Source organism: Mesorhizobium sp. WSM4845 (genome assembly GCF_055811455.1).
The window spans coordinates 1-51,635 of sequence record NZ_JBVVQA010000035.1; the positions used below are offsets into that span (position 1 = coordinate 1).

At 61.2% G+C, this 51,635-nt stretch carries 35 protein-coding genes and 7 pseudogenes; 19 read left to right on the top strand and 23 right to left on the bottom strand.

Annotation, left to right across the window (positions count from 1 at the left end):
* Nucleotides 1-150: pseudogene (locus AC0L2C_RS28720) on the bottom strand (IS6 family transposase); the annotation flags it as partial.
* A gap of 715 nt (nt 151-865) precedes the next feature.
* On the opposite strand from AC0L2C_RS28720, the pseudogene AC0L2C_RS28725 reads away from it, so the two are divergent.
* Together AC0L2C_RS28725 and AC0L2C_RS28730 are read left to right on the top strand one after the other, a co-directional pair.
* A pseudogene (locus AC0L2C_RS28725) lies at nt 866-1,099 on the top strand (ATP dependent DNA ligase); the annotation flags it as partial.
* A 44-nt stretch (nt 1,100-1,143) separates the two neighbouring features.
* Nucleotides 1,144-1,281: an ATP dependent DNA ligase gene (locus AC0L2C_RS28730; RefSeq protein WP_473525009.1), complete on the top strand. Its 138-nt coding sequence runs from the start codon at nt 1,144-1,146 to the stop codon at nt 1,279-1,281.
* Between the two features lie 28 nt (nt 1,282-1,309).
* Here the strand turns inward: AC0L2C_RS28730 and AC0L2C_RS28735 are convergent.
* A pseudogene (locus tag AC0L2C_RS28735) lies at nt 1,310-1,399 on the bottom strand (SOS response-associated peptidase); the annotation flags it as partial.
* A gap of 248 nt (nt 1,400-1,647) precedes the next feature.
* Here AC0L2C_RS28735 and AC0L2C_RS28740 point away from each other — a divergent pair.
* A pseudogene (locus tag AC0L2C_RS28740) lies at nt 1,648-2,295 on the top strand (IS256 family transposase); the annotation flags it as partial.
* A 262-nt stretch (nt 2,296-2,557) separates the two neighbouring features.
* On the opposite strand, the gene AC0L2C_RS28745 reads toward AC0L2C_RS28740, so the two are convergent.
* From AC0L2C_RS28745 to AC0L2C_RS28760, 4 genes are all read right to left on the bottom strand, one after another.
* Nucleotides 2,558-2,764 (bottom strand): hypothetical protein, encoded by a 207-nt coding sequence (locus AC0L2C_RS28745; RefSeq protein ID WP_473525010.1) that lies wholly within the window; start codon nt 2,762-2,764, stop codon nt 2,558-2,560.
* A gap of 37 nt (nt 2,765-2,801) precedes the next feature.
* The gene (locus AC0L2C_RS28750; RefSeq protein ID WP_473525011.1) at nt 2,802-3,674 is read right to left on the bottom strand and encodes a phosphonopyruvate hydrolase; all 873 of its coding nucleotides are present in this window, start codon (nt 3,672-3,674) and stop codon (nt 2,802-2,804) included.
* Nucleotides 3,649-4,833 carry a pyridoxal phosphate-dependent aminotransferase gene (locus tag AC0L2C_RS28755; RefSeq protein WP_473525012.1) on the bottom strand — a complete coding sequence of 395 codons (1,185 nt, stop codon included), beginning with the start codon at nt 4,831-4,833 and terminating at the stop codon, nt 3,649-3,651. Before AC0L2C_RS28755 ends, AC0L2C_RS28750 begins: the two co-directional genes overlap by 26 nt.
* Nucleotides 4,834-5,012: 179 nt before the next feature.
* Nucleotides 5,013-5,924, bottom strand: a complete 912-nt coding sequence (locus tag AC0L2C_RS28760) for a LysR family transcriptional regulator (protein ID WP_473525013.1) — start codon at nt 5,922-5,924, stop codon at nt 5,013-5,015.
* 206 nt (nt 5,925-6,130) lie between these two features.
* Here AC0L2C_RS28760 and AC0L2C_RS28765 point away from each other — a divergent pair, with 206 nt between their 5' ends.
* The 8 genes and pseudogenes from AC0L2C_RS28765 (at nt 6,131) to AC0L2C_RS28800 (ending at nt 16,270) form a co-directional block, all read left to right on the top strand.
* Nucleotides 6,131-7,690 (top strand): ABC transporter substrate-binding protein, encoded by a 1,560-nt coding sequence (locus AC0L2C_RS28765; protein ID WP_473525014.1) that lies wholly within the window; start codon nt 6,131-6,133, stop codon nt 7,688-7,690.
* Nucleotides 7,691-7,710: 20 nt separating this feature from the next.
* On the top strand, nt 7,711-8,757 hold the full coding sequence (locus AC0L2C_RS28770) for an ABC transporter ATP-binding protein (protein WP_473525015.1): 1,047 nt from the start codon (nt 7,711-7,713) through the stop codon (nt 8,755-8,757).
* A complete protein-coding gene (locus AC0L2C_RS28775) occupies nt 8,754-9,746 on the top strand; it encodes an ABC transporter ATP-binding protein (protein WP_473525016.1) in 993 nt (330 codons plus the stop codon). The genes AC0L2C_RS28770 and AC0L2C_RS28775 overlap by 4 nt, the downstream gene beginning before the upstream one ends.
* Nucleotides 9,746-10,681 carry an ABC transporter permease gene (locus AC0L2C_RS28780; protein WP_473525017.1) on the top strand — a complete coding sequence of 312 codons (936 nt, stop codon included), beginning with the start codon at nt 9,746-9,748 and terminating at the stop codon, nt 10,679-10,681. Before AC0L2C_RS28775 ends, AC0L2C_RS28780 begins: the two co-directional genes overlap by 1 nt.
* A 9-nt stretch (nt 10,682-10,690) precedes the next feature.
* Nucleotides 10,691-11,554, top strand: coding sequence for an ABC transporter permease (locus AC0L2C_RS28785; protein WP_473525050.1), 864 nt, complete (start codon nt 10,691-10,693; stop codon nt 11,552-11,554).
* A 580-nt stretch (nt 11,555-12,134) separates the two neighbouring features.
* Nucleotides 12,135-13,607: an alkaline phosphatase family protein gene (locus AC0L2C_RS28790; RefSeq protein ID WP_473525018.1), complete on the top strand. Its 1,473-nt coding sequence runs from the start codon at nt 12,135-12,137 to the stop codon at nt 13,605-13,607.
* Nucleotides 13,608-13,897: 290 nt separating this feature from the next.
* Entirely contained in the window at nt 13,898-15,061 is a 1,164-nt protein-coding gene (locus tag AC0L2C_RS28795; protein ID WP_473525051.1) for an IS256 family transposase, read from the top strand.
* A gap of 178 nt (nt 15,062-15,239) precedes the next feature.
* Nucleotides 15,240-16,270: pseudogene (locus AC0L2C_RS28800) on the top strand (IS110 family RNA-guided transposase).
* Between the two features lie 715 nt (nt 16,271-16,985).
* Here the strand turns inward: AC0L2C_RS28800 and AC0L2C_RS28805 are convergent.
* The 3 genes and pseudogenes from AC0L2C_RS28805 to AC0L2C_RS28815 form a co-directional block, all read right to left on the bottom strand.
* Nucleotides 16,986-18,195: pseudogene (locus AC0L2C_RS28805) on the bottom strand (IS3 family transposase).
* A gap of 348 nt (nt 18,196-18,543) precedes the next feature.
* Nucleotides 18,544-19,713: an ATP-binding protein gene (locus AC0L2C_RS28810; protein ID WP_473525019.1), complete on the bottom strand. Its 1,170-nt coding sequence runs from the start codon at nt 19,711-19,713 to the stop codon at nt 18,544-18,546.
* A 432-nt stretch (nt 19,714-20,145) separates the two neighbouring features.
* A complete protein-coding gene (locus AC0L2C_RS28815; RefSeq protein WP_473525020.1) occupies nt 20,146-21,174 on the bottom strand; it encodes an IS110 family RNA-guided transposase in 1,029 nt (342 codons plus the stop codon).
* A gap of 545 nt (nt 21,175-21,719) precedes the next feature.
* Between AC0L2C_RS28815 and AC0L2C_RS28820 the strand changes: the two genes are divergently transcribed.
* The 3 genes and pseudogenes from AC0L2C_RS28820 to AC0L2C_RS28830 all read left to right on the top strand — a co-directional run.
* The gene (locus AC0L2C_RS28820; protein WP_473525021.1) at nt 21,720-24,914 is read left to right on the top strand and encodes a WD40/YVTN/BNR-like repeat-containing protein; all 3,195 of its coding nucleotides are present in this window, start codon (nt 21,720-21,722) and stop codon (nt 24,912-24,914) included.
* A gap of 341 nt (nt 24,915-25,255) precedes the next feature.
* On the top strand, nt 25,256-25,444 hold the full coding sequence (locus AC0L2C_RS28825; protein ID WP_473525022.1) for a hypothetical protein: 189 nt from the start codon (nt 25,256-25,258) through the stop codon (nt 25,442-25,444).
* Between the two features lie 400 nt (nt 25,445-25,844).
* Nucleotides 25,845-26,892: pseudogene (locus tag AC0L2C_RS28830) on the top strand (IS3 family transposase); the annotation flags it as partial.
* 23 nt (nt 26,893-26,915) lie between these two features.
* Here the strand turns inward: AC0L2C_RS28830 and AC0L2C_RS28835 are convergent.
* Nucleotides 26,916-28,988 (bottom strand): recombinase family protein, encoded by a 2,073-nt coding sequence (locus AC0L2C_RS28835; protein ID WP_473525023.1) that lies wholly within the window; start codon nt 28,986-28,988, stop codon nt 26,916-26,918.
* Entirely contained in the window at nt 28,978-29,175 is a 198-nt protein-coding gene (locus AC0L2C_RS28840; RefSeq protein ID WP_473525024.1) for a hypothetical protein, read from the bottom strand. Before AC0L2C_RS28840 ends, AC0L2C_RS28835 begins: the two co-directional genes overlap by 11 nt.
* 1,637 nt (nt 29,176-30,812) lie before the next feature.
* Here AC0L2C_RS28840 and AC0L2C_RS28845 point away from each other — a divergent pair.
* Nucleotides 30,813-32,036 carry an ATP-grasp domain-containing protein gene (locus AC0L2C_RS28845; protein WP_473525025.1) on the top strand — a complete coding sequence of 408 codons (1,224 nt, stop codon included), beginning with the start codon at nt 30,813-30,815 and terminating at the stop codon, nt 32,034-32,036.
* A gap of 223 nt (nt 32,037-32,259) precedes the next feature.
* Here the strand turns inward: AC0L2C_RS28845 and AC0L2C_RS28850 are convergent, their stop codons facing one another.
* The 6 genes from AC0L2C_RS28850 to aepX form a co-directional block, all read right to left on the bottom strand.
* Nucleotides 32,260-33,633 (bottom strand): hypothetical protein, encoded by a 1,374-nt coding sequence (locus AC0L2C_RS28850; RefSeq protein ID WP_473525026.1) that lies wholly within the window; start codon nt 33,631-33,633, stop codon nt 32,260-32,262.
* Nucleotides 33,634-33,875: 242 nt separating this feature from the next.
* Entirely contained in the window at nt 33,876-34,175 is a 300-nt protein-coding gene (locus AC0L2C_RS28855) for a hypothetical protein (RefSeq protein ID WP_473525027.1), read from the bottom strand.
* Entirely contained in the window at nt 34,175-34,783 is a 609-nt protein-coding gene (locus AC0L2C_RS28860; RefSeq protein WP_473525028.1) for a CDP-alcohol phosphatidyltransferase family protein, read from the bottom strand. Before AC0L2C_RS28860 ends, AC0L2C_RS28855 begins: the two co-directional genes overlap by 1 nt.
* 24 nt (nt 34,784-34,807) lie before the next feature.
* Nucleotides 34,808-35,587 carry a phosphocholine cytidylyltransferase family protein gene (locus AC0L2C_RS28865; protein ID WP_473525029.1) on the bottom strand — a complete coding sequence of 260 codons (780 nt, stop codon included), beginning with the start codon at nt 35,585-35,587 and terminating at the stop codon, nt 34,808-34,810.
* Nucleotides 35,584-36,819, bottom strand: coding sequence for an aminotransferase class I/II-fold pyridoxal phosphate-dependent enzyme (locus AC0L2C_RS28870; RefSeq protein WP_473525030.1), 1,236 nt, complete (start codon nt 36,817-36,819; stop codon nt 35,584-35,586). Before AC0L2C_RS28870 ends, AC0L2C_RS28865 begins: the two co-directional genes overlap by 4 nt.
* Nucleotides 36,791-37,690 carry a phosphoenolpyruvate mutase gene (gene aepX / locus AC0L2C_RS28875; RefSeq protein ID WP_473525031.1) on the bottom strand — a complete coding sequence of 300 codons (900 nt, stop codon included), beginning with the start codon at nt 37,688-37,690 and terminating at the stop codon, nt 36,791-36,793. Before aepX ends, AC0L2C_RS28870 begins: the two co-directional genes overlap by 29 nt.
* Before the next feature lie 907 nt (nt 37,691-38,597).
* On the opposite strand from aepX, the gene AC0L2C_RS28880 reads away from it, so the two are divergent.
* From AC0L2C_RS28880 to AC0L2C_RS28895, 4 genes are all read left to right on the top strand, one after another.
* Nucleotides 38,598-40,157 (top strand): Wadjet anti-phage system protein JetA family protein, encoded by a 1,560-nt coding sequence (locus AC0L2C_RS28880; RefSeq protein WP_473525032.1) that lies wholly within the window; start codon nt 38,598-38,600, stop codon nt 40,155-40,157.
* Nucleotides 40,147-40,794, top strand: a complete 648-nt coding sequence (locus AC0L2C_RS28885; protein ID WP_473525033.1) for a DUF4194 domain-containing protein — start codon at nt 40,147-40,149, stop codon at nt 40,792-40,794. The genes AC0L2C_RS28880 and AC0L2C_RS28885 overlap by 11 nt, the downstream gene beginning before the upstream one ends.
* Nucleotides 40,791-44,225 carry an SbcC/MukB-like Walker B domain-containing protein gene (locus AC0L2C_RS28890; protein ID WP_473525034.1) on the top strand — a complete coding sequence of 1,145 codons (3,435 nt, stop codon included), beginning with the start codon at nt 40,791-40,793 and terminating at the stop codon, nt 44,223-44,225. The genes AC0L2C_RS28885 and AC0L2C_RS28890 overlap by 4 nt, the downstream gene beginning before the upstream one ends.
* Before the next feature lie 116 nt (nt 44,226-44,341).
* Nucleotides 44,342-45,448 (top strand): Wadjet anti-phage system protein JetD domain-containing protein, encoded by a 1,107-nt coding sequence (locus AC0L2C_RS28895; RefSeq protein WP_473525035.1) that lies wholly within the window; start codon nt 44,342-44,344, stop codon nt 45,446-45,448.
* 303 nt (nt 45,449-45,751) lie between these two features.
* Here AC0L2C_RS28895 and AC0L2C_RS28900 read toward each other — a convergent pair whose 3' ends face one another.
* From AC0L2C_RS28900 to AC0L2C_RS28925, 6 genes are all read right to left on the bottom strand, one after another.
* Complete coding sequence (locus AC0L2C_RS28900; RefSeq protein WP_473525036.1) at nt 45,752-46,081, bottom strand: hypothetical protein; 330 nt, start codon at nt 46,079-46,081, stop codon at nt 45,752-45,754.
* 103 nt (nt 46,082-46,184) lie between these two features.
* The gene (locus tag AC0L2C_RS28905) at nt 46,185-46,505 is read right to left on the bottom strand and encodes a hypothetical protein (RefSeq protein ID WP_473525037.1); all 321 of its coding nucleotides are present in this window, start codon (nt 46,503-46,505) and stop codon (nt 46,185-46,187) included.
* Nucleotides 46,499-47,515 (bottom strand): hypothetical protein, encoded by a 1,017-nt coding sequence (locus AC0L2C_RS28910; protein ID WP_473525038.1) that lies wholly within the window; start codon nt 47,513-47,515, stop codon nt 46,499-46,501. The genes AC0L2C_RS28905 and AC0L2C_RS28910 overlap by 7 nt, the downstream gene beginning before the upstream one ends.
* A 291-nt stretch (nt 47,516-47,806) precedes the next feature.
* Nucleotides 47,807-48,853 (bottom strand): type 2 isopentenyl-diphosphate Delta-isomerase, encoded by a 1,047-nt coding sequence (gene fni / locus AC0L2C_RS28915; RefSeq protein WP_473525039.1) that lies wholly within the window; start codon nt 48,851-48,853, stop codon nt 47,807-47,809.
* Between the two features lie 84 nt (nt 48,854-48,937).
* Entirely contained in the window at nt 48,938-49,837 is a 900-nt protein-coding gene (locus AC0L2C_RS28920; protein WP_473525040.1) for a terpene synthase family protein, read from the bottom strand.
* Nucleotides 49,834-51,384 (bottom strand): hypothetical protein, encoded by a 1,551-nt coding sequence (locus AC0L2C_RS28925; protein ID WP_473525041.1) that lies wholly within the window; start codon nt 51,382-51,384, stop codon nt 49,834-49,836. Before AC0L2C_RS28925 ends, AC0L2C_RS28920 begins: the two co-directional genes overlap by 4 nt.
* Nucleotides 51,385-51,635 lie beyond the last annotated feature (251 nt).

Genomic DNA, 51,635 nt, shown 5'->3' on the forward strand with positions numbered 1-51,635 from the left:
GGACGACCCAGCGGTGCACAGTCGAATGGTCGACGTTCAGGCCGCGTTCGGCCATCATCTCCTCCGGACGCGCAGGCCGAGATTGTAGGCCAGATACCAGCGCAGGCACAGCAAGATCACTGATCGGTCGAAATGACAGCCTTTGAACATACAAGCGCGCTTCCCGAAAAAGAGAGGGCTTCGTGCCAGATATGGCTGCCATTCCGTTTGCGACAGAATCACCGAGCCTCCATCATTCAGTTCCGCCAGTTCAGCGGAAGGCCGACGCTTTCGCGCTCGCCGGAGCGCCTCGTTGAGAGCGATGCGGGTGAGCCAGGTAATTGAGCATGTTTTATCCTAGCGTTCAGAAACAAGCTAGTTCAGGCGCTATAGAGCCCAGTAGGTCAGCCAACTCAGGTTCGTCGACCAGGAGTGCTGCTTGATGGGGCTTAAGCCAGCCCCGTCTTCGATACTTCCACTCCTTCCATACATCCGGCTCTTGCTGGACATAAAGCGGGTATACTTCAACAGTTACCGGGACAAACGTGTCCTTCAATCGCTTCCAATAATGGAAGCTGCCAACGGATTGCTCATGCAAAGTACCCACTACGCCGGCTTCCTCACCCGCCTCTTGAGCTGCAGCCGCGCAGTCTTGTCGACCCTTCATCGGCCACCCCTTGGGCAAGATAAAGCGGCCTGTTTGCCGAGACGTTAGCAGCAAGGCGCGACTAGAAGGCCTGTTTTCGACCGACATGCCCGGCCTGCGCTTCAGCCATCACGTGATCGGCGACGGGCCTGTGTTCCGCAAGCACGCCTGCAGGCTTGCACTCGAGGGCGCTATCTCAAAGCGCATCGACAGCGCCTATGCATCCGGCAACGCGGCCTATTGGTCAAGTCAAAGTGTCTCAACAGAGAGAAATTCATCGTCGTCGGCTGGACCGATCCGACTGGAAGCCGGCCGCATATCGGCTCGCTGCTTCTCGGCTACTACACCGATGATGGTCGTCTGTTGTATGCGGGCCGCGCCGGCACGGGCATCACGGTTGCAGAGCTCAAGCGATTGGCTCGCCGGCTTGCGCCACTTCAGACAGCTCAAATGCCCCTCGACGTTCCGCCGCCGCGCGAGAGCCGGTTCGGCTCGCCGCTTGAGCTGTCGCGCGTGCATTGGTCAGGCCTGAAGTGGTGGTCGAGGTCGCCTATCTCACCTGGACGGAAGACAATCTCCTGCGCCAGGTCTCATATAAAGGCGAGCGTCAGGACAAGCCAGCCCGGCAGGTGGTGCGCTTCCTGACCCATCCCTGATCGACATCCAGCGCCGATTCGTTTCAAGTCACCCGACTTGCCCTACCTGCAGTGTGCCGGGGGGAAGGGCCTTGATCAGCGACTTCGCCGACACCGAATGGTCGAGCCAGTCCGCCCACGCGGATAGTGTCCTAAGGTTCTGCAAAAGCTTTGGAGAGAGAACAGCCCTTGCTCTGAGGCGAGGGGCGGCCATGGCACGCTGGTGACGTTCGATCACCGATTCCCGTAGTAGGGGAGTGCCATGACCAAGCGAGAAGTTAGACTGAGCAGAGGCGAGCTGAAAGCGTTGCTGTTGTCGGATGAGGACGGCTTCCGCAGCGTTTGCAGACTGTGGTGCAGGAGGCTTTGGAAGCCGAGATGACGGAGGCGATCGGCGTCGACTGGGAGGGCCGGCGCCAGGTGCTGGGCGTGGAGCTGGCCACCGTGAAAGCCATTCGAGCTGGCGCGCATTCGTGACAGGGCTCAAGCAGCGCGGGCTGGCCGGCGTCGAGTTCGTCATCTCCGACGACCATCCGGGGCTCAGGGCAGCGACCCGGGAAGTCCTACCTGAGGCAGTCTGGCAGCGCTGTTACGTGCACTTCCTCAGAAACGCGCTCGATTATGTGCCGCGCAAGGTCGATGACGACTGCCTGATGGAGCTCAGATGGTTCTATGACCGGCGCGACCTAGCCGAGGTCAAGCGCGACCTGGCGCAGTGGATCGCCAAATGGCAGGCCAAATACCCGAAGCTGGTGGATTGGGTGGAGAACAACATCGAGGAGACGCTGAGCTTCTTTCGGCTGCCGCTGCCGCATCACAAGCACATGAAGTCGACGAACATGCTGGAGCGGCTGAACCAGGAGATCAAGCGGCGTACCCTGGTCGTTCGCATCTTCTCCAACCCGCAGAGCTGTTTGCGGCTGGTTCGGGCATTGGCGGTGGAGATCCACGAGAACTGGCTCGAGGCCACCCGCTACCTCAACATGGATCATCTGCAAGCACAAGAAGGAGAACCTGAGGGCATTGGCCGCCTGAGACGCGGCCCGCCATGTCCGCCGCTCCGCTAAACACGGGGGCTGCGCGGCGGACACGCCAACGGCACCGCTGAATGCCACGCCATTTTTGCAGAACTTGACACACACAACTCGTTGAAACGGCATCCACCGACTAAGTGCAACGGGACATTCTAGAGCCAAGGCATTCCGCGCTTCCGGTCTCAAACCCGTCGTCAGCGCCATCGTTCATTGGAACACCGTCTATCTTGACCAAGCAGCGATGCGCCTGCGCACTGGTGTTCCTAAGGAAGCGACGAAACTGCCACAAGTACGTGGCCAGCCAGCCTTTCCGCCACATCCAATGTCTCTCGTGTCATCGGCACGTTCCCACCTCGCCGGATGCGTTCCACCTCGACAGCGATCAGCCGTGCGGCCTCGTCGCGCCAATGTCGGCTTGGACTACTTCCGGCAGCCGGCAAATTTCTCGCTTCGTCATCGCGATAGCTCATCCACTGGTCAGAGTCAGATACAATGTTCGGTCGGCCGTTACTCCAGAAAGCGTTCCTCGTCGACTTTGACCTGATCCATCCTTTGCAAACGGAACACCTCCTCGACGGAAACGATGTCTCGGTTGACGTTGTGGATGCCGCGATCCTTGAGGATGCGCGCGAAGACATCCTTCATCGCCGTGACCGAAGCGCGGATCGCGTGGTTGCCATAGATCACGATCGCGATCCTGCCGAGCGCGTTGATACGTTCCTCGTTCATCTCCGGATACGCCGTCGGCACGATCACGATTGGCGCCTTGCCGCACCAGGCACGCACGAAGCTTTCAACTTCGTCCGGCGCCTTCTGTTTCGAGTGGATGAGGATCATGTCGGCGCCGGCCGCTTCATAGGCTGCTGCGCGCTTCAGGGCCTCCTCTTGGCCGAGACCGGCGATCAGCGCTTCTGTCCGGGCGATGACGAGGAAGTTAGGGTCGGTGCGGGTGCTGATGGCCGCCTCGATCTTGCCCTGAAACTCCTCGACCCGAAGTAGTTGCTGGCGGCCGCCGGCAGCGAGGCTGGTGACCTTCGGGAAGGTCTTGTCCTCGATGACAACCGCCGAGGCGCCGGCGCGTTCATATTCGGAGATTGCATGGATGACATTGATCGCATTGCCGTAGCCGGTGTCAATATCGGCGACGATCGGCAGCGAGGACCGGCCAGCGATCGCCCGCAGCATGTCAAGGTGCTGCGTCATCGAGATGAGGCTCATGTCCGGCAGACCGTAAAGGGCGGAGAGCTCGAAGCCTGAGGCCCAGATCCCGTCGAAACCGGCTTCCTCGGCCAGGACGGCCGAAAGCGGGCTATGGGCGGCCATGATCCGGACGAGGCCGCGTTCGGCCATGCGGTCACGCAGTTGCTTCGCTTTGCTCATGCGTCTTCTCGCTTATGGACAGGGCGGTGCAGGCGGCGAGAATGCGGCCGCAGGCGCGCTTCAACTCGTCCTCTGATGCGGCATAGGAAATGCGAATATAGGGTGAGGCCATGAAGCCGCTGCCGGGCACCACGGCGACACCGAACTGCTCCAGCAGATACATGGCGAAGTCCATGTCGCTCTCGATCACCTTGCCCGTGGCGGTCACCTTGCCAATGACGCCGGCGCAGGAGACGAAAACATAGAAGGCGCCGTCGGGCACGCGGCAGCTCAGGCCCTCGGCCAGATTGATCTGCTCGACGACCAGATCGCGGCGCTTTCGGAAGGCGGACACGAACTCGGCGATGTGATCCTGGTTGCCGGCAATGGCCTCAATCGCGGCATATTGCGAGATGGAACTTGTATGCGACGATGTCTGGCCCTCGATCATGTTCATCGCCTTGATGAGGTCTTTCGGACCAGCCCCGTAGCCAAGGCGCCAGCCGGTCATGGCGCTGGACTTCGATACGCCGTTGACCGTCAGCACCCTTTCAATGAGGTCAGGCGCAGCCTCGGCCATCGTCACGAAGGGCACGTCATAGACTAGCTTTTCATAGATATCGTCTGAAAGGACGTGGACATGGCTGTGTCGGCGTAGGACCTCGGCCAGGGCGGCCAGATCGGCCCTGGAGTAGACCGCGCCGGTCGGATTGTTCGGCGAGTTCAGCATCAACCATTTGGTGCGCGGCGTGATCGTCGCCTCCAGATCCTCCGGCTTCAGCTTGAAACCCGACCCCTCAGGGCAGGGGACGAGCACCGGTTTGCCGCCGGCAAGCAGCACCATGTCCGGATAGGAGACCCAGCAGGGTGTGGGGACGACGACCTCATCCCCCGCGTCGAGGCTGGCGAAGAGACCGTTGAAAACGATCTGCTTGGCGCCACACCCGACCGTGATCTGATCGATCTCGTAATCGGCCCCGTTGTCGCGTAAGAGCTTCTCTCGGATCGCCTCGCGCAGAGGCTTGACGCCGGCAACCGGGGTATATCGAGTCTTGCCATTGCGAATGGCGGCAATGCCGGCTTGCTGAACGGCCTCTGGCGTGTCGAAGTCCGGTTCGCCCTGGCTCAGCGTGACGATATCGACACCTTGTTCGCGCAAGGCACTCGCCTTGGCAGTCATGGCCTTTGTCTGGGATGGGCGGACGGCCTGCAGTCTTTTGGCGAGTAAGGGCAATGGACTTTCCTCAAAGCAGGGAGTTATGCCCAGAGCTAGATGGGGCGCCCTTAGCTCGCTAGTTTTGGCATCGCGAAACGCGGCCAAAAGGATCGCGTTCTGCGATGCATCATCGCGGCCAGCATTTATTTCGCTGTGCTCTCCTCCTCGGTTTTTTTCCGACAGAGCCTTGTGAGCCAACGGCAGAAGGCGCGGGCGAGATCCGGATTGCCGCTGCGATCGACGGCATAGGCCTGATATTGCATGCCGCTCGGTGCGCGGGAGCCGGGAAGCACCTCCAAGAGGCCCCGACTGATCAGATCCGCGACGACGATATGCGGCGTCACCAGCAAAGTCTGACCAGTCGTTACCGCCGGCAGGGCCAGGTAGTGGTGGTCGTAGCGCGCCCCGGAGATGATGTCCGACGTCTTCATATCCATGCCGCGGAGCCAGGTCGGCAGGATGTCCGGCCGCGCAGTGACGGCAATCACCGGTGTGGTGCGCAGCGCTTCGAGGCCGCGGCCGGCGACACAGTTCGGCGACCCGACGCAGACGAGTTGTTCATCATAGAAATCCCAGCGATCTCCCGGTTCGGTCAGCGTCAGGTCCCGGGTCAGGAGGACATCGAAGCTGTCGGTTGAGGCGGGGGCCGAAAGGGTGCTGATGACGTCGACCGTGACGCCGCCCATTTCCTTCGAGAAGTCGTTCAAATTGGGAATCAGCAGCGTATAGGCGAACGTCGAGAGCGACGTCCTCACGACGAGCCGGTTGGCGTCTTTCCCGTCACCGCGGCGCATCCGCTTTGCAGTAAAGAAAATCGTGTCAAGCGGCTCGGCAACGGCGTCGGCAAATAGCCGCCCGAAATCCGTCACCTGACTCAGGCGTCCGTGCCGTTCGAGCAGCTTGGCGCCGAAATACTCTTCCAATACCGCGAGGTGGCGGCTCACCGAGCTCTGGGTGATGCCAAGGGTTTTCGAGGCCCGGGTGACGCTGTTGTCGCGTGCGACCTGCACGAAAGCCCGAACAGCGTTGAGCGAAAGATCTTTGCTATCTGCCATGGCCGCCCGCCTTCCTGGATGCATCCAAAAGAGCGCGTTTGTTATCGCATTATTCGATGATTGTCATGCTGTTGTAGCATATGAGGTGAGTAATCCGTCTCGTTCACGCCGGGTCACGAGAAGTGCCATGGCCGTAAAGAAAAAGATACCCAAAGCCCGAAGCGACATAGTTGCTTTGCGCAGCTACACAGGAGCCAGGTACGCACATGATTTCGATTACGCGACGGAATCTATTGGTAGCCGGGGCGGCAATCAGTCTTCTGCCAATGACTGGAGTATCTTCAGCGAAGGCCCAGGGCGCCGCTCGCCGCATCGTTAGAATCGGCATGTCCGGCTTCCCGCCAGCCGTCGAGCCTGTTCTATATGGTGCCACCGCGGGACGGCGCGTTGTAGCGCAGATGTTCGACACATTGATCGCTTTTGAGCAGGATACGGAGATGAAGCTGCGTCCGGCACTGGCTGAACGCTGGGAACGCGTGGATAGCAAAGCGCTTCGCCTATTCTTGCGTAAAGATGTCACTTTCCATGATGGCGGCACATTCACAGCGGAAGACGTGGCGTTCAGCCTCAGTCCACAACATCTCCTCGGCCCCGGTATGGCGGCGACCGCGATGGAGACACTGGACACGATCGAGGGAGTCACGATTATCGACAGCCACACTGTCGTCGTCCACACCAAAGTCGAAGATGCGCTGATCGAGAAACGGTTGGCGTCCTGGGGAGCAGAAATCGTCAGCAAGCGCGCGTTCGACGCTGCCGGCAACTGGGACGCTTGGACGGCGGCACCGGTTGGCACAGGCCCTTTCCGGATTGTTAGCCAAACGCTTGATGTCGAAGTCGTTCTGACCGCGCACGATGACTACTGGGGTGGGCTGCCGCCCTTCGAAGGGATTCATTTCAGGATCATCCCGGAGCTGGCTTCCCGGGTGAACGCGCTCATCGCCGGTGAAGTAGACTTTATCACAGATCTCTCTCCCGACATGTTCTCCGAAATCGAGAAGCATCCCGAACTCGAAGTCTCCGGCGGCCCCGTTCAGAATATCCGTTCACTGGATATCGATACGACCGGTCCGATCCTCCGCAAGGTAGGCGTCCGCCGCGCCCTCAGCCTCGCGATTGACCGAGAGGCTATCGTCAAGGCGCTCTGGCAGGACAGGCTGCTCATTCCCAACGGCTATCAACTCCCCAGCTTCGGCGAAGCCTATATCGAGGACTTCCCCAGTCTCGCATACGACCCCGAGCTGGCGCGGAAGCTCCTCGCCGAAAGCGGCTACAAGGGCGAGGCAATCACCTACCGGCTGCTCAACAACTATTATCCCAACCAAGTTGCCGGCGCGCAGATAATGATCGAAATGTGGCGAGCGGTCGGCATTAATGTCGAAATCCAGATGATGGAGAACCCCGCCCAGATCTGGAGCAAGCCGATCAACGCAATCCTCGACGGTTCGAATACCGCCACCCTCCCGGACCCGCTCGGCCACGCTTGGCGCCGCTTCGGCCCAATTGGGGGGAACGTCAAAGAGGGTATCTGGAGCAATGAAGAATATTTCGGCCTTGGCGAAAAGCTGAAGGAAACGGTCGATCCGCAAGCGCGCCGGCCGATCATGCAAAGGATGCTCGAGATCGTTGACCGGGAGGATCCTCCTTGCGTGATCCTCCACGGTTCAGGTCAGTTCTACGGCAAGCGCAAAGACATCGCCTGGGCCCCAGGTCAGACACTCGACCTGAACTTCGGTCCTTTCAACGCCGCCTATACGCAGAACTGATGACCACCCGAGGAGGAACGGTGCATCTCGTCGACTCCTCACCAGCATCCGCGTTCCCGACGACTTCCGCTACGCAACCGGTGCTCACGATCGAAGGACTGACCGTCGACTTCAGCGATGTGCGGGTCCTTCGGGGGATCGATCTCAAGGTCGCACGGGGCGACTCGCTGGGTATTGTGGGCGAGTCAGGCAGCGGCAAGTCCGTTACCTGGCTTGCCGCGCTCGGGCTGCTGCCTCGCACGGCTACCGTGTCGGGAAGCGTCAGGTTGGACGGGCAAGAACTCCTGGGCGCAGCCGCGACGCAACTCGACCGAATCAGGGGCGGGCGCGTGGCGATGATCTTTCAGGATCCGTCGAGCGCCCTCAATCCCGTCATCCGGCTGGGCCGACAGATTGGCGAAGTTCTCGCGCGACATCAGGGTGTGTCGGGCTCGAGCATTCGGGCGGAGGCAAAACGTCTTTTCGAACTCGTTGGCTTGCCGGATGCGGCGCGTCGGTTCGACGCCTATCCTCATGAACTGTCCGGCGGCCAGAATCAGCGGATCATGATCGCCATGGCGCTCGCCGGAAAGCCGGACGTTCTGATTGCCGATGAGCCGACCACGGCGCTCGACGCCACGATCCAGGCACAGATACTTGACCTTCTGACCATCATCAGACGCGAGACCGGCATGGCTCTTGTTCTCATCAGCCACGATCTCGGCGTCGTTTCCGAAACCTGTGAACGCATCATGGTCATGTACGCCGGCGGAGTCGTCGAGACGGCGCCGTCGGATTCAATTTTTGCGAACCCACAGCATCCGTATACGCGAGGTCTCCTTGCGGCCGTGCCGCCTTTCGAAGGCGCGTTGCATCGACTCATTCCCATCGAGGGACAGGTGCCAGAGCCGTCAAGCATGCCTTCGGGATGCCCATTTGCGCCCCGCTGTCCCCAGCGCATGCCGGCTTGTAAAAACGCCGTTCCGCCACTCTTGCAAACCGAAGCCGGTCGTTTCTCGGCCTGCATGGCAGGAGCCACCACATCCGCCCAGCAATTCCTGCAAGTCAAGGAAAGCATGCTTGCATGACTGCAAACATTCTTGAACTTCACGGCATTGCTCGCAGCTATTCGACCCGGCAGGGCCTCTTCGGAAAGAAGGTTCCTGTCCGCGCTGTCGATGACGTATCACTATCGCTGCAACAGGGGCAGACGCTGGCGCTCGTCGGCGAATCCGGTTCGGGAAAATCAACGACAGGACGCATCGCGCTCGGCATTGAACGGCCGAACAGCGGATATGTGCTCTTCCGCGGGTCTGAACTGCCGGCCGTCGATACACCAGCGTGGCGCCGTATGCGAGCGCAAATGCAAATGATCTACCAAGATCCGCTCGCTGCGCTGGATCGTCGACTGTCGATCCTCGATCAGGTCCGGGAACCACTGGACATCCATGGCATCGGAGCTGCATCGACGCGGAACAACAATGCGCTGGCTATGCTTGACGCGGTCGGCCTGAATGCCAGTCATGCCGCAAGCCTGCCGCATCAACTGTCGGGTGGACAGCGTCAGCGTGCTGTTTTTGCCCGGGCGCTGATCATGCAGCCGGCGTTGCTGGTTTGCGACGAGCCGGTCTCGGCTCTCGACGTATCGATCCAGGCCCAGGTCGTGAACCTGCTCATGGACCTTCAAAAGGACTTACGCCTTACGCTCCTCTTCATCAGCCACGATTTAAAAGTGGTTCGCCAGGTCAGTCAGCATATGGCTGTGATGTATCTCGGTCGTATCGTTGAATATGGCGAGACAAACCTTCTGCTCTCGAGCCCCACCCACCCCTATACTAGGGCGCTAGTCTCAGCCGTACCTGTTCCAGGCCGGCGCACGCGCGAGCGTATCATACTCAAAGGTGAACCACCCAACCCTGCAGCCCGTCCCACGGGCTGCGGGTTCCACCCTCGCTGTTCCATCGCGCGGCCGGAGTGCGTAAGCGTCTCCCCCACATTCTCGACTCTGCCGGACGGGCGATCCGTCGCGTGTCATGCCGTCCATACCAACCCGCCGACCAAGAAGGTTGGAACCTGATGTTTCGGTTTTTTGCTACCCGTGTCTTACGTGCCGTTTTGACCGTCGCGCTGGTGGTCACATTTGCTTTCATGGTGCTCAGACTCTCGGGAGATCCGGCCCGCAGCATCATGGGAGACGACGCCTCGCCCGAGGCCATGGCCGCCTTTCGCCGGGAGTGGGGACTTCATCGGCCACTCTGGATGCAATATCTCCACTACTTCGCAGCGATCTTTCAGGGCGAGCTCGGCCGGTCGATGCGTGGAGGCGGGCCTGCGCTTGACCTGGTTCTGGGGCGTATCCCGGCAACACTCATGCTGACCCTGCCCGCGCTTCTGATGAAATTGGTGATCGGTATTCCAGCGGGTATGTATGCCGCTTTGCATCGGGACAGCGCCATTGACCGTGCGGTCATGGTCACGGCGGTCGCAGGCTACACGGTGCCGAGCTTTGTCCTCGGCCTCGTATTGGTTCAAGTCCTTGCAATCTGGTTTGCCTGGCTGCCGACCGGCGGCACGGGCAGTCTGCAGCATCTAATCCTGCCGATCATCACTCTCGGGGTTGGCGGCGCCGCCGTGCTCGCCCGATTCATACGAAGCGCAATGCTGGAGGTACTGGGGCAGCCGTACATTCGCACCGCCAGTGCCAAAGGAATCCCTTGGGCCGCGGTTGTGCGTGGTCACGCCTTGCCGAACGCCGCAATTCCTACCGTTACCATTGTCGGCTTCATGGTCGGCAATCTGATCGCTGGTTCGGTTGTGGTCGAGAGCGTGTTCTCCTGGCCGGGTGTCGGCAATCTCCTGGTCGTATCGGTGACAGCCCGCGATCTGGCGGTCGTGCAATGTATTCTCCTGCTGGTAGCCGCCACAATGGTGCTCTCCAACCTCATCGTGGACTTCCTTTACGGCTTCCTCGATCCGCGCTTGGCTAACGCCAACTCGACTGGAGGACACTGACAAATGAACATGATGGGAAAAATAGGCGGAACCGCAACTCGCACGGGAAAGACCACGAAACACAGCCGAATTCCAATCCTCGTCATCGCCAGTGTGCTCTGGATTGCATTTATCATCATTGTGGCGCTGCTCGCCGATCAAATCGCTCCGTACCAATTCACCGCTCTTGATTTACCCAATCGGCTAGCCTCGCCATTGCACCCGCAGCATTTGCTTGGGACGGACGAGCTGGGACGCGATATTCTGTCACGATTGATCGTGTCCGTTCGTATCTCAGTTCTGGTCGCTCTGGGGGCAACGCTGATCTCGGCGTGCTTCGGCACGGCGATGGGCTTTGCTGCGGCCCACTGTCGTGGGCGCGTCGAGCAATGCGTCCTGATGCTCGCCGACTTCCAGGCAGCCATGCCGTTCCTCATCCTTTCCCTGTCGGTGCTTGCCTTTTTCGGAAACGCTTTGCCGTTGTTTATTGGACTGATGGGGCTTTACGGCTGGGAACGCTACGCCCGTATCGCACGCGGGCTTGCGATCGCCGCCAGTGCGCAAGGCTACGCCGGTGCCGTCCGTCAATTGGGTGCGAGCCCAATGCAGGTATATATGCGGCACATCCTCCCGAACATCTCGTCGACGCTCATGGTTTCCATGACGCTGACCTTCCCGGAGATCATCCTCATGGAAAGCAGCCTGTCCTTTCTGGGTCTTGGCGTTCAGCCCCCGATGACGAGCCTCGGGAACATGCTCGGCTATGGCCGGGAGTATATGACGCGTGCGCCATGGATCATGTTTGCGCCAGCTGCCCTGATCGTCACGACGACGCTCTCCGTTAGCCTGTTGGGCGACTGGCTGCGCGACCGGTTGGACAAGGGACTGCAGTGACTGAGAACGCAGCGAACGCTGCCGCCTCATCAGGGCCAAGAGGATCAACCAGATGCAAGGTTCCGGCGCGGTTGCACCGCCGACGACCTATTCTCGATTTTCCGCACCGCCTCTGCACAAGCGCGCAGCCGAGCTCGGCTGCAACGGCCCGGTTCTGGCGGACGGCGCCATCACGATCGGACCTAGCGCGACCGGCAAAGGTCGTCCAGCCGAACGGAGACATCATCCGTTTTAATCTTGGCCGCTTCGTTCCTTGGTCAGCCAAGCGGGTCAGCAGGCAATTTACGGCACCCTGCTGACATGTACTGCCGCGGCCATTTTTGCCGCGGCTTCGGGGCTTCAGTGATTGTCGAGGAATTGGCTGTTCATCGCGGCGGATGAAACAAAGGAGATCGAACCTGACATCGTCCTTGCTCATAGTCGCTCTAGTATATCCGAAGCCTCGGCGCATTCATGCTCGAAGATCAGTTTATTGTCGGCGCGCAATCAGTGGACGCTTGGTGAACACTGTCACGCGAACTGGCGATTTGCGACTGACGCATTCCTACGCCACCACCGCGACAACCAGAGTTAGGACAACATGCGATTTCTCATCGTCAGCTTCGACGGTCTTCGCCCCGACCTTGTCTCTTCCGACTTGACGCCGAATCTCTGCCGCTTGCAGTCCCTGGGCGTTACGCTGGCGGAGCATCGGACGATCTACCCCAGCGAAACCCGCTCGGCCTTCCCGAGCCTTGTTACCGGCGCCACCACCGGACGTCATGGCATGGTGGGAAACCAGTATATCGACGGGTCTGTTAAACCGCCGCGCTATATCGATACGTCAGACGCCGTGCTCCTGCGCAAGCTCGACCTGGAAAGCGGCGGTCGACTGATGACAGCGCCAACAGTTGGCGAGATCCTCGCTGCGGCTGGGCGCAGCATGGCCGTGTTGGCCACCAACACACCTGGCACGACACGCTTCTTCCATCACAAGGCGGAGGATTTCGGGCATGTTCGACTTTCTGGGCATTTTCAGGAGGCCTGCACGCCCAACGATGCATTGGCGGAAGCTGAAGCCGTTGTTGGGCCGCTACGGCCGGCGCTGCCCAAGACCGAGCCCGACATGGCCGGGCAGGATTGGATATCCTCGGCCTTTCTCGACGTGGTCTGGCCGAAATACCGGCCGGACGTCACGATCCTTTCCTATGGCGAGCCCGACATCACCTCGCATTTCCATGGCACCGGCGCCGAGGCGACGCGCGGCATCATCGCGCATTGCGACCGCCACTTCGGACGCGTGCTCGACTGGTGGGAGGCGGAAGGACGCGCCGAAGGTGTGCAGATCATCGCGATCTCAGATCATGGTCATATCACGGGTCATACCCGTGTTTCGGTGGTCGACAGTCTGCGTGAGGCCGGATTCCATCCTGGCACTGCACCTGCACCAGATGTCGATGTCGTTGTCATCCCTGGTCAGGTCGGCGCGCTTTATCTCGCGGACCCCAGCGCCAAACAGATCGCACGCTTGGTGGCAATGATCACGACCGAGCCATGGTGTGGACCGGTGTTTACACGTGCAAAGAACGCAACCGAGGCCATTGCACCTGGTAGCCTTGGTAACCATCTGGTCTTTGCCAATCATCGGCGTGCACCCGATGTCTCCTTTTCTTTTCGAGCGGATGATGGTGTCGATCCGTTTGGGCTTATCGGTGGAACGTTTTACGATAATGACCGCCGCAGCGGGCTGGGTGTCCATGGTGGATTGCATCCGAAAGAGCTCGCCACAGTCGGCATTGTCGCCGGCTCGTCATTTCGCGAGCCCGGTTTCGTCTCCAGTATCCCGTCGGGCATCTGCGACCTAGTTCCAACCATCCTGCAACTTCTTGAGATCGAGCCGCCGGATAGCATGACCGGACGCGTTCTGGCCGAAGTCCTGGAACATGGATTGAAGGTTGCCGCACCCATCCGCAGAGAAGCTTGTGAAGCCCGGCTCGGCAGTTTTAGGCAGGTTCTCCACCGTGTTCAGGTTGGAAGCGCTATTTATATTGATCGCGGTATGGCGGAGGGGTGAGCAGGTGGAACAAAGCGGAGGCCCGGGCCGCTGTGAAAACAAGAAAAAGCCGTGCGGGCAAGGGCAATCCAGAATGCCACTCAGATCGCGCTGCATAGGTTCTCGCCCAGACCGATCGCATCCCATAAACGGATAGTGTCCTGAAGGTTCTGCAAAAAGCTCTGGAGAGAGAACAGCCCTTGCTCTGAGGCGAGGGGCGGCCATGGCACGCTGGTGACGTTGCGATCACCGATTCCCGTGGAAGGGTAAGTGCCGTGACCAATCGAGAAGTTAGACTGAGCAGAGGCGAGTTGAAAGCGTTGCTGTTGTCGGATGAGGACGGCTTCCGCAAGGTTTTGCAGACTGTGGTGCAGGAGGCTTTGGAAGCCGAGATGACGGAGGCGATCGGGGCCGAGAAAGGCGAGCGGACGACGGAGCGGGTTGGTTACCGGTCCGGCTATTACGAACGCAAGCTTGTGACGCGGGTTGGCGTGCTGGAGCTTCGGGTTCCGCAAGATCGGGCCGGCCGGTTCTCGACGGAGTTGTTTGAGCGTTATCAGCGCTCGGAGAAAGCATTGGTGTCGGCGCTGGTCGAGATGTACGTGCAAGGTGTGTCGACCCGGAAGGTCAAGGCGATCACCGAGGAGCTGTGCGGCCATTCCTTCTCGGCCTCGACGGTGAGCCAGGCAACGGCGCGGCTGGATGAGGCGCTGAAGGCGTTCTTTGAGCGGCGGCTTGCCGAACCTTACCCGTACCTCATCCTGGACGCGCGCTATGAGCGGGCGCGCGAGGCCGGCGTGATCGCCAGCCAGGCGGTCTTGGTGGCGATCGGGGTCGACTGGGAGGGCCGGCGCCAGGTGCTCGGCGTGGAGCTGGCCAACCGGGAGAGCCATTCGAGCTGGCGCGCGTTCGTGGCAGGGCTCAAGCAGCGCGGGCTCGCCGGCGTCGAGTTCGTCGTCTCCGACGACCATCCAGGGCTCAGGGCAGCGATCCGCGAAGTCCTGCCCGAGGCAGTCTGGCAGCGCTGTTACGTGCACTTCCTCAGAAACGCGCTCGATTATGTGCCGCGCAAGGTCGATGACGACTGCCTGATGGAGCTCAGATGGTTCTATGACCGGCGCGACCTAGCCGAGGTCAAGCGCGACCTGGCGCAGTGGATCGCCAAATGGCAGGCCAAATACCCGAAGCTGGTGGATTGGGTGGAGAACAACATCGAGGAGACGCTGAGCTTCTATCGGCTGCCGCTGCCGCATCACAAGCACATGAAGTCGACGAACATGCTGGAGCGGCTAAACCAGGAGATCAAGCGGCGCACCCTGGTCGTTCGCATCTTCCCCAACCCGCAGAGCTGTTTGCGGCTGGTTCGGGCATTGGCGGTGGAGATCCACGAGAACTGGCTCGAGGCGACCCGCTACCTCAACATGGATCATCTGCGCGAGCACAAGAAGGAGAACCTGAGGGCACTGGCCGCCTGAGACGCGGCCGCCATGTCCGCCGCTCCGCTAAACACGGGGGCTGCGCGGCGGACACGCCAACGTCACCGCTGAATGCCACGCCATTTTTGCTGATGGGGTGGATGCCAGCCTTCTCCGACGGCATCGCAATGTGCCAAGTTTGTGGTGTTAGCGCCACGCAAAGGAGAGGCAGGCATCCATGGAAAAGGTTACCATCATTGGGGTCGATCTGGCAAAGAACGTCTTTCAGCTGCACGGGGCGGCAGCTGATGGATCGGTTGTGTTCCGCAAGAAGCTGTCGCGCCTGCAGTTTTGCAAGTTCATGGCGAGTCAACCGGCATGTGTCGTGGCGATGGAAGCGTGCGGCAGCTCCCACTACTGGGCCCGTCAGATGGCTCGGCTTGGCCATGAGCCAAGACTGATTGCCCCGGCCTATGTCAAACCGTTCGTCAAGCGGCAGAAGAACGACGTCGCAGATGCGGAGGCGATCGTCGAAGCAGCGCAACGACCGACAATGCGCTTTGTCGAACCGAAGACCAAGGAGCAGCAGTCCCGGGCTATCGTGTTTCGCACCAGAGAGCAGTTCGTGAATCAGAGAACCGAATTGGTGAATGCGCTGGGCGCGCGCACCTCTATGAGTTCGGTTATGTTGCTCCGCAAGGCATCGGCCACCTGCCACGTCTGGCAGAGATCGTCGAGGACGAGAGCGCAGACCTGCCGGATCTGGTCCGCGACATCTGCAGCGCTCTACTTGACCAGATCGAACAGTTGAGCAGCCGGCTCGCGGCATTGAAGAAGACGATCGACACCCTGTCCAGGCAGGCTGCAACATCTCGGCGCTTGCAAACCATGCCCGGTGTTGGCCCTATCGCTGCCCTTGCCATTGAAACCTTTGCGCCGCCGATGGAGGCCTTCAAGTGCGGTCGCGATTTCGCCGCCTGGCTCGGGCTGGTCCCTCGGCAGAAGTCGAGCGGCGGCAAGCAACGACTAGGGAAGGTATCGAAGATGGGCCAGCGCGATATTCGGCGGTTGCTCATCATCGGCGCCATGGCCGTGGTTCGATGGGCATCTCGGAGGCGCGCGCCCGACGGTTCCTGGCTTGACCGCTTGATGTTGAAGAAACCGCGCATGCTGGTGGCAATCGCGCTGGCCAACAAGATGGCGCGTGGCATCTGGGCCATGCTGACGAAACAGGAGGACTACCGAGATCCGGCGACGGTGCCTGCGTGATTTGCAACAACGCACCTGAGACCGGCACGTCGGGGATGTGAGGAAGGCATGAACTGCATGGGCAAATGATCGATCAGATCGGGGTCAGGAAAACCAGAGTCAAGTTGAGAGCCCACGCAAGCTCGCTTTGCTGATTTGGACCTGATCCGCGCATCACCATACCGGCCCGCGGCATATGGAACGGCCGCAAATCAAGGCCTGACACATGACCGCACTCGATCACATGTCCAATGCTTCTGGTTCTCCTTGCAAAACGGCTGGCATCCACACAAGAACTTGACGCACACAACTCATAAACGCGGCCATCGGACGCTCACCCGACCCTAGTGTCGCAATCACAACGTCTGCGCTGGTCGACGAAGTTGCACCCGCCATCAGGCTCCCACAGCAACCTGTCCCCTGCGCTAGCAACTACTACGACGCAATGACTACTTCTGGAGCGGCCGCTGATTCGGTAGATAGGCGGAAGCACCGCCGACACTATAGAGGCAAAATCTTCTGCTTGCGTCATCGCCTCAGCAGGGGACATCCATCCGCCCTCGTTCATTTGCGTTGACAATCCCCAGGCAAATAGCAGTCGCGCGGATCCCATAATTCCAGCCATGAAAATGTATTGCGCGCGTAAGCATGACCATAGCTGCTTTCGACCTTGGATAACCGGCGTTGAACCGATGACTCGTTTTGTGTAGTGCCCCCCGTTTCGCCGGACACCCGGCTACTGGGTTTGGGCTCGGATGAACTCCCGTGGGGAGCGCATGCGGAGCGCTGATTGAAGATGAATCTCGTTGTAGTCGTCGATCCATCCGGCGATCTGCCGGAGCACGGAAGGTGCGTCCGGCAAGGGGGATATGCGCAGGTAGTCGCGCTTGAAGGTCTTCACGAACGCCTCGGACATTCCGTTGGACTCGGGGCTCTTCACCGGCGTGAAGCAGGGAACGAGGTTCAGCGCGGTGGCGAAGTCGCGCGTTTCCCTGGCCGTGTAAGGGCTGCCGTTGTCCGACAGGTGCTCGATGGGGTGCGGCGCCCGCACGGAGCCAAAGCGCTTCTCGACGGCTTCGAGCATCATGTCGCGTACGTCCGAGCCGCTGATGCCGGCACCGCTCACGGCAGTCCGGGCGATGATCTCCCGGTCGAACGCGTCGATGATGAAGGCCATGCGGATGATCTCGCCGTTCCAGCAGGCGCACTCCAGGCCATCGGAGCACCAGCGCAGGTTTGAGCGCATGACCATCACCTTGCCATCGTGAATGCGACCTTCGCGGCGGCCGGTGTGAGGCTCCAGAAGCAAGGCCGACTGCTGCATGATCCGATGCACCCGCTTGCGGTTGACGATAGGCAGTCCTTTTCGCGTCAGTTCCCGGTTCACCAGTGCGGTGATGCGCCGGTAGCCATAGGTCGGCCGCTCGTCGACGAAGTGGCGGATGAGCGGCAGCAAGCCCTCGTCGTCGGCCTTGCGATAGGCGCCACGCGGCCTGGTTCTTCCGCTGCGCCTGACAGGTTGGAGCGTGACACGCCGAGCACCGCGGCGACCCGCTTCACCGCAAACCTCCCTTCGGAAGCGAGAGCGGCCGCAAGGTCGGTTTTTTTGCCTGCGATTTGGCGAGCGCTTCCCGAAGGATCTCGTTCTCCATGGTCTTGCGGCCCAGCAGGCGTTCCAGCTCGCGCACCCGCTCCTCGAGACGCCGAACCTCTGAACTGCCGACGACGGGTTCATCCGAACGCACTGCTGCCGCACCTCCCTCGCTCAACAGACGGCGCCAGCGGTAGAGAAGATTGGGCGCCACACCGTTGCGCCGGGCAACCGATGAAACCGTCTCGCCCGGCTCGAAACTCTCCTCGATGATCCGCAGCTTTGCTTCCGTCGACCAATGCCGACGGCGGGCGACGCCGGTGATCACCTCGATGCGCTGATAGTCCTCGGACATAAGCCTATCCTCAAGCCTGTGCTTGAGCCTTTCTGCTTATGCCGGGTGTCCGATCGAAATGGGGGGCAATTCATTTTGCACCCGATGACGCGATGTTTATGACTCGGCCTCTTCCGGACTGTCTTAAGTACGGTAGGCACGCTCTTACTCTCTTACTAGCTAGTGGTCGAAATCTGATGGACGCTTGGTTCCGGGGGCTGTAAGCCCGCTCAGGGTGGGCGAGCGGAAGCCGGTAAAGTGCCGTATGCGTTTGCGCCAGTGAGCGGAATTCGGCCCGCTTTCGACGTTGATTTTGAGCGAACCCACGCCGCGCGCATTTGAGTGCGCGTAACTTTTGTGGTCACGGTGTCAATTTTCGTCACTCTCGAAGTCTACTTTGAATACGAGTTCGAATTTTTCACGCAACGCGGCAGGAATCTCTTTATACCGGGCGATGCGCTCGTGCTTTCCGCCAATCACGCCGAATACATGGTAAAACTGGAAAGCCTCGTCCATAGTGATATCAAGGATGATGCGATAACCCTCCCAACTGAATTCAGCGGGGTCGAAACGTTGGTCCTGTTTTAGCAAAGCTTTGATGGTTCTCTGCGACAGGCGCAAGCCGCTGCCGTCCGTTGCTCGCTCCAATATCTCAGCGTGGCGGCGCAGCTTCTCCAGGGTTTTTGCCATCGCATCGAGCTTCTCGCCGAGATCGACCAGCGCGTTGACAACCGGAGGGGTGACAATAGACGTGTTAGCGTAGTCCGCTAGGAAGAAGGTGACGGAATCTCTCTCAACAAGTCCGTTTCGCTCGAAAGTTGCTGAAACATGCAGCTCGGCTTCTGGATTGGCCCCAAGAATTGTGAAAAACGAATCGATAAGGAACACGTGTTCGACCGATGGCCTGAGCTGTCGTAGACCACGTTTCTTCAGGTTTGCCAGCGTCTTTCGTTCGAATGGAAAGTTCGCTTTCACGTTGACCTTCAAATTGTCAATCACCTCTGAATCCGAAACATTTCGCAACTTAAACGAGACCAATTGACCTTGAGGAAACAGGCTGATCTCAAGCGGCAATGCCTTACTTTTTGGTCTGTTGCGGATGTCTTCTACTTCGTAGTGCTCCATGGGGTCGCTGTGCGAACCACGGCGCTTGTAATAGCGATGATCTTGGCTTTGGTGTGGTGCCTTGGGACTGACGCCAACAGAGATGACGTAGTACTTGCCAGTTTCGGCGTCTATCTCGGCAATATCCGCGGTCTCGACCGCAGGAAAAGTGCCGCTATTGATGGCCCTGTGAAGCCAGTCTAGCTTTGAAGATTCCCGCCATCCCCCGTCAAGCGCAAGCTTTTCATCGGACGCATCGATGCCGAGAATAAACGTGCCACCTGCCGAATTGGCTAAGGCACTAACCGCCTTACAGACGGGCTGTATGTCGCCCTTGCCCAGTAATTTGGAACTTTTGTATTCAAGGGTGACGGTTTCAGGTGGATTGTCGGCAACGAATGCATTCAAATCGGTATAGGTCTTGAAAGAAATCATTATATTGGTCTGCCCCCGCGCAATTGCTATCCCTCTGCTCCATAACCGGCACGAGACGTTTATATGAGGTCCGCTTCAGGCTCAATCGGGACTTTTCCTTCTGCCTGTCACCCGCGTCCGCTTCGGGTCGGCAGCGGTATTCCGTTTCGGGTACTAAGCGTCATGTGTGGATGACCCCCGTTGATGCAAGGGGATTTCGAACGTCGAGCATGTGATCGGTGCGGTCATGTGTCAGGCCTCGCTGTTGCGGCGCTTCACATGCCGCGGGCCGGTATGGAGATGCGCGGATCAGGTGCGGATCAGATTTGCGAGCTCGTGGCTCCGTACACTTGCCTGCTTTTCCTGGTCCCGATCTTGTCGATCATTTGCCCTTACTGTTCGTTGCCCTCCTCACATCCCCGACGGACCGGCGAGCGACAGCTCGATCGTCGATCAAGCTGATGCCGCCGCCGGATCCCGGTAGTCCTCCTTCTTCGTCAGCATGGCCCATGCCGATCGCGCCATCTTGTTGGCCAAGGCTATGGCCACCAGCATGGGCGGTTTGCGCGTCAGAATGCGCGCCAGCCATGACCCTTCAGGCGGGCCTTTCCGAGTCGCCCATCGGACGACCGCCATCGCCCCGACGATGAGCAGGCGCCGAATGTCACGCTGCCCCATCTTCGAGGTTCGACCCAGCTTCTGTTTCCCGCCCGTGGATTTCTGCAGAGGCGCAAGTCCAAGCCAGGCGGCGAAGTCGCGGCCACGTCGAAAGGTCTCGAGCGGCGGCGCATACGTCTCGATCGCTATGGCGGTGATGGGTCCGATCCCCGGCATGGTTTGCAAGCGCGCCGTCGTCTCGCTCCGCGCAGCCTCGCGACGGAGTGTCTCCTCGAGCTCGGTGATCTTCTCGCCGTAGATGGCGATCTGCTGGAGATAGAGACGACCAACGTCGCGGACGATCGGCTGAACGAGGCTTTGCTCGTCTTCGATCGCGTCGGCAAGACGTTTCACGTGGGCCGGGCCCTGTGGGGCAACGACCCCGTGCTCGGCGAGGTGGCCGCGCAGGGCGTTTATCAGCTGCGTGCGCTGGCGCACCAGGAGGTCGCGCGTGCGGAAGATCATCGACCGCGCCTGTTGTTCTTCGGTTTTGACAGCCACGAAGCGCATTGTCGGCCTGGAGGCCGCTTCCGCGATCGCCTCCGCGTCAGCCACGTCGTTCTTCTGCCGCTTTACAAAGGGCTTCACATAGACCGGCGGCAGGAGCCGGACGGCATGCCCGAGCGCGCCGATCGCACGCCCCCATTCGTGGGCCGTTGCGCACGCCTCCATCGCCACCGTGCATCGTGGCTGTCCGGCCAGAAACGGCAGCAACTGTGAGCGCGACAGCTTCTTGCGGAAGACAACCTTCCCGTCGTTCGCCGCGCCATGAACCTGGAAGACGCGCTTTGCGAGATCAATTCCAATGATGGTAACTTGCTCCATGGATGCCCTCTCTGTCTTGGTCGATTCTGGCAATCACCAACCTGGCACATCGCGATGCCGTCGGGAGGGGGCATCCACTCCATCAGGTTTTGACCACTAGATAAAAGGGAACCTTGGAGTTCACGTCGAAAAGGTGGTCCAGTTCGTCAATCGAGCCCTGCTCAAGAGATACTTTCAGATTGACATCGGCGTGTCGATCTTACCCGGCGTTCTATGGTCGCCTTAAGTATTCTTCCAGAACGACGACGTGGGGAGTGACCGAACTTTGGGTGATGTCGAGTACCTTTGATGCCTGCGTGACACTGTTGTCGCGGGCGACCTACAAGGCGCGAATGGAGCGAAAGGGCAAGGTAATACCTGTGAGCAAGCGCCACGCGCCATCCAGAATCGCAGATTTCATATCGCATAATTCGATATCTGTCGCCGGTCTGCAACAAAGTGGATCAAGAGCTGCGCTAAGAGGTCACGCAATCGAGGCCATGCTTGGCCTGTCCAAGCGGCCTGTCGGGGATCTGGCGACGAATTCTGCGTGGAGGTCGAGTGGAATGATTGACCGCAAGAGGCTTGAGGCCCTCAAGTGGCGCTGCATTGGACCTGCCAGAGGCGGCCGCGTTGTGGCGGTCGCGGGCGATCCTAACGACCCGATGGTGTTCTATTTTGGCGCCTGCGCAGGCGGGGTGTGGAAGACGATCGACGGCGGCATTTATTGGCGCTGCGTATCCGACGGTTTCTTCACGAGCGCCAGTGTCGGCGCGATCGCGGTCGCCCGCTCGGACTCGAACGTCATCTATGCCGGCATGGGAGAGACGACGATCCGGGGTGACGTCTCTTACGGCGACGGCGTCTACAGGTCGACCGATGCCGGTCGCAGTTGGACTCATCTGGGACTGAAAGAGACTCGCCATGTCGGCAAGATCTGCATTCATCCGCACGACCCTGACATCGTCTATGTCGCGGCGCTCGGCGACGCGTTCGGGCCCAACGAGGAGCGGGGCGTGTTCCGCTCCAAGGACGGCGGCAAGACTTGGCAGAAGGTCCTCTATCGCAATCCCGATGCCGGCGCCGTCGACATCTCGATGGATCCCAACAATCCACGCATCCTCTTTGCTACGACCTGGCAAACGCGGCGGAGCTTTTGGAACCTGAACAGCGGCGGGCCAGGCAGCGGAATCTTCCGCTCGCTGGACGGCGGTGACACCTGGGAGGAGTTGTCCGCGCGGAACGGCCTGCCAGGCGGGGTGCTTGGCAAACTCGGCGTTTCCGTCTCGGAGGCACAGAGCGGGCGCGTCTACGCCCTCATGGAGGCGGAAGACGACAAGATCGGGCTCTATCGCACGGACGATTACGGCGACCGCTGGATCCAGGTCTCGCAGAACCGCGATTTGATCCACCGTCCCTGGTACTACACCCATGTCTTCGCCGACACCGGACACGCCGATACAGTCTACGTGAACAACGTACAAATGTGGAAATCGACCGACGGCGGGGCGAGCTTCACCAAGGTGACAACGCCTCACGGCGATAACCACGCTCTCTGGATCGATCCAGCCAATCCGGAGCGGATGATCCAAGGCAATGACGGCGGCGCCTGCATCAGCTTCAACGGCGGCAGGACCTGGTCGTCGATCTACAATCAGAAGACGTCGCAGTTCTATCGCATCGACGTCGACAACCGGCACCCCTATCGGGTCTACGCCACCCAGCAGGACAATAGCGCGATCTCAGTCCCAAGCGCTTCGGAATGGGGAGTGATCACCCTCAGCGACTACACTTATCCGGGCACCGGCGAGAGCGGCTTCATCGCCGTCAATCCCGAGGATCCCGACATCGTCTATTGTGGCGCGATCGGGTCAAGCCCGGGTGGTGCGGGGGCTCTGCAGCGCTACGACCACCGCACCCGGCAGATACGCCTCGTCAATGTCTGGCCGGAAGAGTCGACAGGTATCGCGCCGAAGAACATGCGCTACCGCTTCGCCTGGACTTTCCCGATCGCCTTCTCTCCGCATGATCCGAAGACGCTCTATGCCGGGGGCAACCACGTCTTCCGCAGCCGCGACGAAGGATCGAGCTGGACCGTAATCTCGCCCGATCTCAGCCTCAACGAGCCGGCTCGGCAGGATTATTCGGGCGGTGTCCTGACCCCCGAAAACAAAGGTGCCGAGGTGCATGCGACGTGCGCCTCAGTCGTGGAGTCCCGGCACCGCAAGGGCGAGATCTGGGCCTCCACCGACGATGGCCTCGTCCATGTGACGCGGAACGATGGGGTGGAGTGGAGCAACGTCACGCCCAGCGCCATGCCAGAGCTCGCCTATGTCGGCTGCGTCGAGATCTCGCCGCATGACGCCGACACCGTTTACATAGCGGCCACGCGCTACAAGCTCGCTGACTACCAGCCCTATCTCTTTCGCACGACGGACGGCGGCAAGAGCTGGCAATTGATCGTCGGCGATTTCCCGAAGGGCGAGATCACCCGCGTGGTGCGTGCCGACCCGGTGCGGCCAGGCCTGCTCTTCGCCGGCACGGAGACCGGGGTTTTCATCAGCTTCGACGATGGCGCACACTGGTCGCCTATGACCGGCGGCTTACCCGTGGTCCCGGTTTACGATCTCAAGATCAAAGGAAGCGACCTCATCGCCGGCACTCATGGACGGTCCTTCTGGATCCTCGACGACGTGACGCCGTTGCGCGAGCTGACCCCGAATCAGCAGGATGTGAAACTAGTGAGCCCGCGCGCCACGGTTCGAACCAGGCTCGCCTGCTACGCGGGAGAGACCTTCGTCAAGGCGGGGATCAGCTACGACGCGGCTTTTGGCATCGGCGCCGGTACGGAGGGCGTGGAGCTGGAGGGCGGACGTAGCGATCGTTACTATCTAGACTGCGGCGAGAATCCGCCGAACGGGGCAATCGTCTATTACTGGCTGCCCAAAGATGCGGAGGACCCGATCAAGCTGACGTTCCAAGACGCCGCGGGCAAGACCATCATCGCCTTCTCGAGTGACGACAAGGAGGCGCCCTTGCATAACAAGCCGGGCACGAAGGCCGGGCTCAACCGCTTCATCTGGGATCTCAGGCATCGAGGACCGGCCAAACTCGATCAGTCGCTGGTGATCCGGAAGTACAAGCCTCTTGTGCCGGAGGGCGAGGGACCGAGCGGCCCCGCGGTGGTTCCCGGCAGTTATAAGGTCGAGCTCCAGAGCCGCGGCAAGAGCCAGTTGGTCGGCTTCACGATCGTCAAGGATCCACGAATCGCCACGACCGAGGAGGACTTCGCCGAGCAGTTCGCGCTCTTACAAAAGCTGTTCGGCATGCTCTCGGCACTCAATCAGACAGTCAATCACATCCGGCTTCTGAAGCGGCAGCTCGCGGATGTCCACGAGCAGCTCGGCGACAGTGACAAATCGCTTGGCGAGCGCGCGCAGGCGCTGGTCGGGCGGCTCGAGGCGATCGAGGGAGCGCTGGTCGACACCAAGCGGGAGACGCCGACCGACGTGCGCAACCCGGCCGGCTTGAACGATACGCTGATCGATCTGGTCAACGTCGTCTCCATCGCCGACGCGGCGCCGACGCAGCAAGCACGGCAGGTCTCCGATGAAATCATGTCGACGGTCGACTGCGAAATCAAAAAGCTGCACGGGCTCGTGAAGGAGGAGGTCACTGCGCTCAATGTCGCGCTCAAGAGCGCCGGTTTCGAGCTGCTCGGGAACCGGGAAGGTCTAGGTGCCGTGAGGAAACACATATAGCTGAGTGAGCATTCATCCCAAGAAGGATACAGAAATGGATTTCATCGAGCAGATCTTCGGCGTGGCTCCGGATGGGGGCGACGGACGACCGAGATGCTCTAAATCGCGGTCCCGCTTGCCATCGCGGCGATGGTGGTCGCCCGCTGGTGGCTGCGCCGACGCGCCGCGGTCCGGCACCACTAATCTTCTTTTCTAGGATCGAGATCGTGTCCGGCGTGCCGGCTAAGATTCTTCTCGATCACCGAAAAAACTCCATGCGCCGCTGAGGTTCGGCGCGGCCAGGACCCGGCTGGACGATGACGGCCCGATTCGTGATTGATAGCAAAAAAAGGAGCACAAACATGTTTTCACTGACCCAGGCGATCGGAGTAAGCGGCATGGCGAAACGCGAGCTGGCGCCCTTCATGATCGCCTTCGTTATCGCTGAGATGTTCTATAAGCTCGGTAGCTTCGCCCTGGAATGTCTGGCGTTCCTCGTCACCTGGTATTTGCTGAGCTACGCTTTCGACAGGCTGGTTCGGCGCGGCTGACGGTTAAGCGGGTAGCGCCTATTTCGCTTCGAGCCGCTCAATCACTGCCTTCGGACCTGACAGCGAGGCCAGAGACGGGCTGGCATGAGCAAGCCCGTCTACTACAAACGGTACCAAGCAGTTCCATTTCGAACCGCCTCTGCTGCTCTCCAAGGTCATGGACTCTGAGCCATCGCGCAAGCCTCAATCAGCCAGTTGCGGCCACTTCCCCTTACCTCGGTCCGCAGTATGCCGATCGAGCTGTTGCTCGCACGGTGCTACCCGGCGGTGACGACCGGTCACACCTTGCTGGTGGCGCCGCATATCGTAGTCGCGGACCTGATCAGGCAGGGTCAGAGGTGGTCCCGGATTTTGAGACAGGGGCCTAAGGTGGATCGACCAATGAAAAGGACGATCCAGTATGAAGACACGCAGACGATTTACGGCGAATTTCAAGGCCAAGGTCGCGCTTGAGGCGATCCGCGGCGAGCGGACGATTTCGGAGCTGGCGACGAAGCACCAGCTTCACCCGAACCAGATCACCCAGTGGAAACGGCAGGCCATCGAGAATCTGGCCAAGGCGTTCGACGACAAGGCCTCTGATGCGCAGGTCGGTCGGGAAGCCGAGGTGATGAAGCTGCACGCCAAGATCGGCCAACTCGTCGTCGAGCGCGATTTTTTGGCCAAGGCCTTCGATCGCTGAGCCTGGATCGGAGGAGAATGATGATCGACCCCGATCACGAAAGGCTTTCGATCCGCCGCCAGTGCGAACTGGTCTCGATCTCGCGGGCGTCGTTTTACCGACAGCCCGCCGGCGAGACACCTGAGAACCTCGAGCTGATGCGCATCATAGACGAGGCTTTTATGGAAATGCCCTGGTATGGCGCGCGTCAGATGGCGCGGCATCTGCGCCGTCAGGGCCGGTGCGTGGGCCGCAAGCGGGTCCGGCGGCTGATGCGCAAGATCGGTCTGTCGCCGATCTACCAGGCGCCGAGAACCAGCGAGCCGCATCCGCAGCATCGCATCTATCCCTACCTGCTGCGGCACCTGGCGATCGAGCGGCCCAATCAGGTCTGGTGCGCCGACGTGACTTACATCCCCATGCGGCGCGGCTTCCTCTACCTCGTGGCCATCATGGACTGGTTCAGCCGCAAGGCCCTGGCCTGGCGGTTGTCGAACACGATGGATGCCGACTTCTGTGTTGCCGCTCTCGAAGAGGCGATCGCCCGCATGGCAGGCCCGACATCTTCAACACCGACCAAGGCTCGCAGTTCACCAGCTTCGCCTTCACGACGACGCTGAAGGATGCCGGCATCCGCATCTCCATGGACGGGGGCGGCCGTTGGATGGACAATGTCTTCATCGAGCGGCTGTGGCGCAGCCTCAAATACGAATGCGTCTTCCTCAATGCCTTCGAGATCGGCAGCGAGGCGCGTAGCGGTATCGGTTCCTGGATCGACTACTACAATCCTGTTTCATAACACCCATCTGTCTATGTTGTTGAAGCGAATAGGTTTTGCTGATCGGGATGCGATCCTGTGGGGTATTTTGGGTTCTGTCGCGCGCGATGAACAATCCGCTGGGCTTCCGCCTTTCCAAATTCTGATCGTTTGAAGATCCATGGGCCATCCGGCAGGGGACGGATACCCTTGATCTGGCCGGATTCGGCGACGAGCCTGAGGGTCTTCGGTGAGACGCCGAGGAGGCGCGCCGCCTTGTTCAGGTTGAGGTATGGCTCGATGCCGTCCAGCGCCGGGCGGAAGACCGGGATCTTGTGATGCGACCTGTGCGCAGAGACCCGCTCCCGTGTCCAGCGATTGCCATGCCCAGTCACCAGGTCGTTCCGGTTGAGAATGCCGGCGATCAGGTCATCGCTGACGATCAGCACCAGTTGCCGGATGGCTGCTATGATGTCGGCGGAGGTCGCGTTGCGCTGGCCACGTCGCCGTTTCGGCAGACGCAGTTCTGTATGGACCCCGCCGATCCAATGGATCAGCAGGACGATCTCGGAGGCTTCATCATCGATATCGGCGACCACTTCTTGGATAACGGTGCGCACGATGCGCTTCTTGAGCCTCGCATCCGTCGTCGGTGCCGACCAGACGGTGCGAAGGTCTCCGGCAAGCGCGGCGATGTCCTTTCCCACCACAGGTGACGGTTTCGGTGTCGCTGCATCATGGGCAGCGATCCTGCTTTCGATGTCGCCGACACGCGCGAGGGCGCGGTTCCATCGCACCTCCAGTTCCGCCGCAACCAGCCTGTTTTCGGGGGCGGCGGCATCATATTGCCGGAAAGCCCGGTCGGCGGAGTAGCGGGCAGCTTGCAGATCGCGGCTGAGGGCGTCCCGGACCTGGTCGCGGCGACCGGCTGCCTGCGCCTCGGCCTGGGCGGCGGCAGCAATCGCGCCAGGCTCGACGACATGCAAGAGTGCTTCCTCAATCGCATCGTCGACGCGCAGCCCGCCGAAGGCGATGCAGCGCGGCTCGCCATTGTCGAGCAGGCCCCGCCAGCAGGAATAGCGCGGAATGTTGTGCTTGGTGCCCGTGTGTCGCACCGTGAGCCTGCGGCCGCAGCGCCGGCAGCGGACAAGACCGGCCAGCAGCGCGTCGCCATGCTTGGGCGCTCCATGATGCCGGCCCGTGGTCACATTGTCGCTGACCATCTTGCGGATCGCCTCTGCCCGCTCCCAACTGAGATAGCCTTCATGGCTGCCCGGGATTAAAGCAAGCCATTCCTCGCGCGTCCTGCGTCGGATACCTGTTCGAACGGCGGATGGGCCAAATCCAGGCGCAGCCCGCGTCTTACCATAGGCGTAGGCGCCGCCGTAGATCGGATTCTCGATCATCCGGTGGATGGTCGCATAATTCGGCCTGCGCCACACGACGTCGCCATTGTTGCGCCTGGCGGGCAAATCCAGCCCATGCTCGAGGAACCACATCAGGGCCTGACGGGCGCTGCCAAGTTCAGCGACCTTGTCGAACACAAGAGTGATGGCTTCCTGCACGCGGCGATCAGGATCCTTCTCGAGCCGATCGCCAACCTTCACAAAGCCGATAGGGGCTGCAATGACGAGTTCGCCGCGGCGGGCCTTCTCGTAGCGGGCCGAGAGCGAACGCTGGCGCAGAAGATCGAGTTCATACTCGTTGAGACTCCCCTTCAATCCCAGCAGCAGCCGATCATTGCCCTGGGGCGGCGCATAGACCGTCTCCTGGTCGATCAGCACAGTGTCGACGACGCGGCACATCTCGATGAGCTGCTGCCAGTCGCGGCTATTGCGGGCAAACCGCGATACCTCCCGTGCCGCAACCGCTCCGACCTTGCCGAGACAGACCTCGGCGATCATCCGGTCGAAACCGGCGCGGGCAACGCCGCCAGCGGCCGAACGGCCGAGATCATCATCTATCGTCTCGACGCGAGACCAGCCGAGCGTCGTCAGGCGATCGCGCATCGCATATTGCAGGGCGCTGCTCTCGCGATTGTGCAGGACCTGATGGGCTGACGACTGCCGCACATACAAGATCGCCTTGCGCTCCAGATGATGCGGTCTGATCCTCTCATGCATCATGACGCACCTCCTCCTGTCCGGGAGAGCGGTCGCCGTCGAAGTGATCGAGTATCAGGCTGACAATCAGCTTTGTCACTGATCGACGCGTCTCGGCGGGCAGCGCCTGCCATTGCGGCGTCTGCACCGTCTCGGCGTCGTTCAGCTTCGAGAACAGATCGAACTGGTATGTCGTGGGCTGGCGCGGCATGGACATCTCCCCGATTCGCGTCGTGAGAGCCCACTGCTGCGCCCATCTCCTGCGATTGCGATGGGGCACCCGTGTCCCGGAGCAGTGTCGCCAGGGCGCCAAGCGCGGCAAGGTCGACATGCGCAGCAGTAGTGATGCGCCAGCTCGCGCTGGCGCCGATCGAACATCCACGCCGGAACCTCCAACCATCGATCAAATACCTGGCCGGAAATGCTGCAGCGAAAGACCGACGCGTCACCCTTCTCGATCACTTCATGGATAAAGACTTGCCGCTCAGCCCAGGGATGCCATGGATAAAGAAGCTCACGTTGGTCGGTCCCGTGGGTGTTCCGTCGCGGAGTTGTATAACCGTCGACGGCCGCACTCATCTTTCGGCGGCAGGACACCCGATGAGGTCTATGATACGGCGGAAATGACGGAGCAACTTGCGGCGTAAAAACAACCCAGATCCATCTTAGCCAGGCCGCTAAACTGTCTCACCAGGCGGGTCCACCTCTGTCTTCTGGACGTGCTTCCCGGCTCGCGCTGCGCGCTGGCGCCTCGCCCGTCGTCGTCGAGGACAAGGCCATCCCGAAGGTCACCAGCCTTGCCGCGGGCAGACGCCAGGAATTGCTCCCGGTCGCGGAATTCCAGGGCAAGATCGAGGCGGCCATCAGCCCGACGAGAAAGATTTCCTGCGGTAGGCGGCGGTGTTCGGAATTTTTGCACGGCCTTGCCGACGAGACCTTCGTCGGCAGTGGCTCGACCGATTGCGGGCTCAGGGGTGTCAGCACAGACAACCGGGATAGCGGCCTCATTGGACTGTCTCCTGGTGCCGCGAACCGAGACGGCAGGGCCAAGGCTCGCTCGCTGCATCCTCGCCCGAAGCGCGTCCGGCTGAGCCGCAAAACCTTCCGCTGATATGTAGGTGCGGCTGGATGGGTCGTGCTGAGAAATTCCTTCTCAAGCGACGCTCGGCATCAGATGAATCGTGGTCGAGTAGCTCAGCCACTCGGCTTTCGCCCTCACAGATCCGGGCGGGCGATTTCCCGCACCCGGCTCTTCCCGAGGGTAACCCGCGTCATATCCGTGCTTGAGCCCAAGTCCGAGTGATGTGCGTAGGTGGCTACGGAAGCGCGCCGTGTCAGGGTCTCGAACTCCGACCAGCCTATGCGCCGGCTTTTCTGGCTGCGCCCTCTCAGGCACCGTAGCCATGTCCGGCGCATTTGCCGATGGAATCCGTTGAGCGCTGGGTAGTTGTGTGGCCTGCCGTAGTAGGGACAGAGGCTATCGTCGCCAAGGTGCTGTGCGCGACATGGTGGTGGTGCCACGTCCGCTTTATGAGGAACGTACCGGCCCATGTCGGCAAGAGTGGCGGCAGGGTTGTCTAGCCTTCATCGCCGTCGCTTCCGCGTAAGCACCCGGCGGAGCCGACGTAGGCCGGCGTAGCCGTCGCCGGCTCGCGAGATGCTTACCTTTCGCCCAGGATCCAGCACGCCGTAATAACCGCCGTTTACAAGAATTCATGCAATCTTCACGACCGCAAATCGTCGGCGATGATACCTTCACGACAAGTTCTGAGATTAGGCGCGTCAAAAACACTGACGTTGATTCACCCTTCGGACCCCGGCACGTCACGCAACTCGGGATCAACAGCAATGGCAAAAAGAGTGCTTATCCTGATTGAAGGCTCGAGTACTGGTCTGTTGTACGTCCACGCGGCCCAGCGTCTTGGCCTTCATCCAATTACCCTGTCCGCTAATCCAGCTCAGCACGACTACATTGCGGCGGAAGGGGTTGAGGCAATCCATGTCGATACAGCCAATCTCGATGCCTTGATCGGCGAATGCTCCCAACTGCGCGCGACCTATGACATTGCCGGCATTACGAGCGCCAAGGAGTCGGTCTATGCGATAGTTGGCAAGCTCTGCCGGAATTTCGATTTACCAGGACCGAACCCCGCATCGATTGAACGATGCTGCGACAAATTCACCCAACGTCAGCTCCTCGCGGAAGCAGGCGTTCCGGTACCGTCGTATCGCTTTGCAACGAATGCACCGGACATAGAAAGCTCTGCCGCTGAAATCGGGCTGCCGGTAATTCTTAAGCCGGCAGTAGGCGTCGGTAGCAGAGGTGTCCGATTATGCCGCAATGTCGGTGAGTTGGCCGAACACACGTCCTATCTGTTGGGTGGGAAGCACGTATGGCAATCTTCGCCACAGATACTAGTCGAAGAATTCGCACAAGGCCCATACTATGGCGCCGACATAATGGGAGATGAGGTCATCGGGATTTACGCCGGTGAGTTCGGCCCCGAACCGCATTTCGTCTTTAGTGAATTCACCCTACCGGCCTTACTGACTGAAGAAGCGCAAGAGCGTATCGCCGATGTTTCGCTGAGCTGTTTGCGCGCTCTCGGCCTTGGTTGGGGGCCAACGTGCATAGAATTCCGGTGGACGAAGCGTGGCCCAGTCGTCATTGAAGTTAATCCGCGTCTTGGTGGCGCGCCCAGTCCTCAACTGGTTCAGCTAACTTACGGACTCGATCTCGTCACCGAGCACATCAAGCTTGTCATCGGCGACGAATGGGATTTGCGCAGAAGGCATTCGCAGATTGCGGCTGTGCGAATCCTAGTTCCTGATCGCGACGGCACCCTCGATTGGATCAACGGCGACAATCGGGCGACTGCTGTACCAGGCGTCGCCGAGGTTAAATTCTATGTTGGACCCAAGACGGCGATCGTCAGGAAAGGCGATAACCGGGACTGGATCGGACATGTTATCGCCGCCTCACCCACCCGTGCTCGGACCGAAGCGATACTTCAGCGTGCCGTCGATTTAATCGATTGGTCCATCGCACCATTTCCGACCCTTGGCGAATAGAAACTCGCAGCGGCCCTCAACTCTCCGCACCAGGGCAGGCGGCGCCAGATTTGAAGATCGAATCCCTTCAAACACACACACCCACAATCCATATTTCATGACGGGTGACAGAACATGGACGCGTGCCTTCCTTCTGGAACGGAAGAAGTGTCCCATTCAAGCATTCAAGCATTCAAGCAAATCGGCGATAAATCCCGACATCACATTCCTCCATGCGAGGGGTTCATGAAGCGAGCTCCCTCAACAGTGGATGTTGCGAAATAAATGAAAAGCCAGCAGAAGCCTGATCGAGTGTGAGCTCATACTCTCGCTCGGCAATCTCTTGGAAGGCCGTGTTCAAGGTGTCGCTACTGATCAAAGCCAAGAGATCGCAAGCTTTTGGCTGAACGACGCCAAGCCCCCAGCCATGTACGGGGACAAGTGGGTAGACCGCGAGAAATTCCCGCTCGTCCTCATAGGATGGGTCAAGCAACTGCCCGAACAATGACCAGAAGCCAGGCATGTAGACAATTTGACGGACGCCACCAGCCAATTTCACTCTGAGTAGCAGGGAGCATAAGGCATAGGTGAGAAACAGACTCGGGTATAACTCTCGATTGCATAGTGCCTTAACCAAGGCGTCCGGCGTGGCTTGAAACATCCGGCCCGTCTCCTCCTCCACGAGGAAGCGACCATCGAAGCGCAAGCGACAAAGGCGGCCTTTTCGAACAGACCAAAGCATAGACGTTCCATGTCTTGACCAAGCCTTGGGACGACTTCGCTCAAAACCTTGCAGAAGTTCTTGAAAGTGCAGCCAGCGCTTGGGCGACAGCAATCGGCGCACGAGCCCGTTTTCCAACTGTAGATGTTCGATCAGCAATTCTCGTGCAAAATCGTCGTCCAAGCTGATAATCCGCAAGCCGGAAGGTAGCCACCGACTCAAAAGAATCGAATTTGCCTCCTGGAACGCCCTGACCGGAGGAGCTTCGATGGCTTTTAGCCATTCACCGAGTGATGCATGGTCACGGTTGTTCAATCCCTCCAATTTGAAGTGCAGGGGCTGTTGAAGCGCGCATATATTACTTCGCTTCAGTACGGACTGGGAAAGACCGAAAACGTTGGCCTGTTTACCGCTTAAGTGAAGCCAACCTGGACCATATCCGTACTCTTCTTGGAGTTTGACGAGACTGCTCGGGAACACCCATGCGTATTGTTGCTCGTGTTCTCGGGCGAACAGATATGCGAGAAGATACGCGGAGAGCGTGGGCAGCTGCAGCGCCAATTGGAGGTGGGGGCCGGAAAAAATCACGGGCCGCTGACGTAACCCGTCAACCAAGCATTCTAGTTCTCTCTGTTGAGTCACATTCTGGTGGCGGGCGATTGCTCGTTTGAAGCAGCCCCAGGCATCCTTAACCAGTGCCGTCTCGGGTGGTGGAGGATTGTGCCCGAGCTCGTGCAGATAATCGACCAAGGGTCGGTGTCTGTAGGTCCAGAGCGACCTCAGGATATCGGGGCATACTCCGGCCAGCCTGGACTGCATTTGGATGAACGCACTTTCCTGAGAGCCTAGATCAGAGGCTTCGCGGCCACCACGTTCATCAGTCCTGTGCAGGTTCATTCACACCAGCCTCAACGAGAAAAGCATCGCAGAAAGGACGGAACTGTAGTTGCGATTGCTGTATACATCGCTCGTTTAGAAGATGGCACCTCTGTCGGCACGACCTGACGTATCTCAGGCGCCATGAACGGTGTATTCAGCAATAGAATTAAACAACCCTCGCTGCCTGTACGATTGACGGTGGCCGACTTGACATGGTTTAACTTGATGTTTCTGCATGAATGCTTGACATCATCGCGATATCAGACGACGATCGTCACCTCTTCTACGCCGACCGCTTCCAGGTTCCATAGAGCATTGTGCAGGATCGGCGTGCCATTGACCTCGACCAGTGGCTGCACATCGGTGAGCGTACGCGGACGGGAGCCGAAGCCGGTGGCGAGAGTGACGTTGTCGGAAGAGTTGCTTGCTCCGTAGTTCGTTCGCGCGCCCGTACAGTTGATCACCGGTTCGACGCCAAACGGCCGGTAGATCCAGCCGGGCGATTCCAGTTCGCTCGGAGTCTGGGCCGCCCATACCGACGAGAGAGACAATGACGACATCACGCCGTCCCTCGCCAAACGAGGATCATCGACGCGGTGACGGCGAAGAGCGTGATCGCGAGGTACATCGCCCGGTTCGGCGATGGCACGCGAACCGACGCCACATGGGCAACGCTCAAAAGAGCGAAGACGATGTTCACGGCCGGCAGGAACGTCGCCGCGGGCATGAAGGTCTGGACGAGGACAAAGGCGGCCATCAAGGGAATGTCGTAGGACAGCGGCACACCGAAAAACCGGCCGTCACCTGACTTTCCGAAGTTCGCGAAATAGCTCAGGCGAATGGCGCCGGCGAGCACCAGTGCCGTGGCGACGAAGAAGGAGACGAGCGAGGCGCGGTTCAGCTGCACCAGGATTGTCGCGGGAAGGATGGCGCCATAGATTATGTCGCCGAACCCGTCGAGGCTCTTGCCCATCTTCGCCATGTCGGGCGAGCGGTTGCGGGTTCTGCTAGCGACTACCCCGTCCAGGTGATCTGCGAGGACGGCCCACAGGGCAGCGCCGACCGCCAGCTCGATCTGCCCCGCCAATGCAAAATAGAGAGCAATCGAGGAGCACAGTAGCCCGACCGTGGTGATGGCATTGGCGGGATCAACGAGGTAGCGAAGCATCTTAGACTCTCACAGACTTCATCGTCAGCAGGCGATATCCCGTGCCGTCATGAACATGGCTTCGGCGAAACGCAGGTCCGCCTCGTTGTCGATCTCGTACAATTTGAGGCCGTCGCACCGGGCGGCCGCGATCTGCAGCCCTTTCTGCCGCACGAGGTCCGACAGAAGCTCTTCGGTGTAGGATTTGACGGCCCCGGCGCTGATGATGTCATTGAGATGCGGAACGATCGTCCGGCGCAGATCTTCTCCGGAAAAGCGGATCAGGTTCATCGTTTTGAAGAGAAGCAGCGAACAATCGTTGAGATTTTCTGCCGTCTGCTTCATCCGCACTTCGGCAATGTAACCGTTGTTCGTCAGCACGACGGCGGAGCCTTCCATCTCTGGGCTGAACGGCGCGACTGCCGCGACATTGTCCGCATCGGCGAGTGTGAGGTAGCGAAGCGCATCCGGTTCGAAAAACACGTCGCCTTCGAGCAGATAGGTGTCCCCGGCCAAAAGCGCGTCGCGGGCCAGCCACAGCGAGTAGGCGCTGCCCGTCCGGTCGAAGACGTCGGACTCGACATAGTCGATGCCGAGATCGCCGAAGCGCCGGCCGCAGGAATATTGGATCGCGTCTTTGCGATAGCCGACGACGATCGTCACCTCCCGCACGCCGACTACCTCAAGGTTCTGCAAAGCGTTATGGAGAATCGGCGTGCCATTGACTTCGACCAGCGGCTTGGGCCGCATATCGGTAAGCGGACGCAGGCGCGAGCCAAACCCGGCGGCAAGAATCACCGCCTTTCTCGGAGCAATCGCAGTCATGGGTCTAAGCCCCTCTTATTTTGGTTGTTGCGACGATTCCTTCGGTTCCAGGCGTTAAGGACGCCGACCACGCGCTGGAGGCCCGCCTCGAGTTGCCCCCGCGGAATGCCATAGGAGAGCCTGAGCCCCATGGGATCGCCGAATGCAGTGCCTGACACGCCGGCCACGCCGGTCTGCGCGAGCAGTGCGGCCACGATGTCGTCGGCGGTCCTGGCGTGACCGTTGGCGGGCGTCGGCCGCAAAAGGCCGGACAGATCGAGATAGAAATAGAAGCCGCCCTGTGCTTCAGGCACCGGCACGCGCTGCAGCTCGGAGAGGGCAGTAAGCCCAGCCTGTCGCGCCGCCGTCAATTGACCCTTGAGCCGGGCTTCAAAGGCGCCATCTCCCTTACGGAGGTGGTGCAGCACGGCGTGCTGGGCAATGACATTCGGGTTCGATGTCGTGTGCGACTGCAGCGCCTGGACCGCCGAGATCAGTTCCTCCGGCGCAGCGAGATACCCGATGCGCCAGCCGGTGAGAGCCAGGCTTTTGGAGAAGGCATTGACGATCACCGTCCGTGCCCGGACCTCCGGGGCCAGCGACACGACCGGATGATGCCGATGGCGATCATGGGTGAAGGGGCCGTAACATTCATCGAAGATGATCCAGAGGTCCCGCTCCATCGCCAGCTGGGCGATGCCCGCAAGGGTCTCCGCGTCGTAGACGGCGCCGCTGGGGTTGGCGGGCGTGTTGACGACGATGGCCCGGGTCAGCGGCGTGATGACGCGTTGGATGTCGTCAATCCGTGGAACGTAGCCGTTTCCTCGCGTGTCGATATGGACTGGGGTGCCGCCGGCGATCTGGACCTGCGCTGGGAATGTCGTCCAGTAGGGTGCGGGAATGATGACCTGGTCGCCGGGATTGATCAACGTCATCGCCACGTTGAAAAGAGCCTGCTTGGCGCCGTTCGTCACAGCGATCTCGTCGGCCCGCCAGAGCTGCCCCGTTTCGACCGATACCTTCTGTGCCAGCGAATCGCGCAACTCCATCAGGCCGATCGTGTCAGTGTAGCGGTTCAGGCCCTGTCGAATCGCCTCGATCGCTCCGTCCCGGATCGTCGGGGCCAGATCGCTCCAGATCTCGCCGGCCGTGAGATCAACAATCTCCATCCCGGCATCAGCGGCAGCCTTCGCCGCGGCACGGGCGGCCGCGGTTCCCGACGATTTAAACAAGTTTGTCCGTTGCGCCAACATGCGCGTCTCCATCCATCCTTTTCGAAGGAACCTCTCGCTGCGGTCCTTGGCCGTCCACTGCCCGCGGAAGGTATTTCTCTTTTGCCGCTGAGAGCTCGCCGTAGTTCATCAGTTCAAACAGCTCGTCGAGCGTCGCGACTTCACCTTCGACACCGGCAATGCTCTCCTCCTGGATGATGCGGTCGCACACCTGACGCATCGCCGAAATCGCGGCGCGCAGGTTGTGGTTGGCCCAGATGACCGTGGAAATACCGGCCGCGCGATAATCAGCAGCGGGCGTACGGTGGTATTTTGTCGGTACGATCACGACGGGCAGTCGGTTCTGCCAGGCTCGCGTGAAGGTGAAGATCTCCTCCGCATCGGACTTGCAGGAGTGAATCAGGATCGCATCGGCGCCAGCGTCCGCATAGGCGTGCGCTCGTGCAAGCGCCTCCTGCTGACCGTATCCGGCGATCAGCGCCTCGATTCGAGCGACGAGAACGAACTCCGGATCCGGAACCTGATCCTTGACCGCCTTCAGGCGACCGCAGAACTCGCCGATCTCCGCCAGCGGATGGCGGTCGCTGACGAAGGAGTTCATCTTCGGGAACGCCTTGTCTTCGAGGCAAACGCCGCTCGCGCCGTGCTGCCGCAGCTTGCGAGCGACCAGACGGGCATTGTTGAAATTGCCGAATCCGCTGTCTCCGTCGACAAGGATTGGAATTTCCGCTGCGTCCGCCATCCGTTCCACGACGCCGACCACCTGGGTCCAAGAGGCCTCGTTCGCATCGCGGTAGCCGAGGCTGGAGGCGATCGAGAGGCCGGACGCCCAAAGCGCCTTGAAACCGGACCGCTGCGCGATCGCCGCGGAGAGCGCGTCATGGGCTTCCATAAGGAATGACGGTCCGTCACCAGTGCAAATGAGGTCATGAAGCGTAGATTCGCTTGTTTTGCCGCCCGGGTTCCGCAGGTCACGTCCTTTTTGCGATAGTGAACACACCCGACGCAGATGTGGCATGCTGCTTTCCTCCCTTCGTTCCACCGATCGCGATATCACCACGACGTCACATCGGTCGGCAGCTCTGCCGCCATCTAGAAGGAAGCTTCAAAAGTCGTGCCAACTGAGCAGGAAAGCCTCAGAAAAAGTGTTCTCGATATTATTCAATGACTTGAATGATGGAGAGATCAGGAGCCAAGCCGAACAACTCGTGTCGCTCACTCGACAAACCCGGCAGTAGTGTCGGTTGCCCACCGTTTTTCCCAGCTCCCAGGCCCGGATGCCCGCCTTCTCGCTGTCGGATGGTTTCCTCGGCGGGTCCGGCGCGGCACCGCTTCGCCAAGGGCCAGCACTTCGGGGGCTGCGCGCATCTCGGCGACCTCGCGCATTTCCGACAGAGCGAATGACGGAGCGTCTGTCGTTTCGCGCCTATGACACTGAAAACGTTGACCCTTTAGCGCAGTTTTTACACGGCTACAACGATTCACAATCGCTCCAAATTCTCTGTATTGAGTTGTTGTAGACACTCCCGCGTGTGTATCTTGGGGGCCTGGGTCAGAAAGTGACCAATGCAGGAGCGAGGGGCGGGCGAGGGATTGCTCGGATGGGAAACATCCGCCCAGGACTGCCTCTGACAAAAAAGAGCCATGGGAACGGCTGGCCGCTTTGCGCAGCATTCGACCGTTTGTTCATCATTGCCCGAAGCCGGTGAACCATTTTCCTTGCCTTACCGGTAGGCATCATCTTTAAGGACTTGACCTTCAGACGGGCTCCCGTCAACTTCCTGATCGGGGTGGGAATCTTGGCAAGTTCCGCAGTATCTTCAGTATCGGATGCGTCGCGTCCGCAACTTTTCGGTCAACTCGGCCCAGACATCTTCACGGTGTTTTCTGGCGGGAACCGGCTGCTATATGAGCGTGCGATCCTCGCCGTCTACGACGACTTCTACCGGTCCGACCTCCTGTTCCCGACCGAGGCAGAGGTAGTCAGCGTGATCTACAACTGCATCACGCGGGACCCTAGCCTCTGGGCCGAGGACGAAGCCGCCGTCGATCTCGACCGCCTCGTCACGCGGACCGGTCGACGGGTCAGGCGTCGACGCGTCGTAGGGGTGGACAATCAAGCCACCGGGACCGCGATCAGCCGGTCCCGGCACATCTACAACCGGATGCTGCAGACGGGCTGGCTGGACGAGGCGAGCTATGGCCTCAAGACGACCGTAGAGATGCCGTCCGGCGCGATGCGTCTCGCCGAATTCCTATGCTCAATGAAGGAGGGCGGGGCTGAGCAACTCGGCGGCCTGGTGGTGGAGGTGAGGAACGCGATCCGTGCGGTGCGCGAGAAGCCGGCCGAGAACGCTCTCGGCCTCAACAAGGCCGCCCAGGACTCGACACGTTTCGGACGCTACATGAGAAGCGTGCTCGCGGCCCTGCGGGAAGTTGATCGGCAGGTGCTCTCCTCGGACACGCTTGCCGAGCGGCTGCGACACTACTTCGAGGACTTCGTCGAGCGGGTGCTCCTGCGAGACTACACGTCCATCTCGACTACGGCGCATCCCTATCGGCATCGGCGGACCATTCTCGCCTCGCTCGACGAGTTGGAGGATTCCGAGATTGACCTGGCCGCCGTAGCCGACGCGTATCTTGAATCCCGGCTCGTTCCCGATGGGCAAGCGGCGCGCGACCTCGTGCAGGAAGACCTGTTCCGGATCCGCCGCGTGTTCGAACGGATCGAGGAATCCTTCGAGGCGATCCAGCAGCACCGGTCCAGGCTCGAGACGCGGCTGCGTAACGTGGTCAGGTACGCAGGGCGCCGGACCAACTTCCTCCAGCGCAGCGAGCATGTGATCCAGCGGCTCGACGATGCTCTTTCGCGGGGCGTGGACGATCTTGCGGTACTAGGATTGATTGAACCCCGGATGACCGTGGTTGCGCCCGAGCTCCTCGCGAAGCCGCGCGGTTCGCGGCCGGAGATCGCCGACGCCGACCTTGCCCTTCCGCCGCCCGATCCGATTCGCGAATTGAGGCGTCAGCTCGAGCGGGAATACTTGGATCGCCTGACCATCTCGCCGGCAAAGGTTAGCCGTTTCCTCGAAAGACGGGTACGGCCCTTTTGCGAGACCACGGCGGCTTATCTGAGAATCGAGACCGTCGATGATTTCCTGGCCTTCGAAGCCATCCGAGTGATGGTCGCCGGCGGCCTCGGTGCCGACGCCGACTCGCGGCTCGCGAAGACGCTCAAGGGCCGGTTCGAGTTCGCGGTGTCCGACGACGCAGTGTCAAACGAGTGGCTGGACTGCGGCGGCTTTCACGTGAAGCGCCTGGACGATAGCATCACTCTCGAGGTCGAGCATGCTGCTTGAGTTCAACGCCCTCGAAAACTCGAACCCGCGCGGTTTCCTAAAGGTCACGCAACTCATCGCACATCTGATGCGAAACCAGTTCGTCCACGTGGAGGACCGTGGGGCCGCGACGCTGCTGGAAACGCTGCACCGGCCGGAGCTCGCGAAGCTTGTCGAGGCTTACTTTGATGTTGGCGGCTACCGTCTCGTCCACCGGGAGACCGAAGGCTGGGCGGGGATCTTGCCCGATCCGGAGCGCACGGCACTGCCGCGGCTGCGCATTGATGAGACGATTGCGTTACTCATCATGCGACGGCTCTGGGAAGAGGCACTCCAACTCGGCGAAATCTACACCAACGGAACCACCCGCACGACACTCAACGAGGCGTATGCGGCCTATCAGGGGATAGTCGCCGGCAGCCGGCGCGCGGCGCTTGCGCCAAACGAGTTCCGCGACGTGCTCCGGATGCTCGAACGCAAGGCGATCGTTCGCCTTGGTGAGTTCGACGCGGACGCGCAGAATATGGATCTCGACATTCGCGCGCTCGTCACTAGCGTCGCCGGCGACGACTTCGTCGCGTCGCTCGAGCAGATCTTGTCGCGTCCAGTCGCCGCCACGCCCGACGCAGACGATCAGGTCGTGGGAGGCGAGGCATGATGGAACTGCGGCGCATCGTCCTAGTGAACTGGCACATGATGGTACGGGCCGACCTCGATCTGGCCGGCGATGCCGCCATCCTCGGCCAGAACCGATCCGGCAAGTCCACAATAATCGATCTGATACAGGCGATCATGGCCGGCGGTTCGTCCCGTCTGTACCGGTTCAACCGGTCCGCTGGCGAGAGCAGCGGCCGTTCGGACCGCACGCTCGGGGGCTACTGTCTCGGGCAACTCCACCAGGACATGTTCCTCAGGAACCAGGCTAGGAGCCACATCGCGCTTGTCTTCGAGGACACGGAAAGGCGGCGGATGCCTGTGAGTCTCGGGCTGTCCATTGAGGCCGCCCGCGGACAACAGACAGAGATATTGGGACGCTTTGTCGCCGAGGGTATTAGCGTCAACACCTCGATGCTGCTGGATATCAGCGAAGACGCACCCCGGCCGACCGTGTGGCCTGTCGTCCGCCGTCGGCTCGACCAGGCCTGCAGTGAAATGGGCGGTCAGCTTCTCACGCCGGACGACGCCAAGACGTTCATTCGCGAGTACATGCGCGCGCTGTTCACAGGGCGCCGCGCGTCGGATCCAGAGCGGTTTGTCCGCACTTTCGTGGCCGCGCTTTCCTTCACGGACATCTCCTCTGTCGAGCAGTTCGTGCACCGCTACCTGCTCGAGCCCAAGCCGATCGACATCGCCGAGCTACGCGATTCTATCCGCCGCTACCGCGAGATCCAGAAGACCATTGCCGACCTCAATCGAAGATTGGATGTGCTTCGCGCAATCCGCGCCCAGATAGAGGAATTCGATCGGCTTCTCGCCGAGGAACTTACCTGCCGCGCGATTGAGAGGACCGCCCTGCTGGTCGAAGGATTCGCCAAGCTGTTGACGAATATCGGTGAAAAGAGGTCGAAGGCGCACGAGCTTCATGTGGTGATGGAGGAGTTCGCGCGGATAGAGGAGGAAACAGCACATCAGACCGAGGCGCTATCATCCGTCCAGCGACAGCTCGCCGCGACCGGCGCGCAGGGACAGCGTGCCATCGTTGAGCAGGAGATTAGAGGGCTGGAGCGGGACCATGCGGGCGTCATGGAGCGCCTCCTGACTCGACACATCAGCGCTGCGCGCGCGATCCAACTCCTGGATTTGCGCGACAAGCTGAGCGTCATAAACCCAGGCGAATTGTTCCGCGCGCTCGAGCGCGTTGAAGAGGCCAGCCGTGGGATCGCGCCGCCAGGTTGGCCACGCGATCCGGCGAAGATGGACGAGCTGCTGGGTGCAGTCGCCGATGCGGCGAGCGCCCGGATGGAAAAGGCGACCGACCAACGAGACGAGGCCATCGTCTGGGTCAAGCAGCTTGAGGCTGAGGCAGCCGAGGATAGCAAACAGCTTGCCACCGCCAGACGCGGACAGATCACCCTCAATGCCGCAACCTCGAGACTTATGGAGGCCTTGCGCCGCGAAGGCATGACGCCACGCACACTCTGTGAGGTCGCTGACATAGTCGACGAACGGTGGCGCAATGCGCTAGAGGCGCTGCTCACCCGCGACCGCGAGGCTATTATTGTCGATCCAGAGCACGCGTACCGTGCGACCGAGATCCTGCGGCATGGTCGCGACGCTTATCCGGGATGCCGCGTAGCTAACACCCGCAAGCTCCAGTCGAGATCCACCGTGCCCGAAGGCGGCACGCTAGCTTCGATGATCCGCAGCGACGATAAGCTGGCCATGGCCTTCGTAGTCTTCAGGATAGGCAATGTCCGGCTTGCGGAGAACCAGGATGAGCTTCTATGCAGCGGCCGCGCAGTAATGGCCGACGGTGCATATTACGACGGCCTGATCACCGAGATGCGCCGGCCGGACGGCCTCAAGATTGGCCGGGCTGCGGCACCACTGATGGAGGCCACGCTCCGGGAGCGGATCGAACAGCGCTCGCAGTTTTTGAGGATTCATCTTGAGAAGAAGCGCTTCTTCGAGGATGCGATGCGGCGGCTCGAGGATTGCAGCAGACCGGTCGACGAAAAGGACAAGTTGGAAGCGCTCACATTGGCGCTGGGGGATCTGGCAGACAGGCGTGCCGACGCGCGGCGACGACTCGATCGGATATCGGCCCAGGTCGACCCTGAACTACTCGACGTGGAGAAGCGGTCGCAGGCCTCATTGAAGAGTCTCAAGACAGATCGCGATGAACTGATCGATAGTCGCGCGTCGCTCAGATCTAAGATTGAGGAGATCAACGCGAGGTTGGGCGCGGGCGAGCAGACCGTCGGCTCTTATCTGTGCCTCGCGCATCGCCGTCGACAGTTCCGCAGTGTCGTGAGCTCCGCGGCACAAATGCGATCACTCCGCGAGCGGTATAGAGGGCATCCGGCTAGAAATCCGGCCAGGATTGCTTCCGACATGGAGAAGGCTGCGGACGACGCGAAGCAGGGGCATCGGGAGCTTGGTCACGAGATCAGGGCGGCCCTTGGGAGGTATGCCATCGACTTCCCCGATGCCCTCGAGGGCTATGCGGACGTGCCGATCATCAGCACGGTGAAACCATGGGTATCAGACGGCATTGCGATGCTGGAAGACAACGAACTCATCCGGTACCGCGAGCAAGCTGACGAGGCGGCAGATCGGGTTTCGCGTCTCTTCAAGACGACCTTCATTCATGAACTGAACAGCCGCTTCGGGCAGCTTCATTCGGAGATGGAGAAGCTGTCGGCGGCGCTCCGTACACGCCCCCTTCACGGTGAGATCTATCGTCTGGCAGAGCTCGTCAAACCGGAGTTCGATGACCTCTATCATCTCGCCAAGGACAGCGAGACAGACGAGCGCGTGCTGGATGCTCTGTTCGGCCGGGCCGAGCCTCGCGACGAGCGGCACGCGCGGGCGCTCAGGCAGATAGAACAGCTTCTCGCCGACGAGTCCTTCGACTTTACCATCTTTCAGGACTACCGCAGCTATTTCACGTACGATCTCAGGATGCGCGACGTCGCCACCGGGCGGACGACGAGCTTCGACCGCCGACGCGGCGTGGCCAGCGGTGCCGAACGTCAGGTGCCGTTCTACGTCGTTATCGGAGCGGCCCTCGCCAGCGCCTACCACGGCGTCCGCCAGGCAACCGCTCCAAGCGATCTCGGAATAGGGCTTGCGGTGTTCGACGAGGCATTCAGCAAGATGGATGGTCCCAACCAGCGGACGCTGCTCGAATTCTACCGGGCGATCGGCCTTCAGGTCGTCATCGCCGCGCCGACCGAGAAACGCGCGGTCGTCTACGAGAACCTGGACTACATCATCGACGTATTCCGCAGCGGCGACGTTTCCCTCGCCGAATCCATCCGGGTCAAGGACCGCGTCCGCGAGGAGATGCGCGCCATCAACCCGCAGCACGCGACGGATGACGAACTCGCGGAGCGCCTTGGTCTCGAGGCTAAGGCGGCTGAATGAGACGGCGCGGGTTTTCGACCGTCATTTCACTCATCGATGATCTGCTCACGCGGCATGAACGCAACCCCGCCGCGCGAAACCTGATCGCCTTGATTGACAATGACGGCTTCGCCAACATGGACCTGCGGGACGCCTTCGATGAGGAACTCGCAGCGTTGGAGCGAGCAGGCGGGATCGAGCTGGTCCAAACCGGCCCGAAGACGGAGCGTCGGGTGACCGGTGCAAGGCTGAAGGATGCCGGGGTGCTCTACCGCAAGGTCGAACGACGGCCGGCTGGCGAACTGGCATACCGAGCCGTCTCAGAACTGCGGTCGCAGCCGGGGCTGCCGGCCGGCGCCGCCAGTTTGATCGATGACGCCGTCGCGGCCTGGACGCGGGGCGTTTCCCACATCGGAATTCGGAATGGAGACGGGCGAACGCTTGCAAACGTGATCGGCCTCGCCATCGCAGCACGCGGTCGCATGTCGGGCGATCCGCAGGGGGAGCAGGACTTCCGAACGTTCTCGCGGTTGACGGTCGGCGACAGTAAAGCGCTGGAGAAGAATATTCGGCAAGTCGCCGCAGCAATGGCGAAGATCTTCGTGGGCATGGAGGAGCAGACTCGCCTCGATCCGGAGGAACTGCTTGCCAGCGCCGGTATCAGGCGGTTGCCGCAACCAATCCTGCTGCACGGTGACGTATCGCTGGACGGGCGGTCCTTTCCGGCGATGCCCTATGTCGGAATACCTACCGACTGCGCCGGCGGGATCAGTCTCCTGACGAAGCCCGACTACGTCCTGACGATCGAGAACTTCGCGTCATTCGTCCGGCACATTCGTGAGGTCGCACGGTCCGAACGGGCCCTCATCATCTATTCCGGTGGCTTCCCTTCGCGACCGACGCTCGCGACGGTCACAAGGCTGGCGGCCCAAGCGCAGGTGCCGACGTTTCACTGGGGAGATATGGACGCCGGAGGGGTCCGAATATTCCGGCACCTCGAGAGACATCTTGCCGGTGTCGACATTCCGCTGCGCGCCCATATGATGAACGTCGAACTGCTCCGCCGCTTCGGGAGACCCGCACCGGGTGTGGCCGGTCCTGTCGGCGACATGCTCGCAAGCGCGATCGCGGGCTTGGCGGACCTCCTCACCACGAGTGGTCTCGTGCACGAGCAGGAGGAGTTCGATCCCATAAGCCCGATCACGGAGACTCTTGCTACCGCGGAGCTCGGAAAAAGCTACTAACGCTTGGGTGAGGAGGTGACGGCTGGGGCCGAACGACGGCGCTTCTGCTAAAGTGCGACAAATCTCAGGTGGCAGAATGGACGATCTCTCATGGCAAGATCTGCGCCACCTACTAGATAGCCAATTCAGCGGTAGGACTGGAAAATTGGCTGAATTTCTCATTCGCGACATGGTGACGTTGTTCCGGGATGATCAGTCGCTACGGGAGCATCTAAGGGCTGCAATCCACGATCCAGATACATTCGCTAACATCCGGGATTTTCTAGCTCTGAAGAGATAGACGGAGATGACCGCGGGATGCCATCAGAGCTGGTAGGCGGCACGGATCCGGTCTGCAACATCCTCTCGCGTCATATTCACCTTAAACTGCTCGGGGTTATAATCGACCTCCGCTGTCGCCAGCTCGACGAACGCCCGCATGTCTTTTGCAACGGTCTCGGGCAGCGGATAGCTGGCTTCGGGGCTTAAGACTTGCAGCAGCCGTGCCACGTCGTTGCGATGTTTTTTGATGTTCTTTTCGTCAACCTTGCCGCCCGCATCGCGCTCCCAGCTAAGGTCGAGCCACGCGCGGGCCTTGAACGGGATGATCGCTGCCTCGTTGAGCACCGGGATGCCGCCGGCATCGCGCACCATCGACTTGAGAAAGGCGTAATAGTCCTCGTCGAGCAGGATCGCCGACAGACTCGCGGCCGCTTCGTCGATAGGAAGCGGCGTAAGATGCGAGTCCTCGCAAGCGTCAGCCCTTCGGTCGACCGCGAGAACAGCTCGAGCATGGCAGGGAAATCTTCGGTCTTCGGCTTCTGAAGCGGTAGAGGACTTTCTCCCCCTGGCTTCGCTCTCTGATCTCGTACCCACCGTGCTCGACAAAGGCCCAGAAGCGCTCCGCGAAGGCAGCGTCCAGCGCCTCGACGATCAGCACGATGTCGAGATCCTTGGTTGCGCGGAAGTCCAGGCCGACCTCGTTCATGATAAGCTCGCAAGCGGCACCACCGATCAGCACATATTGATGTTCATCGCCCGCGAAATGAGCGCGGAAGCGGTCCACCCCGATCACCATTCAAACCTCTCCAATAGTTCTTCCGCCGCTTGCGCGACGCGTTCGTCCGTGCTCCCCCGAACACTGAGATACAGCGAGAGCCGATCTATGACAGCATCCCGCGCGAGGATCTGCGGGTCGTAGGTCCAGGTCTGAATCTCTAACCGGTCGTCATCGAACGCCGTGGCTGGGCTGAGTGCGAGCCTCTCCTTGAGGCGCTTCCAACGCATCGACAGAATGGCGCGCGTCTGGACCCTTGGCGCCGCCAGCATGGTGTAGCGGGCAAGCGCGCTCTCGCCAGCGAGCGGTGCGATTTGGTTTTCGACCCGGCCACTAACAAGGCGAACCTTGCGCACTGGGGATTGCAACCGCTCTTGGATTGCCTCCCATAGTTCGTGACCACCCAGAAGCATGTGCAGACGGCGTTGTCGGCCGACATGGCGAGCCTTTGCAAGTTGGAATGCCTCAAGCTCATCAAGTGTTCGGCTTATGCTCATGATCGACACATGGAGTCGCTCGGCAAGGTCGGTGAGGTGTTCCTCCTCAAGGGCGATACCCTGCAGGACCGCGAGGAGCACCAATTGCGTAGTAGGGCTGATCTGGTCGGCGGGGGCGATCGCGGTCGTCCGCGCTCGCTCGCGCAGGTCGAGCAATGCTTCCGGGACATAAAGCTGCGCACCCGGCGCGATGAAACCGATCCGCCGCTCCACCATCTGGCGCCGGACGGCGTTCGGCACATGGTCAAGCAGCAGCAGAATGAGATCGACGCCAAGTTGGCGACGGACAAGATCACGATGCTTGAGGTAATCCGTTGTGGCGCCTTGCCGGGGTTCGCAAATCGCCATGACAACCAGAGTGCGACCGTCCAGCAACCCTTCCCACAACATGTAGCGGTCAAGCACGAAGTGTGGGACGTTTGTAGGCGCTATCGGCGTGAGTTCGAGCCGCCGCCCGAAGGCGTGCTGGACATACGCTTCCGCCGCCTGAGCGAGCGCTTCTAACCGCGCGGCAGGAATTCTTTCTAACACCATGCTCCTATTTAACAGCGTTTCTGTTAAATATACATGCACTGTTAGGTATGGGTCGCATCTACGACACCGGCTCAAGAGAGAATAGGATTTCGACAAATCAGAGGGATCGGGCGCAGTGGATGATCGGCTGGAACGAAATCCTCCAACCGCTTCATCGTGAACAGCTGCTCCATGAACACATCGCTCCCGCGCATCGAACCGCTTCGCCAAGGTGGATCAGTAGTCTATGTTTGGCGTAGGTATTTCAGCAGCGTGCTAGGCGCCCGCCGCCACGTGCGGGCGACGCCGGCATCAACCGGCGGGCAGATGCGCTGAGGGCAACAATCGCGCCTGACGCAGCGCCGCCAGATCAGCCGAGCCGGTGCAGAAGCAGGCGACGGCCAACTGGCGGATGACGATCTCGAAATGCGCGACAACCGCCTCGGTGGACACCGTCGCTGCGCGCAGCACGCCGGCCGCCTGCCCGGCGATGTCCGCGCCCAGGTGGATGGCCTTGGCCACGTCGACGCCGTCGCGGATCCCGCCCGACGCGATCAGCTTCACCGTTGGCAGCGCCCGACGTACCGCCTGCACGCTGGCCGGGGTCGGAATCCCCCAATCGGCGAACGCCATCGCCACTGCACGGTCGGCGGCATCGCGGGCGCGCTCGCCCTCCACCGCGGCCCAACTGGTGCCGCCGGCGCCGGCGACATCGATCACCGCCACGCCCGCCTCGACGAGCGCACAGGCCACCGAGGCGGACAGGCCCGCCCCCACTTCCTTGGCCACGATCGGCACGCCCACGTTGCGCGCGGCGCGAGCGATCTGCGCCAGGACGCCGCGCCAGTCGCGGTCGCCCTCCGGCTGTACCACTTCCTGCAGCGGATTGAGATGGACGATGAGTCCATCGGCCTCCAGCGCATCCACCGCCCGGCGCGCCAGGTCCAGGCCGTCGGCCTCGCGCAGTTGCGCGGCGCCGATATTGGCCAGCAAGGGAATGTCTGGGGCCAGGCGGCGCAGCGCGCGCGTCAGCCCCTGGAAGTTGCGGGATTGCAGGCTCACGCGCTGCGAACCGACGCACATGGCGATCCCCAAGGCTTGCGCTGCTTCGCTCAGATGCTGGTTGACGGCCTCGGCGCGTGGCATGCCGCCGGTCATGGAGCTGATCAGCAGCGGCGCGCGCATGGTCTTGCCCAGCAGCGAGGCGCGCAGGTCGATTTGCGTCAAGTCCAACTCGGGCAATGCGCAGTGTTCGAAACGGATGTACTCCCAGCCGGCGACCGTGGCCGGCGCCGTTCGCCGATCCAGCACGATGTCCAGATGGTCGTCCTTGCGCCGGCTCAGGGCGGTGTCGCTCATGCTCGCTCCATCGTCCCATCGGGCGACGGCGTTGCGTCGGATCGGACCGACGGCAGCGCGCGCACGCCGCCGTCTCCCGCGCGTTCAGGCCGGCGCACGCTGGCCTCCCCCCGCACCGTCGCTGCGGTAGCGGCTGGTCGATGTCTGGTAGTACTGCGCGCGTATGGCCGCCATGGCCTCGATCAACCGTTCCCATGGCGCGGGAAAGCGTTCTTGCGTCATCACCCGGTGCAGCATGCGCGTATGGCCGGCCAGCTCGTCGTTGAGGAACTCCACCACTGGCATAGCCGGATAGCGCTGCAGCAGGATCGCCGCGTTGTCGGCCTCGCCGGCCGACCTGTCCTTGTCGCGTCCATGCAGATCGTTCTGCAGGCGCCCTATCGCGGAGATGAGCCGCAGGACCTGGCGAAACGCCGGACGCGCGCGCAAGGTCGCCATGTCCAGCCCCCACAGCAACGACAGGCAACAGAACACGTTCGCGTAGGCGATCGAATCGATGCCGTTGTGCAGGTACTCGGCGTAGGACCAGCGTCCCGCCCCTGCCGCCTGCGCGTGTCCGGCGTGCAGCGCCGCGCAGTAGCACTGGGTATCGTCGAGAAGCTGAGCATAGTCGCGACGATCGTAGGCGAGCGCGGCCAGCGAAGCGCGCAGCACAGCGCAGCCCTCGAAACCGGGGAGCGCGCACGGTACGCCCTGCCCCAACGCCTGCTCCACCGCGGCGAGCTGCTCCGGCGCGATCAGGCCAAGGTCGTTGCAATCGTCGAGCCAGAACAGCAGCGCCAGTTCGCGATAGAACGCCACGATCAGCGTTTCGTCCTGTGGATCGCGGCCGGTGCGGGCGCTGGTGTCGCGCAGGCTCGGTTGGATGCGCTGCAGGATGTACTGGCCGCCCCTGACCGCTTCCACGGCATGCTCGTCGGCGAACCCGGTCAGGGAACGCCCCCACTCCAGCACCTGCTGCAGCGCGCGTTCGGTCTGGATCATGGCGCCGCTCCTGGTCCCTCGGCCCGGACGCGCCGCCCCCAACGAAGCGCCAGCAACAACCCGGCAAGTTCGGCCACGCGCACGACCCGGGTGGGGCAATACAGTTCCTTGCCGATCCACAGCGGCGTCTGCGGCAGTGCATGCGCCGCATGGCGGGCGAGCATCCACTCCAGCGCACGCGCCACCGCCTGCGCGATGCGCCGGCGCCCTGTCGGCTCTTCGCTCCCGTCCATCACGTGCAACGCGAACAGCGCATAGGCCGTTTCCTCGAATGTGGACGCGCGACCGGCGCCCCAGCCGCCGTCGTCGCGCTGCGCCTGCAGCAGCGCCGCCAGCGCGCGCTCGTCGCGCCACTGGGGGTTGCCTTGCGCCAGCGCAGCGACCGCATGCGCGGTGGGGTACAGCCACGAAACGTGCCATTTTTCGTTGTCCCATAGACCGTGCGGGTTGCGATTGGCCTCGACGTAGGCGCTGGTGCCGGCGGCGGGCTTTCCCAACAGTCGCAACGCATGCAGGGCATGGATGTTGGTCGATACCGAGGCATTGCGCTCGCCGGGGAAGGTGACGAACAGCTCGCCGATTTCGAAATGGCGCAACGCATCGACCGCCGGGTCGCGGCCTGCAAGGCGCAGGACGCACAACGCAACGGCGGTGTCGTCCGCATCGGCCGCGAAGTGCAAGGCCGGGCCCAGACCGCGCACGCCCAGGCGGGCGTCGAGCTGCGCGACGATCACGCGCACCGCCTCGGCGAGCGCGGGATGCGCGAACAGCCCGGCCAGATGCAGGGTGTACAGCGACCAGCATGGCTCGAACACATTGATCGGCCAGACGTTGGGCACGACACCTTCGATGCCGCTGCGCGTCGCCCGCGATGCCGCCTGCAGATACGCGTCGGCGCGCCCAACCTGCGGCGTGTTCCCCTGTGTCACGGCGTGCGCACGCCACGCGGCGGTGGCCGCCGGACTGATGCCGATGCTGCCGTCGTCATCCGGGCATGCGGTGGTCGGCGACGTCCCCCAGGCTTCCCAGGAGTGCAGCAAGGGATGGCCGCTCGGCAACGTCGCCACTGCCCCCAGCTTGAGCAGGCACGCTTGCCGCAACGGCAACAGCGCCGGGTGGCGCGGAAACGCCACGCCGCCCAGCAAGGATGCGGCCTCGCCGCACAACTGCGGCAGGATCAGCTCCGCGCCGATCGGCGCGTCTTCCGGCACCGCATGCGCGTAGGGATCGGGCCGGCGCTCGAGGAACCGGGTTGCAGCCTGGACTGCGTCGGCAGCGCCGGGAAGAGGATCGGCACGCTGCAATGCCAGCAACGCCGCCCACGTGGGCGCATGGCGAAACAGCGGGAAGTCCGCGCTTCCCCATCCGCCATCGGTCTGTTGCTGCGCGATGAGCCACGCGTATGCGTCCTGGCGACCGGTGACGTTGCCGTGGAACTGCAGAGCTCGCGCGGTGTCGTAGACGGACGGACCGACGCTGCCGCCGTCGCTCATCTCGCTCAGCAGGTGGCGCAACTCGGAAAGGATCTGTTCGGACAGCGCGTTCAAGCGGGATGTTCCTTCTGCAGACGGTTGGCGAGAACCAGGATCGAGCAGTCGCGGCAGGCCCGTCGCGGCCCGGCGCAGGGGCAGCGCCGGACGGCCGCCCTGCTCCGGCGCGGCGACGCGCCGCGATGCCGGCGCCGGTCCGCCGCTTAGGCTTGCGCCGCCCGGGGCCCCGGCCCCCGGCGCACCCCCGCCCGACGGCCCCCCGGAAGGGGCCCCCAGGCCGCAAGACCCCCGCCCCCCCCCCCCGCCCC

What these genes read in the sequence shown, in the direction of transcription:
- AC0L2C_RS28885 (WP_473525033.1), top strand. Translation starts at nt 40,147, where the DNA reads ATGCTGCTTGAGTTCAACGCCCTCGAAAACTCGAACCCGCGCGGTTTC.
- AC0L2C_RS28815 (WP_473525020.1), bottom strand. Translation starts at nt 21,174, where the DNA reads ATGGAGCAAGTTACCATCATTGGAATTGATCTCGCAAAGCGCGTCTTC.
- AC0L2C_RS28780 (WP_473525017.1), top strand. Translation starts at nt 9,746, where the DNA reads ATGTTTCGGTTTTTTGCTACCCGTGTCTTACGTGCCGTTTTGACCGTC.
- aepX (WP_473525031.1), bottom strand. Translation starts at nt 37,690, where the DNA reads ATGGAAGCCCATGACGCGCTCTCCGCGGCGATCGCGCAGCGGTCCGGT.
- AC0L2C_RS28920 (WP_473525040.1), bottom strand. Translation starts at nt 49,837, where the DNA reads ATGATCCAGACCGAACGCGCGCTGCAGCAGGTGCTGGAGTGGGGGCGT.
- AC0L2C_RS28895 (WP_473525035.1), top strand. Translation starts at nt 44,342, where the DNA reads ATGGACCTGCGGGACGCCTTCGATGAGGAACTCGCAGCGTTGGAGCGA.
- AC0L2C_RS28810 (WP_473525019.1), bottom strand. Translation starts at nt 19,713, where the DNA reads ATGATTTCTTTCAAGACCTATACCGATTTGAATGCATTCGTTGCCGAC.
- fni (WP_473525039.1), bottom strand. Translation starts at nt 48,853, where the DNA reads ATGAGCGACACCGCCCTGAGCCGGCGCAAGGACGACCATCTGGACATC.
- AC0L2C_RS28900 (WP_473525036.1), bottom strand. Translation starts at nt 46,081, where the DNA reads ATGGTGCGCGATGCCGGCGGCATCCCGGTGCTCAACGAGGCAGCGATC.
- AC0L2C_RS28890 (WP_473525034.1), top strand. Translation starts at nt 40,791, where the DNA reads ATGATGGAACTGCGGCGCATCGTCCTAGTGAACTGGCACATGATGGTA.
- AC0L2C_RS28855 (WP_473525027.1), bottom strand. Translation starts at nt 34,175, where the DNA reads ATGTCGTCATTGTCTCTCTCGTCGGTATGGGCGGCCCAGACTCCGAGC.
- AC0L2C_RS28750 (WP_473525011.1), bottom strand. Translation starts at nt 3,674, where the DNA reads ATGAGCAAAGCGAAGCAACTGCGTGACCGCATGGCCGAACGCGGCCTC.
- AC0L2C_RS28755 (WP_473525012.1), bottom strand. Translation starts at nt 4,833, where the DNA reads ATGACTGCCAAGGCGAGTGCCTTGCGCGAACAAGGTGTCGATATCGTC.
- AC0L2C_RS28760 (WP_473525013.1), bottom strand. Translation starts at nt 5,924, where the DNA reads ATGGCAGATAGCAAAGATCTTTCGCTCAACGCTGTTCGGGCTTTCGTG.
- AC0L2C_RS28765 (WP_473525014.1), top strand. Translation starts at nt 6,131, where the DNA reads ATGATTTCGATTACGCGACGGAATCTATTGGTAGCCGGGGCGGCAATC.
- AC0L2C_RS28860 (WP_473525028.1), bottom strand. Translation starts at nt 34,783, where the DNA reads ATGCTTCGCTACCTCGTTGATCCCGCCAATGCCATCACCACGGTCGGG.
- AC0L2C_RS28845 (WP_473525025.1), top strand. Translation starts at nt 30,813, where the DNA reads ATGGCAAAAAGAGTGCTTATCCTGATTGAAGGCTCGAGTACTGGTCTG.
- AC0L2C_RS28745 (WP_473525010.1), bottom strand. Translation starts at nt 2,764, where the DNA reads ATGAGCTATCGCGATGACGAAGCGAGAAATTTGCCGGCTGCCGGAAGT.
- AC0L2C_RS28905 (WP_473525037.1), bottom strand. Translation starts at nt 46,505, where the DNA reads ATGGTGATCGGGGTGGACCGCTTCCGCGCTCATTTCGCGGGCGATGAA.
- AC0L2C_RS28910 (WP_473525038.1), bottom strand. Translation starts at nt 47,515, where the DNA reads ATGGTGTTAGAAAGAATTCCTGCCGCGCGGTTAGAAGCGCTCGCTCAG.
- AC0L2C_RS28850 (WP_473525026.1), bottom strand. Translation starts at nt 33,633, where the DNA reads ATGAACCTGCACAGGACTGATGAACGTGGTGGCCGCGAAGCCTCTGAT.
- AC0L2C_RS28785 (WP_473525050.1), top strand. Translation starts at nt 10,691, where the DNA reads ATGATGGGAAAAATAGGCGGAACCGCAACTCGCACGGGAAAGACCACG.
- AC0L2C_RS28835 (WP_473525023.1), bottom strand. Translation starts at nt 28,988, where the DNA reads ATGATGCATGAGAGGATCAGACCGCATCATCTGGAGCGCAAGGCGATC.
- AC0L2C_RS28865 (WP_473525029.1), bottom strand. Translation starts at nt 35,587, where the DNA reads ATGACTGCGATTGCTCCGAGAAAGGCGGTGATTCTTGCCGCCGGGTTT.
- AC0L2C_RS28820 (WP_473525021.1), top strand. Translation starts at nt 21,720, where the DNA reads ATGATTGACCGCAAGAGGCTTGAGGCCCTCAAGTGGCGCTGCATTGGA.
- AC0L2C_RS28840 (WP_473525024.1), bottom strand. Translation starts at nt 29,175, where the DNA reads ATGCCGCGCCAGCCCACGACATACCAGTTCGATCTGTTCTCGAAGCTG.
- AC0L2C_RS28790 (WP_473525018.1), top strand. Translation starts at nt 12,135, where the DNA reads ATGCGATTTCTCATCGTCAGCTTCGACGGTCTTCGCCCCGACCTTGTC.
- AC0L2C_RS28825 (WP_473525022.1), top strand. Translation starts at nt 25,256, where the DNA reads ATGTTTTCACTGACCCAGGCGATCGGAGTAAGCGGCATGGCGAAACGC.
- AC0L2C_RS28775 (WP_473525016.1), top strand. Translation starts at nt 8,754, where the DNA reads ATGACTGCAAACATTCTTGAACTTCACGGCATTGCTCGCAGCTATTCG.
- AC0L2C_RS28870 (WP_473525030.1), bottom strand. Translation starts at nt 36,819, where the DNA reads ATGTTGGCGCAACGGACAAACTTGTTTAAATCGTCGGGAACCGCGGCC.